Origin of the sequence: Microbacterium sp. (assembly GCF_041641055.1) — a bacterium.
Classification (GTDB): domain Bacteria; phylum Actinomycetota; class Actinomycetes; order Actinomycetales; family Microbacteriaceae; genus Microbacterium.
Genome location: NZ_JBEPZB010000005.1, coordinates 1 through 54,785 on the forward strand (window position 1 = coordinate 1; position 54,785 = coordinate 54,785).

General features: G+C 69.5%; 57 protein-coding genes and 1 tRNA gene (1 of these 58 running past the window's edge). 19 read left to right on the plus strand and 39 right to left on the minus strand.

Annotation, left to right across the window (positions count from 1 at the left end; translation table 11 throughout):
• From rpsG to ACESK8_RS04485, 14 genes are all read right to left on the minus strand, one after another.
• Positions 1-411, minus strand: a 411-nt coding sequence (gene rpsG, locus ACESK8_RS04420) for a 30S ribosomal protein S7 (RefSeq protein ID WP_372967452.1), incomplete at its 3' end; no start/stop codon positions are given.
• A 5-nt stretch (positions 412-416) separates the two neighbouring features.
• The gene (gene rpsL, locus ACESK8_RS04425) at positions 417-785 is read right to left on the minus strand and encodes a 30S ribosomal protein S12 (protein WP_013584051.1); all 369 of its coding nucleotides are present in this window, start codon (positions 783-785) and stop codon (positions 417-419) included.
• A 219-nt stretch (positions 786-1,004) separates the two neighbouring features.
• On the minus strand, positions 1,005-4,787 hold the full coding sequence (locus ACESK8_RS04430) for an SCO7613 C-terminal domain-containing membrane protein (RefSeq protein ID WP_372967453.1): 3,783 nt from the start codon (positions 4,785-4,787) through the stop codon (positions 1,005-1,007).
• On the minus strand, positions 4,784-5,005 hold the full coding sequence (locus ACESK8_RS04435; protein ID WP_372967454.1) for a helix-turn-helix domain-containing protein: 222 nt from the start codon (positions 5,003-5,005) through the stop codon (positions 4,784-4,786). The genes ACESK8_RS04430 and ACESK8_RS04435 overlap by 4 nt, the downstream gene beginning before the upstream one ends.
• Complete coding sequence (locus tag ACESK8_RS04440; RefSeq protein WP_372967455.1) at positions 5,005-5,481, minus strand: DUF2975 domain-containing protein; 477 nt, start codon at positions 5,479-5,481, stop codon at positions 5,005-5,007. The genes ACESK8_RS04435 and ACESK8_RS04440 overlap by 1 nt, the downstream gene beginning before the upstream one ends.
• Before the next feature lie 100 nt (positions 5,482-5,581).
• Positions 5,582-6,229 (minus strand): spermidine/putrescine ABC transporter substrate-binding protein, encoded by a 648-nt coding sequence (locus tag ACESK8_RS04445; RefSeq protein ID WP_372967456.1) that lies wholly within the window; start codon positions 6,227-6,229, stop codon positions 5,582-5,584.
• Between the two features lie 60 nt (positions 6,230-6,289).
• Positions 6,290-6,784, minus strand: coding sequence for a hypothetical protein (locus ACESK8_RS04450; RefSeq protein WP_372967457.1), 495 nt, complete (start codon positions 6,782-6,784; stop codon positions 6,290-6,292).
• Positions 6,785-6,792: 8 nt separating this feature from the next.
• Positions 6,793-7,806, minus strand: coding sequence for an ABC transporter (locus tag ACESK8_RS04455; RefSeq protein ID WP_372967458.1), 1,014 nt, complete (start codon positions 7,804-7,806; stop codon positions 6,793-6,795).
• A 130-nt stretch (positions 7,807-7,936) separates the two neighbouring features.
• Positions 7,937-8,089: a hypothetical protein gene (locus tag ACESK8_RS04460; RefSeq protein ID WP_372967459.1), complete on the minus strand. Its 153-nt coding sequence runs from the start codon at positions 8,087-8,089 to the stop codon at positions 7,937-7,939.
• 62 nt (positions 8,090-8,151) lie between these two features.
• Positions 8,152-8,805 (minus strand): hypothetical protein, encoded by a 654-nt coding sequence (locus tag ACESK8_RS04465; protein ID WP_372967460.1) that lies wholly within the window; start codon positions 8,803-8,805, stop codon positions 8,152-8,154.
• Positions 8,802-9,134: a PadR family transcriptional regulator gene (locus ACESK8_RS04470; RefSeq protein ID WP_372967461.1), complete on the minus strand. Its 333-nt coding sequence runs from the start codon at positions 9,132-9,134 to the stop codon at positions 8,802-8,804. The genes ACESK8_RS04465 and ACESK8_RS04470 overlap by 4 nt, the downstream gene beginning before the upstream one ends.
• A gap of 38 nt (positions 9,135-9,172) precedes the next feature.
• Positions 9,173-10,096: a sugar ABC transporter permease gene (locus ACESK8_RS04475; RefSeq protein ID WP_372967462.1), complete on the minus strand. Its 924-nt coding sequence runs from the start codon at positions 10,094-10,096 to the stop codon at positions 9,173-9,175.
• A 1-nt stretch (position 10,097) separates the two neighbouring features.
• Positions 10,098-11,702, minus strand: coding sequence for an ABC transporter permease subunit (locus ACESK8_RS04480; protein WP_372967463.1), 1,605 nt, complete (start codon positions 11,700-11,702; stop codon positions 10,098-10,100).
• A gap of 67 nt (positions 11,703-11,769) precedes the next feature.
• Entirely contained in the window at positions 11,770-12,978 is a 1,209-nt protein-coding gene (locus ACESK8_RS04485; protein ID WP_372967464.1) for an extracellular solute-binding protein, read from the minus strand.
• A gap of 188 nt (positions 12,979-13,166) precedes the next feature.
• On the opposite strand from ACESK8_RS04485, the gene ACESK8_RS04490 reads away from it, so the two are divergent.
• Entirely contained in the window at positions 13,167-13,655 is a 489-nt protein-coding gene (locus ACESK8_RS04490) for a YajQ family cyclic di-GMP-binding protein (RefSeq protein WP_372967465.1), read from the plus strand.
• A gap of 429 nt (positions 13,656-14,084) precedes the next feature.
• Positions 14,085-14,720 (plus strand): GntR family transcriptional regulator, encoded by a 636-nt coding sequence (locus ACESK8_RS04495; protein ID WP_372967466.1) that lies wholly within the window; start codon positions 14,085-14,087, stop codon positions 14,718-14,720.
• Here the strand turns inward: ACESK8_RS04495 and ACESK8_RS04500 are convergent.
• The 6 genes from ACESK8_RS04500 to ACESK8_RS04525 form a co-directional block, all read right to left on the minus strand.
• Complete coding sequence (locus ACESK8_RS04500; RefSeq protein ID WP_372967467.1) at positions 14,711-15,730, minus strand: alpha/beta hydrolase; 1,020 nt, start codon at positions 15,728-15,730, stop codon at positions 14,711-14,713. The genes ACESK8_RS04495 and ACESK8_RS04500 overlap by 10 nt on opposite strands.
• Before the next feature lie 28 nt (positions 15,731-15,758).
• The gene (locus tag ACESK8_RS04505; protein WP_372967468.1) at positions 15,759-16,802 is read right to left on the minus strand and encodes a hypothetical protein; all 1,044 of its coding nucleotides are present in this window, start codon (positions 16,800-16,802) and stop codon (positions 15,759-15,761) included.
• 64 nt (positions 16,803-16,866) lie between these two features.
• Entirely contained in the window at positions 16,867-18,240 is a 1,374-nt protein-coding gene (locus ACESK8_RS04510; RefSeq protein WP_372967469.1) for an FAD-dependent oxidoreductase, read from the minus strand.
• A 57-nt stretch (positions 18,241-18,297) separates the two neighbouring features.
• A complete protein-coding gene (locus ACESK8_RS04515; RefSeq protein WP_372967470.1) occupies positions 18,298-19,359 on the minus strand; it encodes a polyprenyl synthetase family protein in 1,062 nt (353 codons plus the stop codon).
• A gap of 44 nt (positions 19,360-19,403) precedes the next feature.
• Positions 19,404-20,123 carry a class I SAM-dependent methyltransferase gene (locus tag ACESK8_RS04520; RefSeq protein ID WP_372967471.1) on the minus strand — a complete coding sequence of 240 codons (720 nt, stop codon included), beginning with the start codon at positions 20,121-20,123 and terminating at the stop codon, positions 19,404-19,406.
• Positions 20,120-20,683, minus strand: coding sequence for a hypothetical protein (locus ACESK8_RS04525; RefSeq protein WP_372967472.1), 564 nt, complete (start codon positions 20,681-20,683; stop codon positions 20,120-20,122). The genes ACESK8_RS04520 and ACESK8_RS04525 overlap by 4 nt, the downstream gene beginning before the upstream one ends.
• 59 nt (positions 20,684-20,742) lie before the next feature.
• Here ACESK8_RS04525 and ACESK8_RS04530 point away from each other — a divergent pair, with 59 nt between their 5' ends.
• A complete protein-coding gene (locus ACESK8_RS04530; RefSeq protein WP_372967473.1) occupies positions 20,743-21,999 on the plus strand; it encodes an isochorismate synthase MenF in 1,257 nt (418 codons plus the stop codon).
• Between the two features lie 162 nt (positions 22,000-22,161).
• Here ACESK8_RS04530 and ACESK8_RS04535 read toward each other — a convergent pair whose 3' ends face one another.
• The 3 genes from ACESK8_RS04535 to ACESK8_RS04545 are packed head-to-tail and all read right to left on the minus strand — an operon-like array spanning position 22,162 to position 25,079.
• Positions 22,162-23,004 (minus strand): polyphosphate kinase 2 family protein, encoded by an 843-nt coding sequence (locus tag ACESK8_RS04535; protein WP_372967474.1) that lies wholly within the window; start codon positions 23,002-23,004, stop codon positions 22,162-22,164.
• Between the two features lie 45 nt (positions 23,005-23,049).
• A complete protein-coding gene (gene menD / locus ACESK8_RS04540; protein WP_372967475.1) occupies positions 23,050-24,714 on the minus strand; it encodes a 2-succinyl-5-enolpyruvyl-6-hydroxy-3-cyclohexene-1-carboxylic-acid synthase in 1,665 nt (554 codons plus the stop codon).
• Positions 24,711-25,079 carry a PLDc N-terminal domain-containing protein gene (locus ACESK8_RS04545; RefSeq protein WP_060927254.1) on the minus strand — a complete coding sequence of 123 codons (369 nt, stop codon included), beginning with the start codon at positions 25,077-25,079 and terminating at the stop codon, positions 24,711-24,713. The genes menD and ACESK8_RS04545 overlap by 4 nt, the downstream gene beginning before the upstream one ends.
• Before the next feature lie 133 nt (positions 25,080-25,212).
• Here ACESK8_RS04545 and ACESK8_RS04550 point away from each other — a divergent pair, with 133 nt between their 5' ends.
• On the plus strand, positions 25,213-25,584 hold the full coding sequence (locus tag ACESK8_RS04550; protein WP_372967476.1) for a hypothetical protein: 372 nt from the start codon (positions 25,213-25,215) through the stop codon (positions 25,582-25,584).
• An 81-nt stretch (positions 25,585-25,665) separates the two neighbouring features.
• Positions 25,666-26,334, plus strand: coding sequence for a DsbA family protein (locus tag ACESK8_RS04555; protein ID WP_372967477.1), 669 nt, complete (start codon positions 25,666-25,668; stop codon positions 26,332-26,334).
• 3 nt (positions 26,335-26,337) lie between these two features.
• On the opposite strand, the gene ACESK8_RS04560 is transcribed toward ACESK8_RS04555, so the two are convergent.
• Entirely contained in the window at positions 26,338-26,802 is a 465-nt protein-coding gene (locus tag ACESK8_RS04560; RefSeq protein WP_372967478.1) for a MerR family transcriptional regulator, read from the minus strand.
• Between the two features lie 48 nt (positions 26,803-26,850).
• Here ACESK8_RS04560 and ACESK8_RS04565 point away from each other — a divergent pair, with 48 nt between their 5' ends.
• Positions 26,851-27,828, plus strand: a complete 978-nt coding sequence (locus ACESK8_RS04565; RefSeq protein WP_372967479.1) for an oxidoreductase — start codon at positions 26,851-26,853, stop codon at positions 27,826-27,828.
• Positions 27,829-27,852: 24 nt separating this feature from the next.
• On the opposite strand, the gene ACESK8_RS04570 is transcribed toward ACESK8_RS04565, so the two are convergent.
• Entirely contained in the window at positions 27,853-28,923 is a 1,071-nt protein-coding gene (locus ACESK8_RS04570; RefSeq protein ID WP_372967480.1) for a sorbosone dehydrogenase family protein, read from the minus strand.
• A gap of 114 nt (positions 28,924-29,037) precedes the next feature.
• Between ACESK8_RS04570 and ACESK8_RS04575 the strand changes: the two genes are divergently transcribed.
• Both ACESK8_RS04575 and ACESK8_RS04580 read left to right on the plus strand, forming a co-directional pair.
• Positions 29,038-29,790, plus strand: coding sequence for a hypothetical protein (locus ACESK8_RS04575; RefSeq protein ID WP_372967481.1), 753 nt, complete (start codon positions 29,038-29,040; stop codon positions 29,788-29,790).
• 4 nt (positions 29,791-29,794) lie between these two features.
• Positions 29,795-31,870, plus strand: coding sequence for a bifunctional lysylphosphatidylglycerol flippase/synthetase MprF (locus ACESK8_RS04580; RefSeq protein ID WP_372967482.1), 2,076 nt, complete (start codon positions 29,795-29,797; stop codon positions 31,868-31,870).
• Positions 31,871-31,873: 3 nt separating this feature from the next.
• Here ACESK8_RS04580 and arfB read toward each other — a convergent pair whose 3' ends face one another.
• The gene (gene arfB / locus ACESK8_RS04585) at positions 31,874-32,314 is read right to left on the minus strand and encodes an alternative ribosome rescue aminoacyl-tRNA hydrolase ArfB (protein WP_372967483.1); all 441 of its coding nucleotides are present in this window, start codon (positions 32,312-32,314) and stop codon (positions 31,874-31,876) included.
• Between the two features lie 737 nt (positions 32,315-33,051).
• Here arfB and ACESK8_RS04590 point away from each other — a divergent pair.
• Positions 33,052-34,131: a hypothetical protein gene (locus ACESK8_RS04590; protein ID WP_372967484.1), complete on the plus strand. Its 1,080-nt coding sequence runs from the start codon at positions 33,052-33,054 to the stop codon at positions 34,129-34,131.
• A complete protein-coding gene (locus ACESK8_RS04595) occupies positions 34,109-34,981 on the plus strand; it encodes a hypothetical protein (protein ID WP_372967485.1) in 873 nt (290 codons plus the stop codon). Before ACESK8_RS04590 ends, ACESK8_RS04595 begins: the two co-directional genes overlap by 23 nt.
• Positions 34,982-35,137: 156 nt before the next feature.
• On the opposite strand, the gene ACESK8_RS04600 is transcribed toward ACESK8_RS04595, so the two are convergent.
• Positions 35,138-35,213: transfer RNA gene (locus tag ACESK8_RS04600), tRNA-Met, on the minus strand.
• Positions 35,214-35,371: 158 nt separating this feature from the next.
• Between ACESK8_RS04600 and ACESK8_RS04605 the strand changes: the two genes are divergently transcribed.
• Positions 35,372-36,337 (plus strand): hypothetical protein, encoded by a 966-nt coding sequence (locus ACESK8_RS04605; RefSeq protein WP_372967486.1) that lies wholly within the window; start codon positions 35,372-35,374, stop codon positions 36,335-36,337.
• Here ACESK8_RS04605 and ACESK8_RS04610 read toward each other — a convergent pair.
• On the minus strand, positions 36,326-37,309 hold the full coding sequence (locus tag ACESK8_RS04610) for a helix-turn-helix transcriptional regulator (RefSeq protein ID WP_372967487.1): 984 nt from the start codon (positions 37,307-37,309) through the stop codon (positions 36,326-36,328). The two genes, ACESK8_RS04605 and ACESK8_RS04610, sit on opposite strands and share 12 nt — an antisense overlap.
• Before the next feature lie 61 nt (positions 37,310-37,370).
• On the opposite strand from ACESK8_RS04610, the gene ACESK8_RS04615 reads away from it, so the two are divergent.
• Both ACESK8_RS04615 and ACESK8_RS04620 read left to right on the plus strand, forming a co-directional pair.
• Positions 37,371-38,435: an ATP-binding cassette domain-containing protein gene (locus tag ACESK8_RS04615; RefSeq protein ID WP_372967488.1), complete on the plus strand. Its 1,065-nt coding sequence runs from the start codon at positions 37,371-37,373 to the stop codon at positions 38,433-38,435.
• The gene (locus ACESK8_RS04620; protein WP_372967489.1) at positions 38,432-39,205 is read left to right on the plus strand and encodes an ABC transporter permease; all 774 of its coding nucleotides are present in this window, start codon (positions 38,432-38,434) and stop codon (positions 39,203-39,205) included. The genes ACESK8_RS04615 and ACESK8_RS04620 overlap by 4 nt, the downstream gene beginning before the upstream one ends.
• Before the next feature lie 107 nt (positions 39,206-39,312).
• Here ACESK8_RS04620 and ACESK8_RS04625 read toward each other — a convergent pair whose 3' ends face one another.
• The 5 genes from ACESK8_RS04625 to ACESK8_RS04645 all read right to left on the minus strand — a co-directional run bounded on the left by ACESK8_RS04625 (position 39,313) and on the right by ACESK8_RS04645 (position 45,190).
• The gene (locus ACESK8_RS04625; RefSeq protein ID WP_372967490.1) at positions 39,313-40,704 is read right to left on the minus strand and encodes a DUF6716 putative glycosyltransferase; all 1,392 of its coding nucleotides are present in this window, start codon (positions 40,702-40,704) and stop codon (positions 39,313-39,315) included.
• On the minus strand, positions 40,701-41,573 hold the full coding sequence (locus ACESK8_RS04630; RefSeq protein WP_060928668.1) for an N-acetylneuraminate synthase family protein: 873 nt from the start codon (positions 41,571-41,573) through the stop codon (positions 40,701-40,703). Before ACESK8_RS04630 ends, ACESK8_RS04625 begins: the two co-directional genes overlap by 4 nt.
• A gap of 85 nt (positions 41,574-41,658) precedes the next feature.
• A complete protein-coding gene (locus ACESK8_RS04635; protein ID WP_372967491.1) occupies positions 41,659-42,852 on the minus strand; it encodes a cytidylyltransferase domain-containing protein in 1,194 nt (397 codons plus the stop codon).
• 5 nt (positions 42,853-42,857) lie between these two features.
• Complete coding sequence (locus tag ACESK8_RS04640) at positions 42,858-44,213, minus strand: polysialyltransferase family glycosyltransferase (protein WP_372967492.1); 1,356 nt, start codon at positions 44,211-44,213, stop codon at positions 42,858-42,860.
• The gene (locus ACESK8_RS04645; RefSeq protein WP_372967493.1) at positions 44,210-45,190 is read right to left on the minus strand and encodes a glycosyltransferase family 2 protein; all 981 of its coding nucleotides are present in this window, start codon (positions 45,188-45,190) and stop codon (positions 44,210-44,212) included. The genes ACESK8_RS04640 and ACESK8_RS04645 overlap by 4 nt, the downstream gene beginning before the upstream one ends.
• Before the next feature lie 154 nt (positions 45,191-45,344).
• On the opposite strand from ACESK8_RS04645, the gene ACESK8_RS04650 reads away from it, so the two are divergent.
• The gene (locus ACESK8_RS04650) at positions 45,345-46,238 is read left to right on the plus strand and encodes a hypothetical protein (protein ID WP_372967494.1); all 894 of its coding nucleotides are present in this window, start codon (positions 45,345-45,347) and stop codon (positions 46,236-46,238) included.
• Positions 46,239-46,275: 37 nt separating this feature from the next.
• Positions 46,276-46,560 (plus strand): DUF4229 domain-containing protein, encoded by a 285-nt coding sequence (locus ACESK8_RS04655; protein WP_372967495.1) that lies wholly within the window; start codon positions 46,276-46,278, stop codon positions 46,558-46,560.
• Positions 46,561-46,623: 63 nt separating this feature from the next.
• Here ACESK8_RS04655 and ACESK8_RS04660 read toward each other — a convergent pair whose 3' ends face one another.
• The 4 genes from ACESK8_RS04660 to ACESK8_RS04675 form a co-directional block, all read right to left on the minus strand.
• Positions 46,624-47,601, minus strand: coding sequence for a 1,4-dihydroxy-2-naphthoate polyprenyltransferase (locus ACESK8_RS04660; protein ID WP_372967496.1), 978 nt, complete (start codon positions 47,599-47,601; stop codon positions 46,624-46,626).
• A 47-nt stretch (positions 47,602-47,648) separates the two neighbouring features.
• A complete protein-coding gene (locus tag ACESK8_RS04665; protein WP_372967497.1) occupies positions 47,649-48,293 on the minus strand; it encodes a dihydrofolate reductase family protein in 645 nt (214 codons plus the stop codon).
• Between the two features lie 62 nt (positions 48,294-48,355).
• A complete protein-coding gene (locus tag ACESK8_RS04670) occupies positions 48,356-48,646 on the minus strand; it encodes a DUF4287 domain-containing protein (protein ID WP_372967498.1) in 291 nt (96 codons plus the stop codon).
• A 42-nt stretch (positions 48,647-48,688) separates the two neighbouring features.
• Positions 48,689-49,051: a cupin domain-containing protein gene (locus ACESK8_RS04675; protein ID WP_372967499.1), complete on the minus strand. Its 363-nt coding sequence runs from the start codon at positions 49,049-49,051 to the stop codon at positions 48,689-48,691.
• Between the two features lie 57 nt (positions 49,052-49,108).
• Here ACESK8_RS04675 and ACESK8_RS04680 point away from each other — a divergent pair, with 57 nt between their 5' ends.
• Positions 49,109-50,140, plus strand: coding sequence for a DUF5937 family protein (locus ACESK8_RS04680; protein WP_372967500.1), 1,032 nt, complete (start codon positions 49,109-49,111; stop codon positions 50,138-50,140).
• A gap of 13 nt (positions 50,141-50,153) precedes the next feature.
• Here the strand turns inward: ACESK8_RS04680 and ACESK8_RS04685 are convergent, their stop codons facing one another.
• On the minus strand, positions 50,154-50,636 hold the full coding sequence (locus ACESK8_RS04685) for an Lrp/AsnC family transcriptional regulator (RefSeq protein ID WP_372967501.1): 483 nt from the start codon (positions 50,634-50,636) through the stop codon (positions 50,154-50,156).
• 72 nt (positions 50,637-50,708) lie between these two features.
• Here ACESK8_RS04685 and ACESK8_RS04690 point away from each other — a divergent pair, with 72 nt between their 5' ends.
• Both ACESK8_RS04690 and ACESK8_RS04695 read left to right on the plus strand, forming a co-directional pair.
• Positions 50,709-52,148, plus strand: a complete 1,440-nt coding sequence (locus tag ACESK8_RS04690) for a DUF6421 family protein (RefSeq protein ID WP_372967502.1) — start codon at positions 50,709-50,711, stop codon at positions 52,146-52,148.
• A gap of 108 nt (positions 52,149-52,256) precedes the next feature.
• Positions 52,257-52,898, plus strand: coding sequence for an SDR family oxidoreductase (locus ACESK8_RS04695; RefSeq protein WP_372967503.1), 642 nt, complete (start codon positions 52,257-52,259; stop codon positions 52,896-52,898).
• Positions 52,899-52,927: 29 nt separating this feature from the next.
• Here the strand turns inward: ACESK8_RS04695 and ACESK8_RS04700 are convergent, their stop codons facing one another.
• Positions 52,928-54,421, minus strand: coding sequence for an MFS transporter (locus ACESK8_RS04700; RefSeq protein WP_372967504.1), 1,494 nt, complete (start codon positions 54,419-54,421; stop codon positions 52,928-52,930).
• Positions 54,422-54,513: 92 nt separating this feature from the next.
• Between ACESK8_RS04700 and ACESK8_RS04705 the strand changes: the two genes are divergently transcribed.
• A protein-coding gene (locus tag ACESK8_RS04705) for a low specificity L-threonine aldolase (protein WP_372967505.1) crosses the window boundary here: on the plus strand, positions 54,514-54,785 show its beginning. Its footprint extends 796 nt past the window's final position; the window shows 272 of its 1,068 coding nt (coding positions 1-272); the start codon lies at positions 54,514-54,516; its stop codon lies off the right edge, out of view.

The window sequence follows — 54,785 nt, forward strand, 5'->3', positions numbered from 1 at the left end:
GCGCTTGACCGCTGCACCGAGACCGTTCGACGCGTCGAGGATCTCGTTCTGGAGACGCTCGGTCATCGTCTTCTCACGACGACCCTTGGCGTAGCTGACGAGCCAGCGCAGCGCGAGGGTGTTCGCACGGTGCGGCTTGACCTCGACCGGCACCTGGTAGGTCGAGCCACCGACGCGGCGGCTCTTGACCTCGAGAGTGGGGCGCACGTTGTCGAGCGCCTTCTTGAGAGTGGCGACGGCGTCCTGGCCGTTCTTCGCCTCGACGCCACGGAGGGCGTTGTAGACGATCGACTCGGCGAGCGACTTCTTGCCGTCGACCAGGATCTTGTTGACCAGCTGGCTGACGATCGGAGCGCCGTATACCGGGTCGTTGACGACAGGACGCTTGGGGGCGGGACCCTTACGAGGCATTGGACTCAGCCCTTCTTCGCGCCGTAGCGGCTGCGAGCCTGCTTACGGTTCTTGACGGCCTGGGTGTCCAGGGCGCCGCGGACGATCTTGTAACGGACACCGGGGAGGTCCTTGACACGGCCTCCACGCACGAGCACGAGCGAGTGCTCCTGCAGGTTGTGACCCTCACCGGGGATGTAGGCGGTGACCTCGGTCCCGTTGCGGAGCTTCACACGAGCGACCTTGCGCATCGCCGAGTTCGGCTTCTTCGGGGTGGTGGTGTAGACGCGGGTGCAGACCCCGGCCTGCTGCGGGTTCGACTTGAGTGCGGGCGCCTTGGTCTTCGAGACCTTGGGCGAGCGACCCTTGCGAACCAACTGCTGAATGGTTGGCACGTTCTCTCCTCATAATGCTGCACGGTGACAGCGTGATGGGTTTCACATCATGACCCACCGGCACGCCGGAATCGACGAGCTTTTGTGGTGGTGGGTATGCCGTGGGGGCGGACCGGCATGGTGCCGACGCCCAGCGCGCACGTCGAGACGTGCACACACCTGATCAAGTGTAATGCCGCGTAACGTGGCGGTCAAATGAGCGCCGCGCCTGCCGCCCGCTCAGCGCAGATCCCGCATGCGCGCCGCGACCCCTGCATCCTCCCCGGTCCGTCGCTCCGCGGTCACGGCGATGATCAGCAGCACCGCTCCCATCACCGCGAGGGTGATCCACCACGGCATGGACTCGATCCCCCGACCGATCTGCACCGAGAACACGAACACGTTCTCGATGGGCAGCACGATGAGGCCCAGCACGAAGGGCGCGGCGAGGCGGTCGCGCGAGCCGACGAGGATCGCGGCGAGCGCGAGCACCATCACCAGGATCGCGCGCCACGTGAGCGGGTCGGTGAAGGTCGACACGATCGATGCGCTCATCATCGTGACGATGCCGGGGGCGAGCAGCGCCCACGAACCCGACCAGCGCCCCGGCCAGCTGTCCGGTGTGGCGCGCCCCTCCGGGCGCACCTCCGGCGCGCGGCGGAGGGCGAGGACCCCCGCGATGAGGAGGAACGCGCCGAGCGGCAGCGAGAACCACTCGACCCTGAGGTCCCGGGGACTCCAGGCGACGATCCCGGTGACGAAGGCGATCGCGAACAGGAACCAGACCGGAGGCGCCGTGGTCGGCCCGCGCAGGACTCTCGCAGCCACCAGCACCATCGCGACGAGAGAGGCGATCATGAGCATCCACATCGGCCAGATCGAGGACCAGTCCCGTTCGATCGCGCACCATGTGCCCGCAGCGAGAGCGAGAGCCGCCGGCGCTTCGAGCCATCGCGTGGTGCGCAGCGTCGATCCCTCGGCCGCGGCCCTCCTGATCCCGCGAGCGGCGACATACAGCGCCGCGGCTCCGGCCGCGCTCGCACCCAGGCACGCGAGGAAGAGTCCGAGACCGTGCAGTCCGGTCGAGAGGCCGGAGTCGAGTCCGAGCCGGACGCCGAGGGCGGGCCCAGCGACGGCCGCGAGCGATGCCGCACCGAGGATCGGGACGCGAAGGGCCCGCAGACGCCGGCGCCTCGCACCGGCATCCGTGCGGCGCAGGCTGACGTCGAGACCCAGCAGCGCCCAGGCCGCGAGGAGGAGCCCGCCGGCCCGCAACGCGAGGCCGGGCTGGTCCACCTCGACGGGGGTGAGCGCCACCACGGCGACGATCGGGGCGATCGCGACGAGGAGTCCCGCGCTGACGAGAGCCGTCGCCCGGCGCCCACGGAGGGTGAGCAGCGTGCCGACGACGGCCGCACCCAGCGTCGGGGGCAGCAGATACGCCTCGAGGAGGTCCACCCGCGCGATGCCCCAGACGCACCACAGCGCACCGGTGAGGCAGACCGCAGCGACCACCCACGCGTATCGGCGGCCGGCGAACCGAGCGGCGGCGACGGCCCCGGCCGCCACGATCAGCAGGACCAGGAGCGTCGTCCCGAGTCCCGCGGCCTCCCGACCGACGGCCAGCCCGACGGCGATGACCGCGGTGAGCAGGGTGGACGTCTCGAAAGCGATCCGTGCGGCGCTCGATGCGACGCGATCGTGCCCGCGGGAGAGGAGAACATCGCGCAGGACCGACGACGACGCGAGCGCGAGCGCGACCAGCACCGCCACGACGGGCAGCACGACGGGAGAGCCGCTGGACGCGAGGATCTGCGCGCCGAGGCACACGACGACCACCGCGAGAGTCGGCACCAGCATCGCCGCAGCCGCCGCGCGCACGGTCAGGGTGAGTCCCGGTCGACGGGTGAGCAGCAGGCTCAACGCGAGGACGAACATCAGACCGGTCGAGAGCGCCGTCCAGCCGCTGCGTTCGACGACCACCTGCAGGACCCCGATCCCGAACGGCACGAGCGAGACGACGAGGATCGCCTGCCACGGTCGAGCACCGATCCGCGGCAGATAGGTCGCGCCGATCGCGACGAGGAGACCTGCGGATGCGGTGAGGCAGAGCTGCGCCATGCCTCCGACGCCCGCCTGGTCGAGCGCGGTGGAGATGAGGATCAGGGCGTAGGCGAACCCTCCTCCGACGTAGAGGAACCGCCAGCGCGTCGGGCGCGCTGCGGCGAGGCCTGCGAGCGCGAGGATGGTCGCCACTCCCGCGACGGGCACGACGGAGGCATCCCGCCAGGCGACCATCACCGCCGCCGCGAGCGAGAGATGCGCAGCCACGAGGAGGATCGGACGGATGCCCCTGCCGACGGCCGGCGCCGGCATCCCTCGCAGCACGGCGGCGACCAGCACGACCGAGCCGAGGAGGACGGCGATGGCGAACGGGGCGAGAAGGAGCCCCGCGCACCCGAGCACCAGCACGGCGAGGCAGGCGAAGGCCAGTGCGACCCGCGCGGCGGGAGCGGCGAGCGGCGCGAGGCCGCGGTGCTCGCGAGCAAGCGCTCCGAAGATCCCCACACCCGCGCCGATCGCGGCGAGTCCGAGCGGCGCGCCCCACTCGGCGAGCCCCTGGGCACCTGCCGGCGAGGTCTGGCGGACGAACGCGAGCACGGTACTCGCCCCGGTCAGCCCTGCGACCATGATCAGACCGAGCGACGGCACGGCGAGCACGGTCAACGCTCCCCCGGCCAGATAGACGCGCGGCACCCGAGCGGGCACCGGCACGAGCGCTCCGACCACGACGAGCGCGAGGGACGCCGCCGCCGGCACGATCGCGAAGTACCACGACACTTCGACCTCGCGGATGGCGGGCACCGCATAGACGGCGAGGACGATGGCGACCGCTCCTGCGACGCCTGCGCCGAACGACCACAGCGGGGCGATCATGATCCCGGCCGCGATCACGGCGTGCACCGCGATCAGCACGAGCAGCCCGCTCGCGGTGAACAGCGTCGTCGTGGTGTCGCCCGTGTCGAGACGCGTCAGCAGCAGCAGCGCGCTGAGCGACGCGATCAGCTGCACGACGGTCAGGCTGACCCGATCGACGGCAGATGGTTTCATCCACTCGACGACCGCCGCAGCGGCGAAGGCCGCTCCGATGGCCCCCGCTGCAGCCGCGAGCGGTGTCCCCCCGGCGATGCCGAGCATGGCCGGGGCCGCAGAGAGTGCGAGGACGGCAGCCCACTGCCAGACGCGGATGCCGCGGCGACGGCCCGCAGCGAGCACCACGGAGGAGACCGCCGCGGTGACGGCCGCCGCGGTGGCCCACGGGTCGACCTCGGGAGCTGCGAGCTGAGCCACCGCGTGCACGTCGAGACCGGCGAAGACGAGCCCGAGGCCGCCGACGGCCTCGGCGGAGAACCGCAGTCCCCGTCGCGACAGCAGCCAGGCGCCGCCCACGAACAGCAGGGTGATGAGTCCGACGATGACGCTGCGCAGCGCGCGGTCGGCGAGATCGGGGTTGAAGTACGTGAACACGATCGCCGCGACCGCGAACAGGCCCGCACCCGCAGTCGCGAGCACCGACTGCAGGGTCGCGCTGCCCTGAGGCGCCGACGACCCCGACGACCGCGCGCCGGTCGGCGGCAGGGACGGCGGCGACACCGATGGCGCCGCAGTGCTCCCCGCCTGCGGCGACACGCTCGTCGATCCCGCCGTGGAGACGTGGATCGCCGCCGAGCTCGTCACCGGCAGGGCCACCGACAGGTTGCTCGTCGGTCCTCCCACCGGGAGCACGGGCACGCGCCTCATCAGGTTCTCGCGAGCACGCACCGCTGCGGCGGCCTCGAGCGAGGCACCCCACACCTCGGCTCCGATCGGACCACGCAGGTCGGCACCGCATCGGCCGCAGCATCCGGTGTCCAACGGAGCGGCGCAGACCGGGCATCGAGACCCGTCGAGCAGCTGCCTGGCCACCGCCTCACCCCAGGTCGTCGTCTCCGCAGCGGCGGACGAGGCGCTCACCGAGGTCATGACGGCTCCTCGGCATCCGGGACCCAGCGCAGGATGTCTCCCGGCTGGCACTCCAGTACGCGGCAGATCGCCTCGAGGGTGGTGAAGCGGACGGCCTTCGCGCGACCGTTCTTCAGGACCGCCACGTTCGCCGGCGTGATGCCGATGGCGTCGGCGAAGTCCTGCACGCTCATCTTCTTCATGGCGAGCTGGACGTCGAGGTCGATGACGATCGGCATCAGACGACCTCCGAGAGGTCCTGTTCGAGTTCGAGAGCCTTGCGGAGCAAGCCGCGCAGCACGACGACGAGGAGCGCGAGCGCGGCACTGACCACGACCCCCAGCACCGCGAGCAGAGTCAGCGACAGCGAGACCGCGCGACTCGCGACGATGACCACGTACGAGGCGAGGATCACGATGCCGGCGGCGACGAGCGCGCCGAGGATGATGTCGACGTAGCGGAACGCCTCGACCCGGAAGATGCGGTCGGCCTGCACGAGCGAGAGCAGGAACCAGATGCACACCAGCGTCACCTGGATGAGCGCGATGAAGAGCACGGCGCCGATGATCCCCGGCACCTCCAGCCAGGCGACATCGGGGTTGCGCAGAGCCGTGATGCGCGCGACCTCCGGGATCACCAGCAGCTGACTTGCGAGCAGGAGTCCGACGAGGACGATGATCAGCGCCTGAAGGATGCGCGAGACACGAGGATGCATGGTTGCCTATCGATCGCCAATGGGTATCTATCGAAAAACGATACACAGGGGCGCAAACCGATCGCCACCGTGAGGGCGGTGCTCTCAGCGGATCCGCAGACTAGGACGCGTCGGGGTCGAACGGCGAGTCGAGCGAATCGGTCAGCTCGGCCAGCAGCGCCTCGATCTGCGGCTCGACGTGCTGCGAGATCGCCGACTGGATGTGGATGCGGTGCCGGAGCAGGATGCTGCAGATCTCCCGGCCGACCATGTTGGCGTACTCGTCGGCGAGAGCGACCTCTTGGCGGAGCGCCACCTTCGCCTCGTCGCTCAGCGGCGGCAGCGGCGGCAGGTCGGCGACCGCGTCGTCGGCCATGCCCGCGATGGTGAACAGGAACGGCGCGCCGGGCACCGGCTCAGGATCCAGCGGCAGCCCGTCGAACTCGGGGTCGAGACCGTCGCCGGGACGATAGCTGCGGGCGCGGTTGCGGGCGGCCTGCTGGTCGAGCTCCCGCTGCAGCATCGGCAGGTTCCGCGCCGTGTACTCGGCGACCGCGTGGTCGACGATCGTCTTGATCCGCGTCGAGAGACCGTGCTGCACGCCGTGCGGCGTGTTCGAGCCGATCCCCGCCGCCGACAGGATGGGCGACCCGAGGCAGCGGCGACATGGCGCGACCCGACCTCGGTGGGTGGCCGGCTCCCAGCGCGGCACCCAGCGCAACCAGGCCTCCACGGCCTGGCCCACCTGCGTCTCCAACGAGCGCTCCACCCTTAGAGCGTACGGTGCCGGTGCGCACCTCGCCTCAATTTCCGCGCTCGCGGCGGGGCGCTATTCGTCGTCGTCCCGCTCCCAGGGCCACTGCGGATGCTCGGCCTTCGTCCGCCGCAGGGCGATGCCGCCCCACGCGGCGATCGCAGCAGCCCCCAACATCACCGCGCTCGGGCCGCCGACCACCAGTCCCCCGGCGACCGCCGTGGCGACGATGAGGTCGCCGCTGGCGACCGCCACGCCGATCCAGAGGGCCGCCAGGTGAGCCAGCGCGGTCGCCAGGGCGATACCGGGGACCGAGAGGAAGGTTGTTGCGGGCGATCGCCGCAGCGCGACTCCGAGCCCGAGTGCGAACACCAGCACGGCCGCCAGCATCCCGACGGCTCCGGGAACGGGTCCGAGTCCCGGCACCGAGATGATGTCGCGGTCCGTCGCTACACTCACCGCGCCGAGGCCGAACACCGCCAGCGCGAAGAAGCCGATCGTGGCGAGCACCAACGCGAGGACGGCAGAAACCCCCGCGGACTCGGGCCCGCGGGGGTTCTGTGACGACATGACCGTGATTACCTCGAGAGAGTCGGGCCCGCTTCGAGCGTGCGCTCGTACTCGCGCTGCGCCTCGGCGTTGAGCTCGGTCTTGCGTGCTCCGCTGCGAGCCACCCAGGCACCGAACCAGATCGTGAGCTCGCGCCCGAACACGAAAGCGGCGATGGCGAGCGGGTGGAACAGCTGGGATCCGACGAGCTCGTTGCCCTCGCTGGCCGTGAGGAGCCAGAACGGAGCCTCGAACAGAGCGCCGAGGATATGCCCGCCGTAGGCGATCAGACCGACGATGATGCCGAAGACCACCCAGAGGCCCCAACGACCACGGTTGATGAACGCACCGAGCAGCCAGAAGCCCAGGAAGAACACGACGACGGGCACCCAGAAACCCCATGTGGTCAGCGGCGCGAGTGCGGCCTCGCCGATGTTCGTGCCGTCGACGTCACCGGCGATCGCGCCGAGACCGAGCGTCGCTCCGAGGTAGAGGATCGCGAACACGAGCGTGGCGAGCAGGCCGATGCCGCCTGCCGTGCCCCGGTTGCCCCGCTCACGGGGCGGCTCGGGGGCCTGGACGAAGATCGGCTGCTGCTGGACCGGGGCGACGATCGGCTCGGACGCCGCGGGCTCCGAGGGCACGATGCGCGTCTCGGTGTCGTCGGCCGACGAGTAGGCCGCCCCTGCCATGGCGGACTGCTCGTGTGCGGCCGGAGGCGTGTAGACCGCGGTCGCATCGGCATCCGACTTCCACGACGATGCCCGGGTGTCCGTGTCGTCGTCGAGGTACTTGGGGTCGTTCAGCTCCGGCGTCGCGAAGGTGCCGGGGTGCTCGTTCTCGGCAGCCTCGAATGCGGCGAGATCGGGGTCGACGGCGGGCTCGGTCGTGGTCGGTCGATCCGCGTCGGAGGATGTGGCGGCGGGCGTGCCGGGGACGCCGGCACCCGCGGCGGCGGCGGCGTCGAGTCCAGCGTTCGCGCTGTCGACGACGTCGTTGACGTCCTTCGGCCGCTCGGGCTGTGGAACCTCGGGGTCACTCATGGGGTGCGCCTCTCATCGGAAGTGTGCTCTGCGAGGTTACCGCCGCCTCGCCACCCCGGAAGGGAGGCGTGCCGACGTGTCGCAGAGCCCATGCGCGCCCTGCCCAGGCACGTCGTCTGCGCGCCCGGCGTCAGGGAAGGGCGGAGCGCAGTGCGTCGCCGACGAAGGACGCCATCACCGGGACGATCGGCATCGAGAACCAGACCAGCGCGAGCACGACGCCGGCGCACAGGACCCCGGCGATCCAGCTGATCGCCACGTTGCGTCCTGCGACCCGTGCCATGCTCCCAGGCTAGAGCCGGCGGCCATCGGCACCGAGACGCAACGCCGACGAACGGGTGGGACTCAGCGCCCCGCTCGACCGCGCAGACGCCAGAGGAGCCAGAGTCCGGACAGCGGGATGAGGACGACACCGAGGATCATCGCGCCGTACCAGATCAGGTCGTACCAGGCGGGGACGAGAGGGTTCACGCCCTCGAGCGCCCCGCCCGAGCCGGTGTCGCCCGACGAGGAGTCCCCGGTGCTCGTCCAGGACGAGAATCCCATCGCGGACACCAGGATGCCGGACAGCGCGCACAACACGAAGGGCACCACGATCGCGACGACCTTCTCCCCCGTCTTCCACAGGCTGCTCAGACTCACCAGCACCGCACCGACGAACCAGCCGACGATCGGCACGACGAAGCCGCCGAAGCTCAGCGTCAGGGCGGCGGCGATCGCGAACCCGCGCGTGCTCGTCGCCGCGATGCGGGGCACCGGTACGGCGGAGGCGGGCGTCACGCCGTCCGCCGACTGCGCCTGGTGCGCTTCCTTCGCGATGGCCTCCGGATCGCCCAACCGCACGATGCGCTCGGTCGTCGCCGCCGGATCCAGGCCCTCGAGCTCCTCGGCGATCCCGCCGCGGATGTCGGCGGCGACGCCGTGCGGAAGGCCTCGCATCGCCTCGTCGAGACGCGCCAGGTAGTCGTCGCGCATGCTGTTCGCGGTGGTCCGGGTCATGATCGTGCCTCTCCGACGATGCCCGTGACGACACGGGCGAACGGGGCCCACTGCGCGCGGAAGCGAGCCAGCTGCTCGATCCCCGCATCCGTGAGCCGGTAGTACCGGCGCACCGGACCGCTCTCCGACGGCCGGTCGAAGGTGGTCACCCAGCCGTTGTCCCGCAGCCGACCGAGCAGCGGATACAGCGTGCCGATGCTGGCGATGAGCCCCGCCTGCGTCAGCGCATCCGACAGCTGCCAGCCGTACATCGGCTCGCGCCCGAGCAGGCCGAGCACGCAGTACTCGACGACGCCCTTGCGCATCTGCGCACCGATGTCGCCTGTCATGCGTCACAAGCTAGCATGCGACGCACGCTACTGCTCGCTCAGCCCTTCGTGGCGCCTGCCGTCAGTCCGCCCACGATGTAGCGCTGCAGGAACAGGAACAGGATCATCACCGGGATGGCCGCCATGACGGCACCCGCCGAGAACGCGGACCAGTCCGCGTAGCGGGGGTTGGCGACGAGCTTCGTGAGGCCGACGACCAGAGTCTGCTGGTCGACGTCGACGAGCATGACACTCGCGATCACGTACTCGTTGACCGTCCCGATGAACGAGAGCAGCGCGACGACGGCGAGGATCGGCGCCACCAGGGGCAGGATCATCGTGAAGAAGATCCGGGCATGGCCCGCGCCGTCGATGCGGGCAGCCTCGTCCAGCTCCATCGGCAGGGTGTTGAAGAAGCCGTACATCAGGTACGTGTTCACGCCGAGGGCTCCGCCGAGGTAGACCAGGATGAGGCCCGTGTGCGTGTTCAGGCCGATGGCCGGGAACCAGTCCCCCAGGGTCGACATCAGCAGGAAGATCGCGACCACGGCGAGCAGCTGCGGGAACATCTGGACGACCACGATCGTCACGAGGCCGATCCGACGTCCGGCGAACCGCATGCGCGAGAAGGCATATGCGGCCAGTGCCCCGATGAACACGGTCACCGCGCCCGTCACGACGGCGATGATCAGGGTGTTCAGGAACCACTTCGCGTAGGGGTTCTGCGGATCGCTCAGGATCCGCACGTAGCTGTCGATGCCGAAGGCCGAGAAGAGCTGGTTCGAGCCGGTCAGCGTTCCCCGCGGGTTGAGGGAGGCCGAGAACACGTACAGCAGCGGGAAGAGCGCGAACGCGCTGACGACGATCGCGACGACGTGACGCCACCCGGTGTCGGCGAACCAGGCGCCGACACTTCGGCGACGAGGGGCGATGCGGCGTTCGGGCGTCGTCGTGGCTGCGGTCCTGATGTCCGTGGTGCTCATGTCAGTTCAGCTCCTCGAGGGCCTTGGTCTTGCGGAAGCTGACGATCGAGATCGTCGCGACCACGATGAAGATCAGGATCGTGAATGCGGAGGCGAGTCCGTAGTCGCGGGTCTGCCCGGTGAAGGCGACCTTGTAGACCATCGAGATCAGGATGTCGGTATGTCCTACCGGGATGCTCACGTCGTCGAAGCGGGGACCGCCCTTGGTGAGCATGTAGATCAGGTTGAAGTTGTTGAAGTTGAAGGCGAACGACGAGATCAGCAGCGGCGCGACGGTCACGAGCAGCAGCGGCAGCTTGATGCGGCGGAAGACCTGCCACGGATTGGCGCCGTCCATGACCGCGGCTTCGTTCACATCCTCGGGGATGCCCTGCAGCGCCCCCATGCAGACGAGGAACATGTACGGGAACCCGAGCCACAGGTTCACCAGCAGCACAGACACCTTCGCGAGGGTCGGATCGGTCAGCCACGGGATCTCGGCTCCGCCGAAGATCACCTGGTTGATGAACCCGAAGCTCTCGTTCATCATGCCCGCCCACACCAGGGCCGAGAGGAAGGCGGGGAACGCGTACGGGAGGATCAGGATGATCCGGTAGCCGTTGCGGAACCGCATCCGGGTGTTGTTGAACACCAGGGCGAGCAGCAGCCCGAGGAAGAACGTCGTGGCGACGGAGAGCAGGGCGAAGACGAACGTCCAGATCGTGACCGAGATGAGCGGCCCTCGGATGGACTCGTCGCTGACCGCGCGGACGAAGTTGTCGAACCCGACGGTCGTCTGCCAGCCCGGCAGGAGCTCCGTGCCGTCCTCGGCAGCGAACGCCCCCTCGCCGGTGTCGGAGTAGACGGTGCCGGAGGTCGTGTCGGTGATGGTGTCGGCATCCGCGTCGTACTCCAGGGTGGAGACGTAGAGGTAGCCCTTCTGACCGTCCGGTGCGCGCAGCGCCCCGTCATTGGGGTCCTCGCTGAACTGCACGGACAGCTTCTCGAGCTCCTCCGAGAGGGTGAAGACCTTCGCGAGCGGAAGCGTCGTCCACCCGTCGACCGAGACCGCCTGGCCACCGGCGAACTCGGCGTCCACCTCCTGCAGAGGCTGTTCGGCGGTGCCCAGCAGGGCATCCCCGGACTCAGGGTCCGTCACGAGGAGTCCGTACGTCCCGAACTGCTCGACCACCGTCACCGGATACGTCGCGGAGTCCTCGACACGCTCCTGTGCGGAGGCGAGCAGCGAGGAGATCGCCTGGTCCTTGGTGCCGTTGTGGCCGGTGCCGTAGTTCGTGAAGCCGATGTAGCCGGTGTAGAGCAGCGTGAACACCTGGAAGATGACCAGGAAGATGATGCCGGGGGTGAGGTACTTGGCCGGGACCCGCTTCCGCGAGAAGTAGATGTAGTTCACCAGCACGGTGACCGCGACCACGAGGCCGAGCACGAGCCATTCCTGCTGGCCGACGAGCACGAACACCGCGTACAGCGCGATGGCGTCGACGACGGCGAGGAGCAGGATCTTCAGCAGCATCCAGCCGATCGGCCCCGACGCCGCCTCGGCGATCCTGGTGGCCTGGCGCTGGCGCCTGGTGAGTGGAGCCGTGGGCTCAGCGGTCTCTGTCATCTCGTCCCCGTCGTCGAGCTGCCGGGGCGGACGAGGTCCGCCCCGGCAGGGCTGGTGCGTGAGTGTGTTACTTGATCGCCGCGGTCACGTCGTCGACGAGCTTCTGCCACGTCGTCGCCGGGTCGGAGCCGTTGATGATGGCTGCCTCTGCGACACCCCAGAACTCCCAGACGGAGCCCATCGCGGGGATCGCCGGCATCGGCACCGCGTCCGCACCGACGGCCTGGAAGCCGGCGATGATCGGGTCGGATGCCGCGGAGTCGGCCGCCGCGGTCAGCGCGGGAAGGACGTTCCCGGCCTTGAACAGCTCGAGCTGGACGTCTTCGGTGCCGATGTAGTTGACGAGGAAGTCGTTCGCCGCGACCTTGTTCTTCGACTCGGAGCTGACGAAGAAGCCCTTCACGCCGGCGAACGGCGATGCGGTCTCGCCGGTGGGGCTGGGCACGGGGTCGATCGCGACGTTGATGCCGGCGTCGGTCGCTGCCCCCACGTTCCACGGACCGGTCAGCCAGAAGGCGGCCGTGCCGTCGAGAAACTGCTGCTTGGCGATCTCGCCGTCGATGTCGGTGTTCAGCGTGCCGGCCGCGCCCTGTGCCGCCAGCCAGTCGGCGAACGCCGTGCCGCCCTCGCTGCCGAGCTGCAGGTCGGTCGAGTCGTAGCTGCCGCTGTCGTCGGTGCCGAAGACCGGCGCACCGAAGGCGGTCTGGAACGGGTAGAGGTGGTACGGGTTGCCCTCGGCACCCTGCTCGACGACGAACGTGCCCTGGGACACCATGTCGTCGAAGCTCGACGGAGCCTCGGGGACCATGTCGGCGTTGCGCAGCACCGCGATGTTCTCGACCGCGTACGGGAGCATGTAGACGGTGCCGTCGTAGGTGGCCGCCTGGAGCGCGACCGGGAGGTAGTCCTCTGACGAGTCGCCGAGCTCGAGCGGGGCGACGACGCCGTTGGTGGAGAGCTCGCCCAGCCAGTCGTGCGCGCCCATGACCACGTCAGGGCCCTTGCCGGTGGGGACCTGCTGGATGAAGTCGTCCTTCATGTCGTCGACCGACTTGCCGACGAGCTTGACCTTGACGCCGGTCTTGTCCTCGTAGGACTCGGCCGCGCTCTTCAGCGCATCGACGCGCTCGGCGTCGACCCAGACGGTCAGCGTGCCGCCGCTCTCGCCCTCGGACGAGTCGCCGCCGTCGGTCGCGGTCGAGCAGCCTGCCAGGGAAAGAGTCGAAACGATCGCGATGACGCCGGCGGCGACGATGCCCCTCTTGTTCACCTTCATTGGTGTGTGCCTCTCTGAGTACAGTGGGCCTGCATGGACTGCAAGCGCTTACAGTATGCAACGAGAACGTTGAGGTTCGCAATGCAAACGAGCTTCGATATCAAGCCGTGACCGCGAGCTCCCGGATGAAACAGTCTGGAAACGCTTCCACGCGAGCGTGGAAACGTCGGTGTCGATACACTTTGCGTATGGCTGACAGCTCATTTGACATCGTCTCGAAAGTGGATCACCAGGAGGCGGAGAACGCTCTCAACCAGGCCCGCAAGGAGATCGAGCAGCGCTACGACTTCAAGGGCACGGGAGCGTCGATCGCCTGGAGCGGCGAGCAGATCCTCATCATCGCCGCCACCGAGGAGCGCGCGAAGGCCGTTCTCGACGTCTTCCAGACCAAGCTCATCAAGCGCGGGATCTCGCTGAAGAGCCTCGAGTCCGGCGAGCCGTTCGCGAGCGGCAAGGAGTTCCGCATCGTCTCCTCCCTCAAGGACGGGATCTCGTCCGAGAACGCCAAGAAGATCAACAAGCTCATCCGCGACGAAGGCCCGAAGGGCGTCAAGAGTCAGATCCAGGGCGACGAGCTGCGCGTGCAGTCCAAGAGCCGCGACGACCTCCAGTCCGTGATCGCGCTGCTCAAAGGCGCCGACCTCGATCTCGACCTGCAGTTCATCAACTACCGCTGACACGCACGACGAGAGGGGGCGGATGCGCGGCATCCGCCCCCTTCGCTGTGTCCGGCGATCGCATTCCGATATATGGGTGGGCGTACCAGAGACTGGATGCTGTCGCGTCCCGATGCGACAGACCATCCGGCGATCCATGGCATTGCCGAACCGCTCTCGCGCGCCGCGCGGGTGCGACCGTCGCCATGTCAGCGTCGAGTCGAGGTAGGGCTCACTCGGCGCGCCGTCGCCACCGGTCGACGGGTGTGACGACTCGACGACCGGAGAGTCGTCCGAATCGAATCCCGCGATGACGCACCGCCGGGGGGTGTGCGGCACCCGCCGAAAGTGCATCTGTGGATTGTTGGCATCGCGATCTACTTCGTGATGTAGTGGCCGTCCGGGCACATCATGGGGGGCCTGGATCTGGAAAGCAACTGGGGGCAATCCATGAGCAACAACAGCTCATTGACGAGCATTCGAGAAAGCAAGCAGCTCTTAGCGGAGGAGGTCTTCCAGCACATCGGCGCGCAGATCGTCGAAGGTGTGCTGGAACCCGGACATCGCATCCGCGATGTCGACGTCGCCGAAGAGCTGCATGTGTCACGGACTCCGGTGCGAGAGGCGTTACAGCGCCTCGAGCGCCTCGGACTCGTGACGATGTATCCGAGCCGATACACGGAGGTCACCGCGGTGACACCGGAGATCGTCGAGCAGACGCTTGAGTTCGCCGGGTATCAGGCCGGGATGGCGGCCCGGATGGGGGTCGCCAGGATGTCACCGCACGAGCGGCGGAGTCTCGCGTCTCTGATCGAGCAGATGTACACCAGACTCGACGACGACGTGCACATCTCCCACACGCGGTGGGCGGTGTTCTCGTTCCTGAGCGAGCGCAGCCGCAACCTCCAGCATCAGGTGCTGATCAACGACGCGAGCATGGCGTTGTTCCGCAACCTGCGCGGATGGAGCGTTCCCGAAGACGACCGGGAGCGGATGCTCCAGGTCTACAGGGACTTCCACGACGCTGTGCTGCGAGGCGACGCCGACGAGGCCGAGCGATTCGCCCGCCTCATGCACTATGTCTGACGCTCGCGCACTGCCGACCACCCTCTGACCCACCGGTCGAGACGTCGATACGCTTCCTCTCTCGCCTCGTGGCGAGAGAGGAAGACATCGTGCAGCGCACCGTCAATGCGTTCGACGGTGACCGAGGGGCCGAGCTTCAGCGCGGCTCGGGCGATGTCGTCGACGACGAGGACCGAGTCGGCGCGCGTGAGGTCCTCGGACCACCTCGTCGGAGTCGCAGAACGCGCCGAGAGCAGCACGCATACCGGTGCGTCGACCGAGAGCCCGGCGGCGACCCTGGCGTGCCCGCTGAGGATCGCGTGGAACCACCCTGCGTGCACGGCCATGGTCTGAGCCGGGCGCCACAGCAGATTCACCTCGACAGGGTCGTCCGGATCGGAGACCTCCTGCTGCGCCCGAGTGTAGAACCCGAGGTCCACCTGCGGCGCGACCTCTCGCGGTGCCCAGCGCGCCTGCAGCTCCGCGACGGGCGCGATCAGCGGCCGCGCCGACGCGACCTGGAACTCCAGCCAGGGGCTGTTCAGGACCACGGCATCCGCTGCCCCCGGGTGTCTGGATGCCCACAGGCTGAGGGTGAGGCCACCCGTGGAATGTCCGAGGAGGATCAGCCGGCGGCCGGACTCCGCACCCTCATCCCCGCGTCCCATGGCCTGCAGTGCTGCGGCGATGTCCTCGTCGTAGGCGGCGAGGTCGGTGATGTAGCCGGGGGTCTGGCCGTCGCGGAGGCTGCGCCCGTACTTGCGGAGGTCGAGGGCGAAGAATCGGGCACCCCTCGATGTCCAGAACCTCGCGAGCCGCTTCTGGAAGAAGTAGTCCGACCACCCGTGGATGTAGAGGACGTCGACATCCTCCAGCGCGCCACGCTCCCGCGTGAGGCGTTCCCACCAGCGCGACCGGCCTGGGAGTGCGCGGACGAGAGTCGCGACGACCTGACCCTCGTCGTCATCGGCGAGCTCGAGCGTCAACTGCTCGAACTCGTCGCCGAGGACGTCCGGTATCCAGTCAGGCATGCCGCCAGGCTATCCGACGGTGTTCGGGCTACTCGGGAGCGGTGTGTCCGACGGTGAGGTTGCGCGCGACCGTCTCGGCGAGCGGAAGCGGATCGCTCGCTCCTGAGCCGTTGTCATAGGTCATGAGCCGGATCCAGTCGGGGCCGACGCGCATGTCGAGGATCTTCTCACCGTGCTCCCCTGCGCTGACCTTGGCGGCGTCTGCGCCCTCGACCTCGACGGGCTCGCCGCCGAGGCGCTCGAAGGCCCACGCCCCGGCCGGGAGCGTCGTGAGCATCAGATAGCTCCGCAGGGAGCCGAGGTCACCGTCTGCGGAGGTGTAGTAGCAGATGCGCGAGCCGTTGACGTAGCGGTACACCTCTGCCGGAATTCCCCATCCGCCGAAGTCACTGAAGACGACCACCTCCTCGCCTGCCCGTTCGGCCACCTGTTCGGGGGTGACGAAGTGCTCGCACGAAGCACCGACGACGTCGCTGTCGACGTACTCCACCTCGCGCACGGTCGCCGCAGCCCGTGCGACCAGCCGCCGGAGGCTCTCCTCGACGAGGCCCGTATCGTCGGCACCGAGCGCGGGATCGTAGACGGCTGCTGAGAGCAGGACGTCGGAATCCACCAGCTCGAACTGACAGCCCCCCTCGCTGCATTCGGCCCGCTCGCCCGACCACCCCTGACGTTCTTCGGCACCGGCGATCACGGTCGGCGCATCCGGGACGATCGTCACTTCCCAGTGCCTCCCGTCATCACCCGCAGAACACGCGATGCCCCCTGCTCGCTGGAACATGTACTGCCCGGGGCCCGGCAGCCAGCCCGGCGTCGAGATCGCCGACATCACCGGCTCCACGGGGGTCGAGGGCTCGCCGACGAGGGCTGCCATCTCGACCGCGACGTCGTCGCACGTCACATCGAACGCGGCATCCGGCTCGACGATCGGATCGGGCGTCGGGGTCGGAGTCGGAGTCGGAGACGTCGACTCGGACGGCGATGCCGTCGGTATCGGAGTCGGCTCCGGGGCGCAGCCGGACATGAGGAGAAGAGCGGCCGTGCCGAGCACGAGCAGAGAGCGCAGTCGCATGCGCTCAGCCTAGGGTCGAGCGCTCCCTGCGACCCGCACCCGGATCACAACGATCCGGTGACGGTCACTCTCCTCGGGAGACGCGCACCATCTCGTCGCGGGGAACGACCTTGACGCGAGCGCGCTCCTGCGGGGCACCGAGGGACACCTCGTGCTCGTCGAGGCGATGCCAGCCCTCGAGATCGGTCCAGCGCACCCCCCGCTCGCGCAGCAGTGCGGGGATCGCCTCTTCGGACGGGTCCTCCGGGTGCCACCACGACCCCTGGTCGTTGATGATGTGGCGCACCGTCTCCATCGCGTCGGACTTCGTGTGCCCGATGAGACCCACGGGGCCGCGCTTGATCCAGCCGGTCGCGTAGATGCCGGTCATCTGCTGGTTGGAATCCTTCGCCAGCACCTGGCCCTCGCGGTTCGGGATGACGCCGTGCTTCTTGTCGAACGGCACACCCGGAAGCGGCGAACCGAAGTAGCCGATCGCGCGGTAGAGCGCCTGCAGCGGCACCTCGCGCATCTCACCGGTTCCCACGGCTCCGCCCTGGCCGTCCGGCTTCGTGCGCTCGTAGACGAGACCGGCCACCCGACCGGCCTCATCCTTGCGGACCTCCACCGGACGCGCCCAGAAGTGCAGGTGCAGGCGACGGGATGCCGTGCCTCCCGCGTTGTTGACGGACGGGCGCTTGCGCCACGACTGCAGGATGCGGTCGATGACCATGACCTGCTTGTTGCTGGCGACGGCATCCTTCGATGCCTCGTCGTAGTCGAAGTCCTCGTCGTACACGACCATGTCGACGTCGCGGAGCTCGCCGAGCTCTCGCAGTTCGAGCGGCGTGAACTTCACCTGCGCCGGACCGCGACGGCCGAACACGTGGACATCGGTGACCGCGCTGGCCTTGAGACCCTCGTAGACGTTCTCGGGGACCTCGGTGACGAGCAGGTCCTCGGCGTGCTTCGCCAGCATCCGAGCCACGTCGAGCGCGACGTTGCCGTTGCCGAGCACGCCGACCGACGCCGCATCCAGCGGCCACTCGCGCGGCACGTCGGGGTGGCCGTCGAACCAGCTGACGTAGTCCGCCGCGCCGTACGAGGCGACGGCGTCGATGCCGGGGATGTCGAGCGAGGTGTCGCGGATCGCTCCGGTGGCGAAGATCACCGCGTTGTAGTGCTTCTTGAGGTCGTCGAGCGTGATGTCCTCGCCGAAGCGCACGTTGCCGAAGAGGCGGATGTCGCCGCGGTCGAGCACGTCGCGCAGCGCGTTGATGATGCCCTTGATGCGGGGGTGGTCGGGCGCCACGCCGTAGCGCACGAGGCCGTACGGCGCCGGGAGCTGCTCGAAGAGATCGATGGAGACATCGAACTTCCGCTCCGCCTTCAGCAGGATGTCGGCGGCGTAGATGCCGGCGGGGCCCGCTCCGACGATGGCCAGTCTGAGCTTGGTCATAAGGGGTCCTTTCGTATGCCGTCACGTCCGGCGGCGCGGCGTGTCAGCCGCGGCACCTCAGCTGGAGCGTTCGACGAGGGTCTCTGCGAAGCGGGTGAGCGCCTCGCGCACGGTGCCGCGCGGAAGCGGGGCGAGCGCGTCGATCGCATCCTGGGTCCAGGAGTGCGCGAGCGCGAGAGTCTTCTGGGTGCTGGCATGGTCGCGCAGCTCGGTGAGCGGGCCGTCGAGGATCGCCGGGTCCTCACCGTCGGCGATGCGGGCGACACCCTCGTCGATGCGCACGGCCAGGTCGGTCGACGCGTCGTCGCGCTCCGCTTTGAGCAGCAGGTACGGCATGGTCGGCACACCGGCGCGCAGATCGGTGCCGGGGACCTTGCCCGTGTCCTCCGGCTTCGCCGACAGGTCGATCACGTCGTCGAGCAGCTGGAACGCCACGCCGATCTTCTCGCCGTAGACGCGCAGCGGCTCTTCGTACTCTGTCGGCGCGTTGGAGAAGATGACGCCGCCCTGCGTCGCCGCGGCGATCAGCGAGCCGGTCTTGTCGGCGAGCACCTGGATGTAGAACTCGATGGGGTCATCGTCCGGCTGAGCGCCGATCGTCTCGTGCATCTGTCCGAGGACCAGACGCTCGAACGTGTCGGCCTGCAGGCGGATCGCCCGCTCGCCGAGACGGGACATCAGCTGGCTCGCACGCGAGAACAGGATGTCTCCGGTGAGGATCGCGATGTTGTTGCCCCACACCGTCTGCGCCGCCGGGACGCCCCGACGCCGGTCGGCGCCGTCCATGACGTCGTCGTGGTAGAGCGAGCCGAGGTGGGTGATCTCGAGCGCCTTCGCGACGTCGATGACCTGCTCGGTGTTGCCGTCGCCGAGCTGAGCGGCGAGAAGCGTCAGCACGGGCCGGATGCGCTTGCCCCCGGCCTCGTACAGGTAGCGACTCGCGGCGTCGGCCAGCGGATCGGCGACGCGCACGTCGTCGGCGAGGCCGGTCTCGACACGCTCGAGTCCGTCTTCGATCGCCTGCGCGATGCGCCGACCTGCGGTGCCGATGAAGACACGGTCGCTGAAACCGAGACGGCTCGCCAGTCGCGAACCCGGGGCAACGCGGCTCGAAGTCACAGTCTCAGCCTACCGTCGTCGGGGGCACCGGTTCGCCGCGCCGCTCACGCGGCCTTGAAGGCCCGGTGCAGCGCCACGATGCCGAACGAGAGGTTGCGGTACTCGACCTCGGTCCAGCCAGCCTCGCGGATCCAGGCCGCGAGCTTCTTCTGATCCGGCCACTCACGGATGGACTCGTTCAGGTAGTCGTAGGCGTCGCCGTTGGTGCCGGCGACGCGGGCGACGCGCGGCAGCACCTGCGAGTTGTAGAACCGGTAGGCGGTGCGGAACAGTGCACCGGGCGGCGTGGAGAACTCGTTGATGACGAGACGACCGCCCGGCTTGGTGACACGGAGCAGCTCACGCAGCGCCTTCTTCGGGTCGTTCACATTGCGCAGCGCATACGACATGGTGACCGCGTCGAACTCGCCGTCCGCGAAGGGCAGATCGGTCGCGTCCGCCTGCACGAAGGAGAGGTTGCGCATGCTGCCGTGGCGGCGCTTGCCTTCGGCGAGCATGCCGGGCGAGAAGTCGGCGGCGACGACCTCGGCGCCACTGCGGGCGAGGGATGCCGACGACGACGCCGTCCCAGCGCCGAGATCGAGGATCCTCTCCCCGGGCTTCGGCGCGACGGCGCGAGTCGTGGCGGCGCGCCACAGCGCGTCGTTTCCGACGGTCATCGCGGTGTTCGTACGGTCGTAGCCCTTGGCGACCTGGTCGAACATGCCGCTGACGCGGGCGGGGTCCTTGCCGAGGTCGGCGCGGTTTGCTTCGTTCGGGGTCACGAGTCCAGTCTAGGCGCGAGGTGCAGCGCCTCGAGGCGGTCGAGCCACGGATCTGCGGTGGCGTCGTCGAACGGGGCGATCTGAGCGCGCACGCGCTGCTCGAGGTCGAGGGCGAGGTCTTCGAGCCTGCTCATGACGTCTGCGGGATAGGCGTGCTGCGCGCTGTGCTCCGCCCACTCGTCGCGGTCGTCCACCCAGGTGCCGCGCTCGCCCTCGACCCGCACGACGTCGAGGTCCATGTCGATGCCGACCGCGAGCAGCGGATCGTCCGACCAGCGCACGTCCCATCCGAGGTCGATGTAGATCCGCATGCCCTTCGGGTGGTCGCGGTTCACGGTCAGCGCGAAGTCCGTCTGCCTCGGCACGAGGGTCACGTTCGGCCCCGCCGCCACGAAGGACGCTCCGGGGCGGGCGCTGCGCCAGCCCACGGGCTGGCCGATCCAGTCGCCCCACTCATCGGATCCGAGATAGACGCACTCGTGCCGCCAGTGCTCCGAACCGTCCCACTTGCGCCATTGGAAGACCATCTCGGTGCCGGGGGCCGGCCGCGCCTCGTTCATGGACACAGCCTAGGCACCACCTGGGACGTGCCGGATCGCCGACGAACTAGGCTGAAGACGTGAGCAGCAGGCTGGTCGTCGAGACCCGTGAGATCGATCCGATCGAGGATCTCCTGGCCTTCGCCGATCCGGCACGGCCCCTCGCGTGGCTGCGACGGGGAGACGGGATCGTCGCGGTGGGCGACGACGTCGTCGAGACGATCCGTGTGTCAGCGGGTGCCGAGTCGCTCCGTTCGGCGACGATCGCCGCCGCATGGCGCGACCTCACCGACGGCGCCGAGATCGATGACCCACTCGCCCTCCCCGGCACCGGCCTGGTCGCCTTCGGCGCCCTGACGTTCGACGAGTCCTCCGCGTCCGACAGCATCCTGGTCCTGCCCGCGACCGTGATCGGCCGACACCGCGGACGCAGCTGGATCACCCGCATCCGCCGCACGCCCGCAGCCGCAGATGCCGCCACCGTGCCCGAGGTCCGACCCTACGGACCGCACTGGGCAGGCACCGTCGGGCCCGGCGCGCAGAGCCCCCAGGGCTACCAGGATTCGGTCCGCCGCGCGCTCGGACGCATCTCGGACGGCGAGCTGAGCAAGGTCGTGCTCGCCCGCGACCTCACCGGGAGCATTCCGGCCGGCTCCGATCTGCGCCGCCTGGTGCGCGCGCTGTCGACCGGCTACCCCGACACGTGGGCGTTCGCGGTCGACGGACTGATCGGCGCGAGCCCCGAGACGCTCGTGACCGTGCAGCAGCGCACCGTCACGGCCCGCGTCCTCGCCGGCACCATCGGTCGTGGCGCTGATGCGGACGCCGACACCGCGGCATCCGCTCATCTGGCCTCCAGCACCAAGGATCTCGACGAGCACGAGTACGCCGTGCAGAGCGTGCTCGCCTCGCTCCGTCCGCATACGAGGGCGCTCGCGGCGAGCGAGCAGCCGTTCCTGCTGAAGCTGCCGAACCTCTTCCATCTCGCCACCGACGTCGAGGGCGAGTTGGCCGACGGCGGCTCCGCACTCGACCTGATCGGCGCGCTGCATCCGACCGCTGCCGTGGCCGGCACTCCGACCGCAGCGGCCATCGCCGCCATCCGGGAGCTCGAGCCGTTCGACCGAGGACGCTATGCAGGACCGGTCGGCTGGGTCGACGCGGCCGGCAACGGCGAATGGGCGATCGCCCTGCGCTGCGCGCAGTTCTCCCCCGCCGAACACGACGTCGCCGTCACGGCCTACGCGGGCGCGGGGATCGTGGCGGGCTCGGATCCGGAGTCGGAGCTCCTCGAGACACGCGTGAAGTTCCGCCCGCTGGTCGACGCGCTCGCCTGAGTCCCGGCCCCGTCGCGTTCCACTGTCTCGGCGCGACGCGCTCCACTATCGCGGCCCGACGCGCTCCACAACTCCGGAGAACGGTGGAGCAGAGCCGCACGGAGGGGCGTGCAGTCCGGTTCGTGACCGAATCTCCGGAGTTGTGGAGAGCCGACCAACGGGTCAGCTCGCGGCGAGGCGCTTCTTCTCGGCCTCGACGTCGAAGTCGGCGGCCGGCCACTGCGGATCGATCTGCTGCAGCGCGTCGAGCAGCAGCTCCTGCACCGCGAGGCGGGCGTACCACTTGTGATCGGCCGGCACGACGTGCCAGGGCGCCTGAGCAGTCGAGGTCCGCTCGAACGCCGTCTGGTACGCCGCCATGTACTGGTCCCACAGCATCCGCTCGTCGACGTCGCCGGGGTTGAACTTCCAGTGCTTGTCCGGCCGCTCGAGCCGCTCCATCAATCTCGCCTTCTGCTCCTCCGGCGAGATGTGCAGCATCACCTTCACGATCCTCGTCCCCGCGGCTGCGACCTCGGCCTCGAAGGCGTTGATCGCGTCATAACGGCGCTCGATCTCCTCGGCCGACGCCAGCGATCGCACCCGCCCGATCAGCACGTCCTCGTAGTGCGAGCGGTCGAAGACACCGATGAACCCCGGCTCGGGAAGTCGCCGCTCGATCCGCCACAGGAAGTCGTGCCGGCGCTCCCCGTCGGTGGGTGCCTTGAACGCGGTGAGCGCCACGCCCTGCGGGTCGACCCCTCCGACGACGTGACGCACGATGCCGCCCTTGCCTGCGGAGTCCATCGCCTGCAGGATCAGCAGCACCGAGTCCTGGGTGGCCCCGACCCGACTCTCGGCGAAAAGCCGCTCCTGCAGCTCGTTCAGCTCGTCGAGCCCCGTCGCCAGGTCGCGCTTCCCGTCGGCCTTCGCCCCGGAGTACCCGGGGGTGCTCCGCGGGTCCACCTCCGAGAGCTGGAATCCCTCGCCGACCCGGAGAATCTTGGCCCACTCATGCGCTGTCATGCGTTCATCCTGCCACCGCGCACCCCGACGGCGGCAGTGGCGGGATCAGCGGTCGAGCGGAACCTCGATCAGCTGACGGCCGGCGGCGGGCGTCGTCAGCACCTGATCGAGCGCGGTGCGCGTGGTGACGCGGTGGTACTCCCACCCGTAGGCGAGGGCCAGCTGCTCGAGGCGCACGGTGTGCGGCGTGTAGAAGGCGCGGTCGAGGTCGGCCCTCGCCGCGGTCTCCCCGACCTCGAGACCGTCGAAGATCGTGCCGCCGCCGTCGTTGCCGACGACGACCTGGAGCCGCGGCTCCGCCTCGTCCGGCGGCAGCAACAGGGCGCCGATGTCGTGCAGGAAGGCGAGATCGCCGAGCAGCACGCGCGTGACCCCCGGCGCTCCGCCCGCCTGGCTCGCGAGCGCGATGCCCGTCGCCGTGGCGATCGTGCCGTCGATCCCGGCGAGGCCGCGGTTGGCGTGCACCGGCACCTTCTTGCCACCGAGCAGAGCGTCCGCCACACGGACGAGGCGCGAGGAGCCGAACACGAGGCGATCGTGCGGCCAGGTCGCCCGCCATACGGCGTCGACGAGGAGCGCGCGATCCAACGGGCGGCGCACCGCTTCCAGCTCCGCCTTGACGGCGTGGCGACGCGCGGTGACGTCGGTGGAGGAGAGGCCGTCGGTGTCGGGGGCACGCTCGCTGAGATCGACAACCTGCGCGGCCGAGGCCGCCATCCACGCACTCAGCCACTCGCGGTCCGCCGGCCCGGGAGCCACGGAGACGGATGCCGTCGCCGTGGTGCGGCCGTTGAGATTCAGGTCCTCGCCGCCGCGCCGCAGCGCGATCACGTCGACGTCGGTGCGGGCGAGCAGACGGGCCACCTCACGACTCAGTGTCGGGTGGCCGAGCACGACCGCGCGCTCGATCCGACCGCCCAGCTCGTCGTCGGCGAGCAGGGCGCGGTACCCGTGCACGATCCGACGCCCGAACCGCGCACCGCTGACGATCTCGGCGATGAGCGGCCAGGACCCGGCGTGGGCGATCTCCTCGGCATCCGCTCCGGCATCCGCCCCGGCGATGACGACCGTCCGCGGTCCGCGGGAGAGCACGAGCGGCTCGGCGAGGCTCCGGCTGGGGGGCTCGCCGGGAACGAGCGGGAGCACCGGGAGGTCACCGGACAGCGGCTCGCGGGACGGCAGGTTCAGATGCACCGGGCCCTGCACACCGGCGAGGCCGTGAGGCGCGTCCGCTCCCCGCGCGACGGACACCACACGAGCGGCGAGACCGGACCAGTCGCCCTCGCCCGGCACGGGGGCGTCGATCTGCTCCCGCACCCAGAGGGCGAACATCCCTGGCTGAGACGTCGCCTGGTTCGCCCCGACCCCGCGGAGCTCGGGCGGACGATCGGCGGTGAGCAGCAGCAGGGGGACGCCGGAGTGGAAGGCCTCCATGGCGGCGGGGAGGAGGTTCGCCGCAGCCGTGCCCGACGTGCAGAGCACCGCCGCGGGGACTCCCGTCTCCCGCGAGAGCCCGAGGGCGGTGAATCCGGCGACGCGCTCGTCGATGCGCACGTGCAGACGCAGCGCCCCCTCATTCGCCGCGTGCACGGCGGCGAGCGCGAGAGCCTGCGATCGCGACCCCGGTGAGAGCACGAGGTCGCGCACCCCGTGGCCGATGAGGTCTGCGATCAGGGATGCCGCGGCATCCGTCGCCGGGGATGCCGTCACGGACGCGGATCCGGCGTGGTGCCGTCGTGCGTGGTTCCGTCGTCGGTCTCGTCCTCGAGGCGGGCGAGCTCCTCCTCGAGCCGGCGGATGCGGGCATCCTGCTCGCTCTTGCTGATGCTGCGGAGGAACTGGGGGTCGTCGTCGGGAGCGATGAGCCGGATCTCGCCGCTGGAGTCGTTGGCGCGGCGGCGGCCGATCGTGAACCAGAGGATGCCGCCGATGACGGGGATGATGACGACGATGGCGATCCAGGCGGCCTTGGGCACGCCGCGGTGCCGCGTCGCCGGCTGCACCGCGCAGTCGACGATGCTGTACACCCAGAAGATGGCGGCCAGGAAGCCGCCCACGATCAACAGTCTCGCCACCCCTCCAGTGTAGGCGGGCCGGGGAGCTGCGGCTCTGCCGCAGCTTCGTCCTCCCCTCAGACGGAGCGGATTGTTAGACTGCGCGGATCATGCCTGCCCGTCGATTCCTCCGCACGAGCGCGGCGGTGAGCGGATGCTGATCCTCCGGGTCGCCCTCGCTCTCGGTGTCGCGGTGCTGCTCGTGATCGGCGCGTGGTCCACGTCCCACGGCAAGGCCGATGCGCATGCGGCCCTGTGCATCGCTTCGGGATCCTCCGCGACGTCGACCTCCGGCCACCACGACGGCCAGACCTCGGTGGTCGATGCACCCTCGTCCGACACCGGGCTCGCCGTCGTCGCCGCCTTCTGCGGCTTCCTGCTCGCGCTGCTTCTCGTGCGCCTGGGCGGCGGCGCGGCGCTCCTCCGTCTCGAGTCGCCGCAGCGGACCTCCGCTCCACCCCGCGCAGGACCCCGCCGGAGCGTGCCGGCGTTGACGCTCACGCAGCTCTCCCTCTCCCGCACCTGAGTCAGGCACGCCGATCATCGGCGACTCCCGCCGTGCCGCGGCATTCCCCTTCCTGCCTGAACCTCACCGTCGGAGAACTCCATGAAGACCCCTGTCAAGGCGACCCTCGTCGCCATCGCCGTCGCGATCGTGCTCGCGATCGTCGGAATCGTCATCGCCATCACCCAGCAGTCCGCCGACCCGGCCCCTCCTGGGGGAGAACGGCTGCAGACCGTCCGCACCGACTCGCACGTCCTCGACGACGGAGGGACGGATGCGGTCACCGTCGTCGAGTTCCTCGATTTCGAGTGCGAGGCATGCGGCGCCTTCTACCCCCTCGTCGAAGACCTGCGGAGCCGATACGCCGGTGACATCACGTACGTGGTGCGCTACTTCCCGCTTCCTGGACACGTGAACTCGACCCAGGCCGCTCTTGCGGCGGAAGCCGCAGCCCAGCAGGACAGGTTCGAGGACATGTACCACCTGCTGTTCGAGACGCAGGGCGAGTGGGGCGAGCAGTCGGAGGAGACGCCGGAGGTGTTCCGCGACCTCGCCGCGTCGCTCGGGCTCGACCTCGCCGCCTACGACGCGGCCGTCGCCGACCCCGCGACGCTCGAGCGCATCCAGGCCGACAAGAGCGACGGCGAGACGCTGGGCGTCCGCAGCACCCCGAGCTTCTTCATCGACGGCGAGCCGGTGGTTCTCGAGGCCTGGGGCGATCTCGAGATCGCGATCGAGAAGGCCGTGAGCGAGCGCGGCGTGAACGACTGAGAGTCAGCCGGCGGCGGCCACCACGCCGTCCACACCCTCATCTACGGCCGAACCCGCCGCAGCGAACGGGTCGATCCCCCGAGCGACCAGCGCCTCCTGATATGCCAGGCTCTTGCCGCGGATCACCTCACGACAGGCGATCAGCGTCTCGATCTGCGCGTCGAGCGAGCGCTCGTGGGCACGCAGCAGAGCGAGCCTGTCCGCCTCGTTCCCGCTGCCGGCACGGACGAGCGCGGCATAGTCGCGCAGCACCGCGATCGGCGCCCCGGACTCGCGCAGCCGCCCGAGCAGCGCGAGCCAGGCGAGCGAGTCGTGGGCGTACTCCCGGCGTCCACCGGGCGTGCGCGGCACGTCGCGAGGGAAGAGTCCCTCGGACTCGTACCACCGCAGCGTGTGGACCGAGACGCCGGCCAGCCGGGCGAGTTCGCCGATGCTGTAGGTGCGTGCGGTGTCGATCGGTTCGTCCATCCGTGGCCTCCTTGACTTCGAGTGCACTCTAGATCGTACGGTCGAATCATGACAGCTCCTCTCGACATGACCGCCCGTCAGCAGCCGCTCGCGTCACCGTTCGGCTACCGCTCCACCGCCGCCGAGGTGATCGCGAATACGGACCTCGCAGGCAGGACCGCGATCGTCACCGGCGGATACTCCGGTCTCGGCCTCGAGACGGTGCGAGCGCTGGCGGATGCCGGCGTGCACGTCATCGTCCCGGCCCGTCGTCAGGAGGTGGCGCAGCAGGCTCTGGCGGGGATCGCCGACGTCGAGGTCAGGGCCGCCGACCTCGGCGACCTCGACTCCGTCGCGGCGTTCACGCGATCCGTGCGGGACGACGGTCGGCCGATCGACCTGGTCCTCAACGTCGCCGGGATCATGGCCACTCCGTTCGCGCACACCGCTCAGGGGTTCGAGTCCCAGTTCGGCACCAACCATCTCGGCCACTTCGCGCTCGTCGGCGGGATCGCCGACCTGCTGTCCGACGGCGCGCGGGTGATCTCCTACTCCTCAGGCGGTCACTTCCGCTCGCCGGTGCTCTTCGACGACATCGGCTTCGCCACGACGCCGTACGACCCCTGGGTCGCGTACGGGCAGTCGAAGACCGCCAACGCCCTGTTCGCGGTCGGGCTTGCGCGGCGGGGAGCGGAACGCGGCATCCTCGCGTTCTCCGTGCATCCCGGGGGGATCATGACCGAGCTGCAGCGGCATGTCCCCCGGGAGGAGCTGCTCTCGCGCGGCTGGATCGACGAGGACGGCACCCCGAACCCGCGCTTCAAGACACCGGCCGAGGGTGCGTCGACCGGTCTCTGGGCGGCGACGGCCGCCGAGCTCGTGCCCCGCAGCGGTGCGTACTGCGAGGACTGCTCGATCAAGGGGATCGTCCCGCCCGAGCACAGCGACATGACCACCGGAGGGGTGAAGGAGTGGGCGATCGATCCCGAGGCCGCGGAGCGGCTCTGGGCGCTGTCGGTCACGGCCACCGGAGTCGACGGGTTCTGAGGCGTCCGCTGGGCGCAGCGCCGCTCAGTCCCGGCCGAGACGGAGGATGCGGTCGTCCCCCTCGGCGGGACTGCCCCGCCCGTCGGTGTTGTTCGTGAGGATCCAGAACGTGCCACCGGCACCGACGACGACGTCTCGGAGTCGTCCGAACTCCCCCGTGAACTGCTCCGTGCTCGCGGTGAGGTCGTCGAGCGGCACGATGCGCAGGCGCTCGCCGCGCAGGTTCGCGATCACGATGTCGGACCCGGTCACCGCCATGCCACTCGGACTCGCTGCGTCCGGCCGCCACTGCTGCACGGGATCGATGAACGCGCTGTCCTCGGCGATGCCCTCCACTGCGGGCCAGCCGTAGTCGCCACCGGGTTCGATGACGTTGAGCTCGTCCCAGGTGTCCTGTCCGAACTCCGTCGCGAACATCCTGCCCTCCGCATCCCAGGCGATGCCCTGCGGATTGCGATGCCCGTAGCTGTAGACGGGTGACCCCTCGAACGGGTTGTCGTCGGGGATCCCGCCCGTGGGAGTGAGCCGGAGGATCTTCCCGCCGAGTGAATCGAGGTCCTGCGCGCTCTCCCGGTCTCCGGCATCGCCGGTGGTGATGAACAGCATCCCGTCGGGCCCGAAGGCGATCCGACCCCCGTTGTGGTTCCCGGCGGCGGGGATGCCGTCGATCACGGTGGTGGCGGAGCCGAGCGACAGTCCCCCGGCGGCTCCGAGCAGCGGTCTGCGCTCCACCCGGTTCTCGCTTCCGGCGGTGGAGTACGAGTACACTTCCCCGTCGTGCACGGCGAGTCCGAGGAGACCGCCCTCGCCTCCCGGCGTGACGCCGTCGATGATCCCCACCTCCCGCGTCTCGCCATCCTCGGCGACCTCGAGCACGCGGGCGCTGTCGCGCTCGCTGACGAGAGCCACACCGTCGTGGAAAGCGATCGACCACGGCACGTCGAGGCCCTCGACGAACGACTCAGGCGCCGGCACTGATGTGGCGGTCGGCTCGGTGGAGCACGAGGCCAGAGCCATCAGGGCGAGGACGGATGCCGCGGCGAGGACCGCGCGACGAGGCGGACGAGCGGCGGCGAACGAGCGAGCGAGCGGCATACGTCCATCCAACGCCGGATCGCCGTCGAGCGACAGCGCTGCTGCGGCGAGCGCGGAGGATCGCCGTCGAGACAGGCCGTATCGGCGCGGCGCCGCGAGGTGGACAATACCGATATGAGCGACGGCTCTTCGCTGGAGCACCCCACCCCCGGACGTGGGCAGCCCCCGGCATCCGATGACGAGAGCACACCGCCACCGAGCGAATCGGATGCGGCGCTCGGGCGGCGCGCCCAGCTGCTCGCGACCGAGCACTGGGGCCTGCTCGCCGCCCGCAGCACGGCGCAGAGCGAAGTGCTGTCGCGGATCACGATCTTCCTCACCCTGGTCTCCGCAGGTCTCGTGACGATCGGGCTCCTGGGGCAGGCGTCCGACTTCCGCGGATGGTTCGGCGGCGCCTCACTCGCGATCCTCGCCTTTCTCTCCCTCATCGGCTTCATGACCCAGGTGCGGGTGATGAACGTCTCGGAGGAGGACATGATGTACGTCGTCGCGATGAACCGCATCCGCGGCGCGTACGTCGACCTGGATCCGGTCGTGGAGGAGGTGTTCCTCGCGTCGCCGTTCGACGACGAACCGGGCATGAAGCGGACGTACTCCTTCCTGCGACCGCGCGGCGTGAGCATCCTGCTCGGCAGCTCGGTGATGCTGCTGATCGTCGTGAACGCGTGCGTCGTGGGTCTGCTCGTCGGGTCGGCGATCATCGCCGGTGGGGGAGATTTCGCGGCCGCGGTCACCTTCGGCTCGATCGCGGGCGTGCTGCTCGCGGCCGGCTTCATGACCTTCGGGGGTGTGGGCTTCCGCTGGGCGTGGAATCATCACGTGCCCCGGCGCAGCACGCCGGAAGGCGCCCGCCGGTCACTACGCTGAGCGCATGACCGAGGCGCGAACCCCCGCATCGCCCGCCGCTCTCACCGTCCTGCGACGGATTCCGGCGACCCTGACCATGATGGCGCTGATCATCGCGGTCGGCGTGATCTGGCAGGGCCTGTGGCGGCCGTTCGAGGAGAGCGAGCTGTTCGGCGCGGTGGCGTACGGTCTGCCCAACCTCGCCGAGGGCAAGTGGTGGACTCCGTTCACCGGCACCTTCTTCGTCAATGCACCGTGGGTGTACGTGTTCACGATCTCGGGATTCTGGGGCATGGCGTTCCTGGAGTTCCGCCGGGGCACCAGGGTGGCGCTCGCCTACTACTGGGTCGGTCAGCTCTTCGCGATCCTGGCCACGGCGCTGGTGCTCTTCTTCGCATCCCAGCTGCCGTGGGCCTGGGCGCAGGAGCAGGCTCAGGCTCTCGACGTCGGCGCCTCCGGCGGCACGATGGCATGCATCGCTGCAGCGATCGGTCTCTTCAGAGCGCCGTGGCGAGTGCGCGGCTGGCTCGTGCTGCTCGGGTTCGTCTTCGTCGCGATGCTGTTCTGGGGCGCACTCGCCGATCTCGAGCATCTGCTCGCCGTGCTGCTGATCCTCGTCGTCGACCGCACGCTGCGCGTGCAGCGCACCACGGTGCGGGAGCAGCGCCTGATCGCCACGATCTCGCTCCTCGTGCTCGGCGCGATCGAGATCATCACGACACTCGTCGCGACGGACGGCCCCTTCGGGCCGACGGAGTCCGCGTCAGGAGGCTTCATCGATCTGGCGATCGACCTCGTCGTCATCGGCGTGCTCGTGAACGGACTGCGCCGCGGCCGCCGCTGGTCGTGGGTCCTCGTGATCCTGCTCGGCCTCTTCAACATCCTGGTCGCGGCACTCGTGGTCACACTCATCACCGTCTTCTCGCAGGCGCAGGTCGACCTCCGATGGGACGGTGACACGGAGCTCGCGGTCGCGAACGGCTTCCTCTGGGCGGTGCTGCTCGTGTACCTGGTCGCGGTGCGGCGGGCGTTCCGGGCCAGGCGGAAGTCGCTGCTCGGCGCACCGCCGGCTCCGACGGTGGACGAGGTGAAGAGCGCCCTGCGCACGCACGGCGGTGGCACCCTCTCCTGGATGTCGACCTGGGACGGCAACAGCTACGCCCGCTCGGCGCACGGCATCGTCGCATTCCAGCGTCGCAGTGGAGTGGCGCTCGCGCTCGCGGATCCCATCGGCAGGCCGGACGGTCGCGCCGACGCCGTCACGGAGTTCATCCGCTCGGCCGAGAACGCGGGGCTCGTACCGTGCTTCTTCAGTGCGGACGAGGCCACACGTCAGGCCGTGCCGTCGACCTGGCGCAGCATCGTGGTCGCCGACGACACCATCGTCGATCTGCCGGGGCTCGAATTCACCGGCAAGCGCTGGAACTCGGTGCGGACCTCGTTGAACAGGGCAGGGCGTGATGAGATGACGTTCCGGATGACGCAGCTGAAGGCGGAGTCGTGGGGCGTGCAGCAGCAGCTCAGGGCGATCTCGGAGGCGTGGGTGGGAGACAAGGACCTCCCCGAGATGCGGTTCACGCTCGGCACGCTGGAGGAGGCGGAGGATCCGGAGGTCCGGCTCGCGCTGGCGATCGCCCCCAACGGCGATGTCGACGGCTTCCTCTCCTGGCTGCCCGTCTACGCCGAGGGTGGCGCGGTGCGCGGGTGGACCCTCGATCTCATGCGGCGTCGCGACGGCGGCTTCGCGCCGGTCATGGAGTTCCTGATCGGCTCATCCGCGAAGACGTTCTCGGAGGAGGCCGCCGAGATCATGTCCCTCTCCGGCGCTCCGCTCGCGCACGACTATCCGCCGGATGCCGGCATGATCGCCGCCCTGAGCGAGCGCCTGGCCGAAGCGCTCGAGCCCGTCTACGGGTTCGGCTCGCTGCACCGTTTCAAGCAGAAGTTCCACCCTCGCTACGAGACCATGTACCTGCTGTTCCGCGACGAGAGCGATCTCGCGGCGATCGGCACAGCACTCACCCGGGCGTTCCTGCCGGATGCCACGCTGCGGCAGTTCGCGGGTGCCGGACTGGAGCTGGTGCGCGGCGGGAAGGAATGAGTCTCAGCCGTCGCGTGGAGGCTTGCGGAGCCGCTTGACGTCGGTGCGTCGCTGCTTCGCCTTCAACCGCCGCTCCGTCGAGCCACGGCTCGGCTTCGTCGGTCGGCGCGTCGGCGACGGCGGCCGGAGCGCCTCGGCGACCAGGGAGGCGAGCCGCTCCCGCGCCGCATCCCGGTTGCGCAGCTGCGCGCGGTGCTCGGACGCGGCGATCGTCAGCACGCCGTTCACCAGTCGGCCGCCGAGGCGATCGAGGATGCGCTCGCGCTGGTGCGGGGTGAGCACGGTGCTCCCCGCCGCATCCCAGAGCAGCTCGACCCGCGAGTCGGCCGTGTTGACGCCCTGCCCGCCCGGGCCGGACGACCGCGAGAACCGCCACGACAGCTCGGCCTCGGGGATCGTCAGGCCTGACGAGATCCGCAGTCCGGGGCGATGAGGGGCGGCCATGGATCCATCATCCCCGATACGGCGGACGTGTCCGAGCGGGTCTTCACGGTTCAGCTATCTACGGAATTAGGAGTCGATCGATCGGCGGGGACAATCCCGCGGAGGTCTCACTTCGCGACGACGCGGTGACGATCTTGGGACTCCCGATCAACTCAGCTCCCCACAAGTTCTGCACCGAGGTCGCTGCCGGGGCAGCTCGCCGTCTCCTGGAAGAGCGTGCGGATGACCGAAAGCTCTTGAACCGCGCAATTTGTGATCGTTAGCTCAACATCTGGCACGGCATAGCAACGTCAAGACTCGGACGGGCACGCGATGAAGTTGCGACAAGATACGGCGAGGAATTTTCGGATCCGACGATCGAGACGCGCCGCGGGCGGCACGGATGGACCTCGGCCGCCGCGCGGCGAGTCGCGGCGCCAGGTGCGAGGGGGCCACCCGCGCAACCATCAGCAGTCGGTAGCGCAGGCGGGATCTTGGCGTCCTTCGCGGATGTGTGCAACTAGAGCACGATCTCCGGACTGTGTTCGCGTATTGCAGCATTTCCGCAACCGCGTGAGAGCATCGATTTCCCGAACGCGGCAACTAAAGTTTGACAATGAGGCGGCCGCACGCCTGCAACGACTGGAACCACTCTGGCCCTTCATCAACGCAAAGCGTTGCGCGAGGAGCCATGTTCGGAAAAATATGAGCCTCCGCCGCGTTATGAGGTAGTCTTTTTTCCGAACGAGGGAATGATCATGGCCGCCACCCCAACTCCGATGCCTGAAGCAGAGGTAGTGCGTGAAGCTACGCGACGCCTGCTTGAGGTGCTGCCGCCGAGCTGGTCGGGCGAACTTGTCGCGCCGCCCGCCGTCGGGCCGCTCCGGCGCAACGACGCCGAGTTGACAGTGCGCGCACCAAGCGGCGCGGCCGCAATCGTCCCCATCGAGGCGAAACGAATCATTGAAGGCCGGGACGTTGCAACGATCGCCGAAGGCGCGGGCTCGCACATCGGGTCATCAGGCTCGAACCTCATTGTGATGGCACGCTATCTCCCAGCGACCGTTCGAGACAGGTTGACTGATGCCGGGCTCTCCTGGGCTGATGCAACTGGCAACATGCGAGTAAGTCTGACTTGGCCAGGCCTGTTCGTATTCAGTCGAGGCGCGGATAGCGACCCATGGCGGGGGCCGGGTCGACCAAAGGGGACACTCAAGGGGGCGCCGGCGGCCAAAGTGGTGCGTGCGCTCATCGACTTCGATCGCGAATGGTCGATGCGTGACCTCGCTGAGGTATCGCGAGCATCCACAGGCGCAACCTACCGCGTCGTCGAGTTCTTGGAGGAGGAAGGCTTGGTCGAGCGGGCCAACAGTCGTGTTGTCGCGCGCGACTGGCAGTCAATTCTGCGGCGATGGAGTGCCGATTACAGCTTCACGCGCACTAATCAGACCAGCAAATGGATCGCGCCACGCGGCATCGACGACGTGTTGGCGCGCGCACGCGAGACCAGCGACCTTCGCTACGCGATTACGAGCACCGTCGCGGCTTCCCGACGGGCACCCTATGCCCCGCCTCGCTCGCTGATGGTCTATGCAGAATCCTCCGACGAGATTGCTGATGCCTGGGATCTGCGCCCCGCCGAAAGCGGCACAAATGTCGTGCTTGCACAGCCGACCTATGAGGTGGTCTTCGAGCGGGCGGACGCGTGGGATGGAATGACGATGGCGGCCCTATCTCAGGTCGCGGTCGACCTCTTGACAGGCCCGGGCCGGAGCCCCTCAGAGGCCGAGGAACTTATCAATTGGATGTCGCGCAATGAACCAGTCTGGCGCCGATAGCCCGCTAGGTCGCAAAGACCTGCTGGTCGCGGCACGATCCGCGCTCCTCGATGCACTTGGGGCGCTTGAGGCTCAGCGTGATGCCGTCATTGTCATCGGTGCACAGGCGATCTACCTGCGGACGAAGGCCTCACCCGTTGCACTTGCCGAGGCTACCAAGGACAGCGATCTCGCGCTTGACCCGCGGGAGCTCGCCGAAGACCCGAAGGTCGAGGAGGCGATGACGAGTGCGCGCTTCTACCCCAACCCGTTCTCCGGGAATCCGGGTGAGTGGATGAACCCAGTCGGCATCCCGGTAGACCTGATGGTCCCCGAGGCGCTATCCGGCCCGGGAGCGGCGGGTACCCGCGGAGCCCGCATTCCGCCGCACAGCCGTCGTGCGACCAGGCGCGCCGTCGGCCTTGAGGCGGCACTCGTCGACAATTCTGTGCTCGACGTTGCGGCACTCGATCCTTTGGATTCCCGCGTCTACCGTGTACGTGTGGCGGGACTGGCGGCCCTTCTTGTCGCGAAGCTACACAAGCTGGGCGAGCGGGCCCTCCGGAGTCCCGACCGGCTCGTCGATAAGGATGCTCACGACATTTATCGAATCCTTGTCGACGCACCCACGGACGAGCTCGCCAGGACCGTGATTCGGCTCACTTCGGACGAACTCGCTGGTCGCGTGACTATCAAGGCGCTCGAGTATCTTCGCGAACTGTTCGTGGTAGGCCCAGAAGCGACAGGGTCAACGATGGCTGGCCGCGCTGAAGAAGGAATCGGCGATCCCGCATTCGTCTCGCAGTCCGTGTCGTTTCTCGCCGCAGACCTCGTCAAGGCAATCGAGGAACTACAGTGCGTGGCGGAATAGTCGAGGATTCTCTGTAGAGCGGTCTTCCACAGCAACTAGCGTTCCGTGCGTGCGGTGGTGTCACTCATGGGGTCCTCATGATCGGTGCGATCGTCGCTGTGTGCACTTTGCTCTTCCCGAAGGGTGTCGGCGAGGTACGGGCAGACGCCCAGGAAGTGGACGCGACGGCGGGAGTCGAACCCGCAACGCCATCAGGTATGAACTGTGGCCCGGGACCGCCCGGATCGCCGCGATGAGACCGACGCTACCGGTCCGCCGACCGGAAGGCCAGGAACGTTGCGGGGGTTGACACAGTGAGTCGCGAGATGACGGATGCCGTCACGCGGCGTCATCCGCCCGGCCGTCGGTACGGCATCCGCCCCTGTCGTCCGTGCGGTGTACGGTCGCCTCATGGCCGTCGCTGAGGACCTCGCCCCCACCAGCCTGAAGACCCACCGCTACCTGCGCCTGTCGCTGGTCCTGATCGTGTTCACGCTTCTTCTCAGCGTCGCCCTGCAGAGCATCGTCGTGTCCTGGGAGCCGCTGCTGTTCGGCTGGCGCCCGCTCTCCTCGATCAGCCACGCGTTCTACACTCCGGCGCGCGACGTCTTCGTCGGGACGCTGATGGCGGCATCCATCGCGCTGCTCGCGCTCTCCGGCCGCAGTCGCTCGACGACCCTGCTCGACGTCTGCGCGATCTTCGCACCGCTCATCGCGATCGTCCCCACGGGCATCGCCGACACCCGCGCGGTCGGCGAGATCCCGTGCCCGACGGCATCGGAGTGCATCCCGACCGAGTACGTGGGCGGCGCCAAGGCCGGGATCGCCGTCTACGCCGTGGTGGTCGTCGTCGTGGTCGTCACGATGGCCGTGATCCGTCGCCACCCCCGCACGCGCGACGCCCCGGGAGTCGCCGCACGCGGCAGTGCCCGGTCGGCGACGCTGGTGTCGATCATCGCGCTCGTCACCGCGGCCACCATGACCGTGCTCGCCTTCTCCCCCGCCCTGAACGACGGTTTCCCGTTCAACCTCTGGCCCGTGGGCAGCATCCATTTCGCCGCGACCCTGCTGTTCTTCGGCGTCTTCGCCGCCGTTCCGATCCTGCACGCCGGCGGTCCGGTGGAGCCGGGCGAGACACCGCCCTCGCCCCGCCAGCGCGCGATCTACCGCTGGATCGCCGGCCTGCTCATCGTCGACCTCGTGGTGCTCGTGGCCGCTCTGCTGTTCCGGCAGGTGTTCGGCGAGACTCCCGTCGTGCTGATCGGCGAGGCCGTTGCGCTCGTGCTGTTCGCGGTCTTCTGGTGGGTGCAGACCTTCCAGCGCTGGGACGATCCGAACGCGCCGTCGCTCATCGGCCGGGCGGCCTCACGGACGTGACGACGGCGGTGCGTCGAGCGCCCTCTGCAACCGACCCAGCGCTTCCCTGAGCGCGGTGCGCTCGGGTTCCGGGAACGTCGTCGTGTACTCGACCCCCTCGGGGATCCACAGCAGCGCGTACATCGCCTCCCGCCAGTCCGACCCGCCGAAGGGCCAGCGCGTGCGGGTCTCGCCGTCCGGCGTCGCACCGTCGGACCAGGGCCCGAAGATCTCCTGCATGGCGGGGAAGGGAAGCTCCATCACGGCATCCGCTTCGATCTTCTGCGGCGACCATGAGGCGGCGATGAGCACGCGCTCGTCGATCTCCTCCGGTGTGAGGGGGCGGCGGTCGAACAGCACCCTGGTGTGCTCGACGGCCTCGATGCGGTCGACGCGGAACGTCCGCCAATCGGCGCGGTCGAGGTCCCAGCACAGCAGGAACCACTTGCGCCCAGACGGGGCCAGCGCATGCGGCTCCACCCGGCGGGTGCTCTCGGAGCCCTCACGGTCGACGTAGCGCAGACGCAGGCGCTCCTGGTCGCGCGTGGCGAGCGCGATCTCTCCCAGCACGACGGGCGACACGACCGGCCCGTCGCCCATACGAGGGGACTGCACGGACGCCGCGAGCGCGTTGACACGGCGGCGCAACGGCGACGGGAGCACCTGCTCGAGCTTCGCGAGGGCGGTGAGGGTCACCTCTGGCCCGCCGACCAGCTGCTGCGTCGCCGCGACACGCAACCCGATCGCCATGGTCACCGCCTCGTCATCGGTGAGCAGCAGCGGGGGCACGGCGCTGCCCGCCTCCAGCCGATATCCACCCGCGGCACCCGGGATCGACTCGACCCGGTAGCCGAGCTCACGGAGTCGGTCGACGTCGCGCCGCACAGTCCGCTCGGTGACGCCGAGACGTGTCGCGAGCTCGGCGCCCGGCCAGTGCCGATGCGTCTGCAGCAGGTTGAGCAGTGCGAGAGCGCGAGTGGTGGTGTCGGACATGCCTCCAGATTGGCAGACATCGCGGACAGGATCTGTCCTGGTTCCTTCCTACGCTCGCCTCATGTCCCACGAAAACATCATCGAATCGGAGGGCCTGACCAAGGTCTTCACCGTCAAGAAGAAGTCGGTCGACGCGGTCACCGATCTCTCCTTCACCGCGGTCCGCGGCGAGCTCGTCGCCTTCCTCGGCCCGAACGGCGCCGGCAAGTCCACGAGCCTGCGGATGCTGACCACACTGATCCCGCCGACCTCCGGCACCGCACGCGTGGTCGGCCAGGACATCCGCACGGACTCCGCCGGCGTCCGCGCACGCATCGGATATGTCGGCCAGCTCACCAGCGGCAGCTTCTCGCAGCGGGTGCGGGATGAGCTGCTCAGTCAGGGCGCCTTCTACGGCATGACGCGACGCGACAGCATCCGTCGTGCCGACGAGCTGATCGAATCGCTCGACCTCGCGTCGTTCGCGACGCGGTCGGTCCAGCAGCTGAGCGGAGGCCAGAAGCGGCGACTCGACATCGCGCTCGGACTCATGCACGCCCCGCCGCTGATCTTCCTCGACGAACCCTCGACAGGACTCGATCCGCAGAGCAGGGCGAACCTGTGGGAGCACATCCTCGACCTGCGCACCCAGCACGGGACGACGGTCTTCCTCACGACCCACTACCTCGAGGAGGCCGATCGGTACGCCGAGCGCGTCATGGTCATGGACAAGGGCCGGATCATCGCCGACGACGATGCCACCTCCCTCAAGGCCACCCTCGCCGGCGACGTGCTCACGTTCGGCTTCGCGAGCGACGCGGATGCCGCGAGCGCCCGCCCTGTCGTCGCCGGCCTCAGCACGGCCGAGGTGTCGCTGGACGGCGACTCGCTCTCCCTCGCCGTGCCGGACGGCGATCGCCTGCTGCCCGTGATCGTCCGGGAGCTGGATGCCGCCGGCATCCTCGTCCGTCGCGCGACCGGAGTCCCGCCCACCCTCGATGACGTCTTCCTCGCCCTGACCGGTCGCACGCTGCGCGAAGCGGGCGAGGGCGGTGCGGACGCATCCGACACCGACGCCAACACCGACGCCGACACCGACGCCGACGCGACCGACAAGACCGCCGACAAGACAGGAGCCCTCTCATGACCGACACGCTCGTGCGCCCGAATCTCGTGCGCGACACCAGGAACGTCCTCACCCGCGAGCTCCGGCCGGTGCTGCGCGACCCCTTCACCCTGATCTTCAGCCTGCTGCAGCCGCTGGTCTTCCTCGGCCTGTTCGCACCGCTGCTGATCGGCGGATCCGGTCAGCCCGCGGGCGAGACCCTCGCCTGGTTCGTGCCCGGAGTGCTGGTGATGATCGTGCTGTTCGGGACCGGCGCCACCGGCTCGAACCTCCAGTACGAGATGATGACGGGCTCACATGAGCGGACCCTGGTCGCCCCGCTCGCCCGCTCGTCCCTGCTCGTCGGCCGGGCGCTCAAGGAGATCGCGCCCATCGTGGTGCAGGCCCTCGTCATCGTGCTGATCGCCTGGCCGTTCGGTTTCGCGATCGACCTGCCCGGACTTCTCATCGGACTCGCTCTGCTGGCCGTCTTCGGAGTCGGACTCGGCTCGCTGTCGTACTCGCTCGCGCTCGCCACCAAGGATCGCGAATGGCTGTTCTGGGGAGTGCAGCAGTCGCTGATCTTCCCGCTGCTGATCCTCTCCGGCATGCTCCTGCCCCTCGACGACGGCCCGGCCTGGATGCGGGCGGTCGCCTCGGTGAACCCCGTCAACTGGGTCGTCCAGGCCGAGCGCGCGCTGTTCGCCGGGGACCTCGGCGACATCACCGTGCTGTGGGGATGGCTGTCGGCGCTGGCCGTGGCCGTCGTCGGGCTCGCGGTCGGTGTGCGGGCGATCCGTCGCAGCAGCTGATCGCCCGGCGAACCCGGACGAAGCGGCGCGGGACCGGTCCGTCGTCTCCCGCTCTGGCGGCGGATGGCGCGGGAGCGGCGCGGGAGCGGCGCGGGACCGGAGGGTGATCAGCGCCGGATCGAGTCGTGGAACGGGTTCGGCTCGAGGGTGAAGTCGGTGCTCGCATCCGCCCAGGTGCCGCCATCCACCGGCTGACGGCCGCGACGCAGCGCACCGAGCGCGCGCGTGGCCGGCACGCCGACGGCGAGCGCGGCAGTCCCGCTCAGCGTCTGATCTTCGGAGCCGAGCACGCTGGCCCGGTGCCACGCCTCGTGCAGCGCTCCGCCCCTGGCCTCCGGCACCCGTCGGTGCGGCAGTGCGCCTGCCCGGCGCAGGGCGACGAGCTGCTCCACATGCTGCCACCACGTCGACTCCGCGGACGGGTGGAAGTAGTTGTCACGCAGCCAGGCGGGATGCGGATGCCGGAAGCGCCCTGCCACGACCTCGCTGCGCCCGCCGAGCAGACCGCTGCCGACGAACACGGTGTTCAGCAGGCTCTTGCTCACCCCGAACGAGTCGAGGGCGATCACCGGCACACCGGATGCCACGGCTTCGACGGCCGCGGTCGAGCTCACGGTCACGAGCCCTGCCGCCGTCGACAGCGCCTGCGCCATCGAGCCGTACGAGACGACGAGGTTGTCGGGCCGTCGCGCGGGGAGAAGGTCGAGGTACGGGTCGCGTTCGAGGTGGGTCTCGGTCTCTCCCGGACGCGAGCGCAGCTTCACCACCACGCGGCGGCGGGGGTCGGCCTCGGCGGCGCGCACCAGGGTCGCCGCGATCTCGGCGCGCTCGGCCCGCGCGACCGGCACCAGCGCCTGGGCGGCGAACACGAGGTCGGTCGCCGGCATCCGCACGGACCTCGGCTGCTCCGGTCGCTCGGCGACGAGGGTCGCCGTCGGCCGGGCGGCGTCGGCGGCGAGCACCTGCATCCGGTCTCCGACGAGCATCCGGGAACGGGTCCGCGCGAACGGCAGCGTCGCGAGCGCGGTCGGCACCTGCACGCCGATGCGCTCGCCCAGTTCGGTGAACGCCCGCTGCTCCCGGTGCGAGTGCACCACGAGCAGGTCGGCGTGCCGGCGGTAATCGAGCGCGCCGCGCTGAGCGGGAATGGCCATGCCCGGGAGCCCGGCGACGACGACCGGACGGTGCGTGAGGCCGTCGATCACCCGGCCCATCAGGCGCACGAACGGCCCGCGACCGGCCAGCAGCACCACGTCGGGACGCTGCCCTTCGAGCCATCCGGCCGCTCGAGCGAAGGCCACGCGGGTGACGTCCTCGGCGAGCATCCCGGTGCCGGACAGCGCGGTGCGCTGCTGCTCGACGCTCGCCGTCAGCGGCGTCTGCACCAGCAGCAGATGGCGACGGATGCCGGGGACGCTGCCGAGCAGCGACGCCGACCACTTCACGAACGAGTCGGCGTCGGCGATCGCGACCACCATGAGCGCCCCCGAGCCGGTCATGCCGGAACGCGACGCAGCTTCGCCATGGGCGCGCGCTCGCTGTCGAAGACGCGCTTCACCCCGTCGCCGAGTGCGGTCTCGATCACGCGGATGTCGCGGACGAGGTGCTCGAGGCCGGTGGGCTCGAGCGATGCGGCGTGATCCGAGCCCCACATGGTGCGGTCGAGGGTGATGTGCCGCTCGACCGCGACTGCGCCGATCGCGACGGCGGCGAGGGAGATCTGCAGACCGCGCTCGTGACCGGAGTACCCGACAGGGACACCGGGGTAGCGGTCGCGCAGCGTGGCGATCGCGCGCAGGTTGGCCTCTTCCGGCTCGAGCGGATAGGTCGAGGTGGCGTGCATCAGGACGACGCGATCGGTGCCGAGCGTCGCGAGCGCCCGGTCGATCTGCTCGATCGTCGACATTCCGGTCGAGAGGATGATCGGCTTGCCCGTCTCGCGCAGCGCGAGCAGCAGCTCGGTGTCGGTCAGGCTGGCCGAGGCGACCTTGTGCGCGACGACGCCGAGGTCCTCGAGGAAGTCGACGCTCGGCACGTCCCACGGGGACGCGAACCAGTCGAGACCGAGCATCGTGGCGTGGTCGCCGATCGCGATGTACTCGTCGCGGCCGAACTCGACCCTGCGGCGGTAGTCGAGGTAGCTCATGGTGCCCCAGGGCGTCTCGCGCGGGACGTCGCGCATGTGCTCCGGCGTCGAGATCTCCGGCGTCCGCTTCTGGAACTTCACGGCGTCAGCGCCGGCCTTGGCCGCGACATCGATCAGGCGCTTGGCGATGTCGACGTCGCCGTTGTGGTTGAGGCCGATCTCCGCGATGAGATAGGCGGGATGACCGCCTCCGATCACACGTGATCCGATGCTGACAGTCATGATTCCTCCGGTCGTCGAAATGGCCTTCTCCCCTGAGTACGCGCCGGGGGTGAACGGCGCGCGACAGGAGGGTTACCGGAGTCGGTCACCCAGGCAACACCCGGTCGATCAGCTCCCGCACCGCACCGTGACCGCCGCTGCGGCGCAGCACGACCCTGGCTGCCTCCTGCACGAGCGGATGCGCATTCGCGACCGCCACCGGCCAGCCGACGATGCGCAGCGCCGGCAGGTCGTTGACGTCGTTGCCGAGGTAGGCGATGTCGGCGAGCGGGATGCCGGACTCCGTGGCCCACGCGCGCAGCGCCGCCTCCTTGTCGTCGATGCCGTGCAGCACCGGCACGCGGAGCTTCTCCGCCCTGGCCCGCACGACGGCGTTCACCTCGGTGGAGAGGATGAGCATCGGGATGCCTGCTCGCCGCAGCAGCGAGACGCCCATCCCGTCCTCCCGGCTCACCCGCACGCGCTCGACGCCGTCGGCATCCACGCTCGCGGTGTCGTCGGTGTGGACGCCGTCGAAGTCCGTCACGATCGCGCGCACCGGGATGCGCTCCTCGCTCTCGTGCAGGGCGGCGAGCGCGCGGGCGATCCTCAGCTGCTGCTCGTCGTCGATCTCGATCGCCGTCCACTCCGGCACCTCGGCGATGCGGATGCGACCGAAGAAGCGATGCTCAGCCGCCCGGAAGCCGTCGGCGCGGAACACGTAGAACGCCCCCGTCTCGAGGAAGTGCGGGTCCCTGTCCTGTCGACGGGGTCGGTGGGCGGCGTCGTGGTTGAGTGCCACGGCGGCGCCGGCGGCATCCCTCCCCCACAGGAATCCGTAGGTCTCGTGGGCCGCGAAGACGCTGTCCGCGTGACCGTCCTGCACCTGCTGCACGGCATCCGTCAGCACGTCCCCGGGGATGAAGGGCGAGGTCGCCTGCAGGAACGCGACGATCCGGATGCGGTCGCCACCTGCCTCGAGCTCGTCGAGCGCGTGCAGGATCGCGCTCTCCGACGAGGCGGTGTCGCCCGAGAGCGCGGCGGGGCGGCGCACCACGCGGGCACCGGCCGCCGAGGCGACCGCGGCGATCTCGTCGTCGTCGGTGGAGACGACCACCAGGTCGATGCCGTCGGCGGCGAGCGCGGTGCGCACGGCCCGTTCGATCAGAGGCACGCCGCCGACCCTGCGCAGGTTCTTGCGCGGTACGCCCTTCGACCCACCGCGAGCCGGGATGATCGCCACCGTCATCCCGTGGTCCTCGACCCGCCGTGCATCCGCTCTCCGCTGTTCCGTCGCCATGATCCTCATCGTCCTCTGAGGGCGCGCCATGCGCGCCCGATCCTGCGGCGGCCGCCCGCCGCCGTGAGCCGCAGCTGCTCGATCCTGCCGATGCCGCCGACCGGGCGCAGCGCGCGGCGCACGACGGTCTCGCGCGGAGCCCCGGGGAGCCGCAGCTCGGCGAGGCGGTCCGGTGCGAAGTAGCGGGCGCGGTCGGAGGCGCTGATGCGGGCCAGCAGCTCCTCGGCCCGCGGACGCAGGTGTGCGGCCACCACCGGCTGCATGGCGTAGCCGACGGCATCGACCAGCAGCTGCATGCGCTCGGGATCGGCGAACGGCGAATCGGGACGGGTCAGAGCGTCGACGATCGTGGCGGGTATCCGGTTGCTGTTCTCGTAGGGGGTGAGTCGCGCGAGCACGGTGTCGGCGCCGACCGCGTCGATCGTCCTGCCGAACAGCGTGTGCACGGTCGGGAGCGCCGTGGAGAATCCCGCGATGACGGCCTGCGCGTCGATCCGCTCCGCCAGCAGCTCGGCGGCGAGCGCCCCCCGGTACTCGTGGAACGCGACCCCGTGCGCGTCGGCGCGGGCACGCAGCGCGTCGGCGAGGCGGGGCGGGGCCCCCGGGTGCGGCTTGAACACGACGTGCTGCGCTCCGTACCCGACCGCCCTGTCGATCATCCGCTGCTGCAGCGCGACCTCGTCGCGGTCGCTCACGAGACCGAGGGCCGACAGGTACTGTCCGAGCGCGAGCGAGCTCGGCTCACCCTGGATCCGGCTCTCGAGGTCGGCGGTGTCGTCGATGCCGGCGGCGGTCTCGGCCAGCGCCGCCGCGAACAGCGCGGGTGGCACCGGCACCGGTGTCGCCGTCGGCGCGGCCACCAGCGGCCTCACCCCCGGCACGACATCCGCATGCACGACCCTGCCGATCCGGGCGGTCACCGTGTGCGGCAGGATCACGCGCATCGGCGAGTACGTCATCAGCCCATCGCCGATGATCGTGATGCGCGCGTGCGGGAAGAGCGACAGAAGAGTGCGGGCCGGTGCCACCTGCGGACTCTGGACGAGGATCTCCAGGTCGTCCTCCAGCGCCCAGGCACGGGTCAGCAGCCGGCGCAGCACCGGCAGCTCGGGGGCCTCGGGCTGCCACGAGCTCGGGTGCAGCGGTCCGAGCACCGCGTCCAGGCCCTCGATGCGGTCGAACCGCGCCCGCAGGCTCGCGAGCGCCGGGTCGTGCGCGATGCCGACCGAGAGCTCGGGCACCGTCGACGAGACGAACGGCATGAGGATCCGCTCCCCGCGCGCGCCGAGGAGGTCGCCGTCGAGCGCGGCGGCCGCCGTCGCGAGGCCGTAGGCGCTGTGCAGGGCGAAGAGCTGAGTCATGCCGCGTGCCCGACCGTGCGCAGGAGCGGAGCGAGCACGCGCCGCCGGGGGCCGTCGAGCCGTGCCAGCACGGCCGACGCCTCCGCCGCGGGCAGCCGGCCGAGCAGCGTGCGGATGCCCGAGCGCATCTCGGCGCGCAGGCCCGGCGTCATCCGGCGGGCTCGCACGAGGTGCCGCGAGCTGAGCGCCAGCACGGTCCACACCGCCTTCGGCAGGAACCGGTCGGCCTCGACATCCGCCTCGACCAGGTCGAGCACCTCCCCCATCGCCCGCACGAAGTCCAGCTGTCGTCGGTCGCGCACCTGCGTCAGCGACGTCGCCACCCCTCTGCGATAGAGCAGGGCGGGGGCGTCGACCACGGCGAACGAGCGGGCTCGCAGGTGCAGCCGCCAGATCCAGGGCCGATCCTCGGCGGTGAAGAGTCCGGGGGTGAAGTCGGCGATGCCCTCGTCGATCAGCCGTCGGTGCAGCAGACCCGCCCACGCGAACGGATAGTCGACCATGGTCGGCTCGTTCTCGGGCAGGATCGCCGACCGCGGAGAGGCGACGGCGCCGCGCCAGGGGTACGGCGCCGACACGACCGCGCGCGCACCGCCTCTGACGGTGACGTGGTCGGTACGGAGGAAATCGCAGTCGAGCTCCTGCAGGCGACGAGCGAGGACGGCGAGCCGCTGCGGCTGCATCCAGTCGTCGCCGTCGAGGAAGCAGAACGCGTCGCCCTCGACGTGTGCGAGTCCTTGGTTGCGCGCCGTCGCGAGGCCGCGCGGTCGTGGATTGACGATGACCTCGGCGTGCGGGAAGCGCTCGGCGTACCGGCGCATCAGGGTCCCGGTGTCATCCCGCGAGCCGTCGTCGACCGCCACCAGCTTGAGCGCCGTCGGATCGTCGAACTGCCTGGTCAGCGTCTCCAGCGTCGTCGCGATGTACGCCCCCGCGTCCTTGGCGGGCAGGATGACGGTGACGAGCGGTGTGCGCACGGATCTCCCCGGGGTCGACGGTCCCGGCATGCTCTCAGGGGTTCCTTGCCGGTCGGGGAAGGGCGGGTGAACGCTCGGTGACCGGCGATGCCGCCCACCGAGCGACGGCATCCGCTGATTCGCGCCGCCGTTCCCGATCGGCGACGATGGGAGCATGCTCTGGCCGTTCGGAACCACCTGGCGCCCGGTGCGGCAGAAGCGCCGCAGCACCGTGGACCTGCGATGGCTCAGCGCGCGGTCGTGGACGCGCCGCTGGTATCCGCAGGGCATCGATCTCGGGCTCTGGCATGGTCGGCGCACCCTCGCCGTGAGCTGGTTCCGTCAGCAGCTCGACGGCCGCCATCTGGCCTCCCGCATCGCCTTCGTCGACCTCGAGAGGTCACGCCACCTCGACGTGCTGCTCGCCGTCGAGGAGGACGGCGAGCTCCAGCCGGCGCAGATCCACGCGGGCGGCCTCGCCTGGTTCGACGACCGCCTGTTCGTCGCCGCCACCGGACGCGGCATCTGGGAGTTCGACCTCGGTGGCATCCGACGGGTGCGGGGCGCGGAGGCACGGCGTCTGGCCGGCGCACGCGGGCGCGGTCTGCGCGCCACGGCTCTCGTGGCCGTGCGGCGTCGCGTGCATCCGATCGACATCCGCTGCTCGTACCTCGGGCGCGTGTTCGACGACGACGGCACGCCGCTGCGTCGCGTGCTCATCGGGGAGTACACCCGCGATGAGAAGGGACGGGTCGCCGAGTTCACGGTGCCGACCTCCGACGACGAGGACTTCAGCGAAGAGGCCCGCTTCACGCCCGGCATCGCGCAGATGCAGGGCGCGGTGCGGTGGGGCGCGCGTCACTTCGTCTCGCAGTCCGACCGCATGCGCCCTGGCGTGCTCTGGACCGGAGCACGTGACGCCCTCGTGCGCGACCGGGTCCCGTTGCCGGTCGGCTGCGAGGACCTCGCCCTCGACCTCGACGCGAAGCTGCTGTGGTCCCTCGGGGAGCATCCTTGGAAACGCGTCGTGCGCGGCATCCCGTTCTCGAGCCTCGGCGTCGAGGGCTGACAGCAGACCCCTCAGCTCGCGAACGTAGACTGTGGGAGTGAAGAACCGCGCGCCTTTCCTCGTCTACACCGTGCTGCGCCTGCTGGCATTCCTCGTGCCGCTGGCCATCATGTGGTTCTTCTTCCCGATCTTCCGGGAGTTCTGGTGGCTCGCCGCGATCTTCGCCGCCCTCATCGGCGTCAGCATCTCGATGCTGTTCCTGCGCGAGCCCCTGACCGGCGCGTCGGCGCGGTTGGTCGAGCGCCGCGAGGGCCGCAGCTCGGCCGGACAGGACGATGCGGATGCCGAGGACGAGGCGATCGACGACGCCGACAGGCGCTGAGCACCGACCTCAGGTCTTGACCTCGGCCCTCACCAGCGGGGCCCCGGGAAGTGAGTGCTCGGGTCAGCCGACGAACGCCCAGAACAGCGCGCCGGCGTACAGCAGGGCGGTCAGCGACGTCAGCGCCAGAGCGACGACCAGCTCCTTCGCCTGGCGGTACGTCCAGACGATCAGCACGGCGGGAAGGCCGGCGAGCAGCGCAAGCAGGCCGATCCACGCGATCGGATAGAGCAGCGCGATGAAGGCCAGGATCCCGAAGGGCACCAGCACGAACAGGGTGAAGAGCACCTGGGTCGCACGGCGACCGATCAGCACGGTCAGGGTGCGCTTGCCCACCACTCGATCCTGATCGATGTCGCGCAGGTTGTTGGCGAGCAGCACGGCGCAGGCGAACAGGCCCGCCGCGATCGCTCCGAGCCAGGCCTGCTGCGGCAGCGCGAACGCCTGCACCCAAGTGGTGCCGAGGGTCGCCACGAGCCCGAAGAACACGAAGACGAAGACCTCGCCGAGGCCGAAATAGCCGTACGGACGCTTGCCGCCGGTGTAGAACCAGGCGGCGATGATGCACGCGGCGCCGATCGCCAGCATCCACCACTGCTCCGTGCGCACGACGATGGCGACGCCGACCGCTGCGGCGAGCGCGAAGAACACCAGCGCGGTGACGAGCACGGTGCGCGGCTTCACCCTGCCCGAGGCGGTGAGACGGGCGGGGCCGACGCGTACGGCATCCGTGCCGCGGATGCCGTCGCTGTAGTCGTTCGCGAAGTTGACGCCGATCTGCAGCAGCACGGCGACGGCGAGGCAGGCGAGGGCGATGACCCAGTGGAACTCGGGCCCCGTGCTGCGCGCGGCGCCGGTGCCGATCACCACGGGGGCGACGGCGAGCGGCAGGGTGCGCAGCCGTGCGGCGCCGATCCAGTCTCCGACGGTCACCGGTCCCGCCTCGATGACGGGACGTCTGGCCGGATTGCCGCTCGCCCGCTTGGCGGGGTTGCCGCTCACGCGGGGCTGGTTCTTCTTGCGCTTCGAGGATGCTGCCACGCAGGAATCCTACTGGGAGCGCCGATGGGCCCCGTCGAACGATGCGTTCAGTCGCGGCGGAAGGTCACGTGCGTGACGCCGCTCTCAGCGACCTCCGCATGGAATCCGTAGTCCTTCTCGATTCCGCGCAGGTCGTCCCAGATCCTCTCGCCGCTGCCGATCACGAGCGGATTCACCGCGAGGTGCAGCCGGTCGACCAGGCCGGCGTGCAGGAACTGCCGCACCGTCTCGACGCCGCCGCCGATGCGCACATCCGCCTCACCCGCAGCAGCCAGCGCCCGCTCCAGCACCTCTTCCGGCGTCGCGGACAGGAAGTGGAACACCGTGCCGTTCGCGAACTCGATCGAGTCGCGGGGCGAGTGGGTGAGGACGAACACCGGGACCTCGAACGGCGGCTCGTCGCCCCACCAGCCGCGCCACTCCGCGTCGTCGGGGTGCTGGTGCAGACCGAACATGCCCGCCCCCATGATCTCGGCGCCGATGTTCTCGAAGTACTCCTGGGCGTACCGGTCGTCGAGACCGGTCGTGCCGGCTCCAGAGTCGTCGCCGAGCACCCGGCTTCGGAAGGTGCGCGTGGCGGTGTACGCGGCGACCAGGCGCGACCAGTCCTCCCCGAACGGGTTCTCCGCGGTCTGGTCGGTGGTGGTCGCGAATCCGTCGAGGGACACGTTGAGATCGACGCGGACTGCCATGTGGTTCTCCTTGCTCGGAAGCGGAAGCGGATGCGGCGTGGATGCGGAAGCGGGTGGGGCGGTCAGGCGTTCGGGTTGGTGTCCTTGCCGTCCAGCCACAGCGTGTCGGACTTGTCGCCGTGCGCGCCGGGCTTGCCGACGTGCTTGTCGCTGATCTTCGGCCCCTTGAGGATGACGTGCACCATCGCCTGCGCGTGGCCGTGCCCGAGTGCGTACTCCTCCTTCAGCCAGTTGAGGACGACCGTGGACTTCGTGGTCTGATCGAACCCCTGCGCCGTCGCGAGTTCGATGAACTGCCGAGGGGTGAGGCCGGTCTGGGTCTCGACCTTGTCGAGGTATGCCTGGAAGGACATGGGTGCTCCTGAATGTGTGCGTCGGTGTGATGAGTCGGTGGGTCAGTCTTCGGAGAGGAACGTCTGGATGATCGTCGCAGATGCATGGATACCCATGAGGCGGAGCATCCCTGTCCCCGCGTTGACGAAGCAGTGCGGGATGTACGCCGGGCCGGTCGCGGTGTCCCCCGCGTGGGCGGTGAACGTCTCCCCGCCGACGGTGATGCGCGCCGTGCCCTCCAGCACGACCCAGGTCTCGGAGTACGGATGCCAGTGCAGTCCCGGACCTTCGCCCGGCTGATTCTCGACGAAGAAATAGGAGATGTCCGCCTCGTGCGCGGCGCCCTCGAACCGACGACTGCGGCCGCTCCCGATTCGGAGGTCGGAGCCTGAGACGATGCTCGTGCCTGCTGCTCTGCTGTTCATGAGCCCAGTCTCGACAGCGACATCCGGTCCTCCTAGAGTTTCGATGTGGATCGAAACATGACGCACTCGGACGTCGGCGGGCCGATCGAAGGGATGGAGCACCCGGACCACCGGGTCGAGTTCCATCTCAGCCCGGGAGACATCCAGGCCGTGCGGTTCGGGGTCTCCCCCGGGCACGAGCTCGCGCACGCCGTGCGAGTGCTGCTGCGGCCGGCGCAGCACCCGCTGCAGTGGGGATGGCTGCGGGCGGTGCGTGACAGACTCCCCAGGGAGAGTTTCGGACTGCTGGCCACCGTGATCGGGGACGACGGCTACCTCCCCGATTTCCTCACCGCGACGCCGAGGTGGGACATGACGCCCGAGGCCGAGCTCGAGGCGCTGCGCCACAGCGACCTCGACCCCATGCGCGTCGACTTCGGCAAGATGGTGCTCCGCTCGTCCGGTGCTCGCCAGCGGATCCTGCGTGAGATGCAGGAGCGCCCGGAACGGGCACGCGAGATGATCGCCGACGCGTGGTCCGAGGTGTGGGATGCCGTGCTCGCCCCGGTGTGGCCCCAGCTGGAAAGACTGCTGCGCGCCGACATCTCGGTGCGCTCCCGCACCATCGCGACCGCAGGGATCGCCGGGATGTCCGCAGGGCTGCACCCGAAGGTGAGCTGGGGCGACGGCGCGGTGCGTGTATCCCTTCGCCGCCACAGTGAAAGGGTCGACTGCCGCGGGGGCGGTCTCGTGCTGGTGCCGTCGGTGATGTCGTCGTGGGGATGCATGGTGCTCACCGAGCCCCCGGCCCAGCCGACTCTGTTCTACCCCGCACGCGGCGTGACCGCCGGCTGGGCGCGCGATGCGCAGGACGTGGCCGACGCACTCGGAGCGCTCCTCGGTCCCGCCCGCGCGACGATCCTGCTCGCCGCAGGGTCTGCCCGGACCACCTCCCAGGTCGCCCGGGACACGGGGATCGCGGCATCGACCGCCTCCCATCACCTCGCGGTGCTGCGCGACGCGGGTCTCGTCTCGAGCGAGCGCGCCGGCGCCCGGATGCTGCACCTGCGCACCCCGCTCGGCGAGGCGATGGTCGGGGCGGTGCTGTGACGTCCGCGGATCGCTAGTCGGACGCCTCCGAGCCCTCGGGGTCGTCCGGCGTGACCGTGACGATGGGGCGGTGCTCGTAGTAGGTCTGCAGCACGACCGTCGTGCGGGTGCTCACGTTCGCCGCACCTCTGATGTCGCGCACCAGCTCCTCCAGCGCGCGCGGGGAGGCGACCCGCACGAACAGCATGTAGCTCGCGTCGCCGGCGATCGAGTGACAGGCCTCGATGGCGGTCAGGTGCTCGAGGAGCTCAGGAGCGTTGTCGGGCTGAGCGGGATCCAGCGGCGTGATCTCGATGAAGGCCGAGAGCGGAGCTCCGACCAGTTCCGGATCCAGGATCGCGCGGTACCCGGCGATCACCCCGCGCGTCTCCAGTCGCCGCAGGCGCGACTGGACCGCAGACACCGACAGGCCGACCGTCTCGGACAGCTGCGAGAGCGTCGCGCGGCCGTCTCGGGAGATCTCGGACAGGATCATGCGGTCGACAGAGTCATCCATGGTGTAATAATATCGTGTGGATTCCGTTTTCACAGGAATCTTTCCGTCAGAAGTCTCCGATCGGAGGTCCCGATGTCCATCATTTCCGCCAACAGCTCCGCTGCACAGGCCATCGTCGGCGAACCCGAGGTCGTCGAGGACGCCTCTGTCGCCGAGCAGAGCGCCGCCTGGGCCCAGCTCAAGGATGCCGCCATCGCGATCCGCGAGCTGCAGATCAAGGACGGCTCGATCCCGGATACCGCGCACCACGCCGCCGCTCGTGATCTGGTCGCGGCGATCACCGCGGGCATCCGGGCACTCGCCCCCGCCTTCCCGCACGACGCCGAGTACCTCGCCGCGTCGATCGTGGACTTCGACCGCTGGGTCGCCGAGGGCTTCGGCGTGCCCGACTTCCTCGACTCGCTCGTGGCCTTCCAGCCGCAGCAGCACCGCGTCGACGGCATCCGTCACCTGGTCGTGTTCCCGATGTACACGCAGAACGGCTCCAGCGACCGCCTCGTCGAGGCGCTGATCGTCGAGACCATCTGGCCGGAGTTCATCGCCGCACTCGAGGCGGGCGACTACGGCAACAAGCTGTTCGTCTCGCTGCGGCTGGTGGACTTCACCCCCGGATACGACACGAACTCGGCCGTGCTGTTCCCCGAGACGGTCGCGATGCGCGAGATCCCGAGCTTCACATGGGGCGCGATCTTCCAGGACCGCGAGGCCGCGCGGTACCGCCGCGTCACGCGGGCAGCATCCGAGATCACCAAGCTCGACCTGCCCGAGCGGGCGGCGGCGATGCTCGACGACCAGGCGCTCACCGAGCGTGCCTTCGTGATGTGGGACATCATCCACGACCGCACGCACATGCGAGGCGACCTGCCGTTCGACCCGTTCATGATCAAGCAGCGCATGCCGTTCTTCCTCTACTCGCTCGAGGAGCTGCGGTGCGATCTGACCGCGTTCCGCGAGTCGGTGAAGATCGAGCGCTCGCTCGACGCCCGCCGCGCTGCGGGTGAGGAGCTGACCTCGTCGGAGCAGGAGATGCTCGACCACGCGGGGCTCGTGCAGTACGCGGTGATCTTCGACCGCATCTTCCGGTTCGCCATCACCGGCTCCCGGGTGCGCAACTACGACGGGCTCGGCGGTCAGCTGCTGTTCGCGTGGCTCCACCAGCGGGGCGTGCTGCACTGGACCGACACTGCGCTCGCATTCGACTGGACGGCCGTGCCCGACGCGGTCGTCGCCCTCGGCGATGCGATCGACGAACTGTACTGGCGCTCGATCGACCGCCCGAAGACGGCGCACTGGCTGGCCGCGTACGACCTCGTCCGCTCCGTCCTCACCCCGAACCCCGCCTCGCGCTGGGCACGCGGTCTGCCGGACGACATCCTCGCCGGCGCCCCCAAGGGGTTCACCGACGCGGTGCTGGATGACGAGTTCCCCCTGTCCATGTTCTTCGAAGCCCTCGACAAGAAGATGAAGCCGGTCATCGAGTCGACCGTCGGCATCCGGGGCACCGACGACTGACTCGAATCGCGCATTTCTGGGGTTCGGCCGTCTGCATCGGTCGGACGCAGCGTCTGCGGCCATCCCCCGGGGTGGCCGCAGAACTGTATCTACACGAGAGTTGAGCACATGAGCGTCACCGACCGGACCGTCCTTCTCGCCGGGGCCACCAGCGCCTCGGGTCTGGCCCTCACCCGCGCGCTGGTCGAGGCCGGGGCGCGCGTGGTCGCGACCGGGCGATCGGCGGAGCGCCTCGAGCCGCTGCGCTCGATCGGCGCGCGGGTCGAAGTCGCCGACGCCACGTCGCTCGCGGCGATGACGGAGCTGTCCGCGCGTCTCGGAGCGGTCGATGCGGTGCTCCCGCTCATCGGCGGTTGGCGCGGTGGCGGTGGTCTGGCCGGGCAGACGGATGAGGACTTCCACGCCCTCCTGCCGGCCTTCGACGCCGTGCGCGCCACCAGTCGTGCGTTCGACACCGCGCTGCGCGCCTCGGAGTCCGGCCGCTTCGCGATCGTCTCCTCGACAGCGGTCGGCCGTCCCCTGGCGGGCGGCGCGACCTATGCCGCGGTCAAGGCGGCGAGCGAGGCCTGGACGAGGGCCGTCGCGCAGGGCTTCGCGAAGGCGGCGCGGGATGCCGGGGAACCGCTGCGTGCGGCCTCGGTCGTCTTCCGCGCGAAGGCGCTGGATCCGGACTCGCTCGTCCCGCAGGTGCTCGCTCTCTGGGACGTCGACGCCGCAGCCCTCAACGACCAGGTCATCACGCTCGACTGATCGTCGGGTTGCGATTTCCGCGGCGCACGTCAGCGGCGCGCGTCGGGGACTTCCGGCGGCAGCCCGCGCAGGGGTGGAGGCGCCTCCACCTCGGAACCGCGCTCGCCGCGCTCGTTCCTCGTCCCGCTCGCGCTCACGTCTCCGCTCGCGGCCGCGCCTCCGATTCCGTTCTCGCCTCCGGTCTCGCCTCCGTTCTCGCCGAGATCCTGTTCCGGGGCGTTCGCGTAGAGCTCGGTGAGCTGGCGGTACGACTTCGTGAAGAACGCCAGGGTCGCGGCGATGACCATGATGATGCCCGCGAACAGGCAGATCAGGGCGATGCCTCGCGCCTCTCCTTCACCGAGGAGCCACTCCCACCTCCGCTGCCCGGCATCCGTCTTCATGTACGGGATGATCAGGAACTCCGCGATCGGCGCGATCAGGAACGCCGTCACCGGGGCGGCGGCGGCCTCCATCGCGGCGGCGACTCCGAACACGCGGCCCTGGCGGTCGTAGCGCACGACCTTCTGGATGATCGTCTGCTCGGCGGCTTCGACCGGCGGCACGAGCGCCATGTACACCCACATGCCGATGACGTAGAGCGGCCACCACTCGCGCAGCATGAACACCGATCCCAGGATCCCCATCGCGATCACCACGAGCAGCAGCGTGCGCATGGGCTTCGGACCGAGCCCGAACCTGGCGACGAGCCCGCCGCCGATCAGGAATCCGGTCGACGCGAACGCCAGCGCGAAGCCCCACATCTGGGCATCGAAGAGGGTGAGGCCGTACGGGTCCATCAGGGCCATGTACACGCCGCCGATGAGGTTGTTGAACGTCGAGAAGATGATGAGCGCGAACAGCCCGGGCGCGAGGCGGATGGCCGTGACGCTGCCGCGGAAGTCGAGCGCGCTCTTCGCGTCGGGGTCGGGCTTCGGCGCACCCTCCGGGATGCGGATGAAGAGCAGGTGCACGAAGGTGAGCACCATCGCGCCGATCGCGATCGCGAGGGTCCACCCCATGCCGAGGAAGCCGATCGAGAGCCCGGAGAAGACGCTGGTCACCAGGAACGCCAACCCCTGGACGGTGCCGACCAGCCCGTTGGCATTCGCCCTGCGCTCCTCGGGCACGAGCAGGGTGACCGTGGTCGAGAGCGCGATGTTGCGCAGCTGCTCGATGACGCCGCCGAAGAGGATGATCGCCGAGAAGAGCCAGAACCACGGGCCGCCGAGATCGAGCAGCGCGGCCTCCTGCTGCCACACATACAGCGCACCGGCGATGAGGAACGCCATGGCCGAGATCACGCTCGAGAGCAGCATGACGGTGTGCTTGCGGTTGCGGTCGACGATCGTGCCGAAGATCATCGCGAAGAAGGCGATGAGCAGCATGTAGGCGCCGCCGATGATGCCCGTGGCCAGCACCGACTGGGTCTCGATGTAGACCCAGAACGTCAGCGCGAACCACAGGAAGCTCGTCGTCACGTTCGCGATGAGCGTGTTGACGAGGACGTTGGCGAAGGCGGTCTTCGCAGCGCTGCGATCCATGGGTCCGAGGGTAGGCCGGGCCGCGGACATTCGGAAGTGCTGTATGCCGCTCCCGAGCATCGCGACTCCGCTTCCGGGCCTAGGCTTGTGCGGTGACTATTCAGCATGACCCCGCGGTCCGGGGCTTCGCCAGCGACAACTATTCCGGCGTCCACCCCGAGGTCCTCGCGGCCATCGCCACGGCCAACGGCGGGCACCAGGTGGCCTACGGCGAGGACGCCTACACCGAACGTCTGCAGGAGGTGTTCCGCTCGCACTTCGGCGAGGGGATCGAGGCCTTCCCGGTGTTCAACGGCACCGGCGCGAACGTCACCGGCCTGCAGTCGATGCTGCCCCGCTGGGGCGCTGTGATCGCGGCATCCAC

Excerpts from the sequence above, each read along its gene's own strand:
- ACESK8_RS04700 (WP_372967504.1), bottom strand. The coding sequence starts at position 54,421 with ATGGATCGCAGCGCTGCGAAGACCGCCTTCGCCAACGTCCTCGTCAAC.
- ACESK8_RS04465 (WP_372967460.1), bottom strand. The coding sequence starts at position 8,805 with ATGACCCGGACCACCGCGAACAGCATGCGCGACGACTACCTGGCGCGT.
- ACESK8_RS04550 (WP_372967476.1), top strand. The coding sequence starts at position 25,213 with ATGCTGATCCTCCGGGTCGCCCTCGCTCTCGGTGTCGCGGTGCTGCTC.
- ACESK8_RS04580 (WP_372967482.1), top strand. The coding sequence starts at position 29,795 with ATGACCGAGGCGCGAACCCCCGCATCGCCCGCCGCTCTCACCGTCCTG.
- ACESK8_RS04680 (WP_372967500.1), top strand. The coding sequence starts at position 49,109 with ATGACGCACTCGGACGTCGGCGGGCCGATCGAAGGGATGGAGCACCCG.
- ACESK8_RS04505 (WP_372967468.1), bottom strand. The coding sequence starts at position 16,802 with ATGCGACTGCGCTCTCTGCTCGTGCTCGGCACGGCCGCTCTTCTCCTC.
- ACESK8_RS04650 (WP_372967494.1), top strand. The coding sequence starts at position 45,345 with ATGCTCTGGCCGTTCGGAACCACCTGGCGCCCGGTGCGGCAGAAGCGC.
- ACESK8_RS04535 (WP_372967474.1), bottom strand. The coding sequence starts at position 23,004 with ATGACAGCGCATGAGTGGGCCAAGATTCTCCGGGTCGGCGAGGGATTC.
- ACESK8_RS04630 (WP_060928668.1), bottom strand. The coding sequence starts at position 41,573 with ATGACTGTCAGCATCGGATCACGTGTGATCGGAGGCGGTCATCCCGCC.
- ACESK8_RS04455 (WP_372967458.1), bottom strand. The coding sequence starts at position 7,806 with ATGAGTGACCCCGAGGTTCCACAGCCCGAGCGGCCGAAGGACGTCAAC.
- ACESK8_RS04560 (WP_372967478.1), bottom strand. The coding sequence starts at position 26,802 with ATGGACGAACCGATCGACACCGCACGCACCTACAGCATCGGCGAACTC.
- ACESK8_RS04525 (WP_372967472.1), bottom strand. The coding sequence starts at position 20,683 with ATGAACGAGGCGCGGCCGGCCCCCGGCACCGAGATGGTCTTCCAATGG.
- ACESK8_RS04485 (WP_372967464.1), bottom strand. The coding sequence starts at position 12,978 with ATGAAGGTGAACAAGAGGGGCATCGTCGCCGCCGGCGTCATCGCGATC.
- ACESK8_RS04490 (WP_372967465.1), top strand. The coding sequence starts at position 13,167 with ATGGCTGACAGCTCATTTGACATCGTCTCGAAAGTGGATCACCAGGAG.
- ACESK8_RS04590 (WP_372967484.1), top strand. The coding sequence starts at position 33,052 with ATGGCCGCCACCCCAACTCCGATGCCTGAAGCAGAGGTAGTGCGTGAA.
- ACESK8_RS04470 (WP_372967461.1), bottom strand. The coding sequence starts at position 9,134 with ATGACAGGCGACATCGGTGCGCAGATGCGCAAGGGCGTCGTCGAGTAC.
- ACESK8_RS04605 (WP_372967486.1), top strand. The coding sequence starts at position 35,372 with ATGGCCGTCGCTGAGGACCTCGCCCCCACCAGCCTGAAGACCCACCGC.
- ACESK8_RS04430 (WP_372967453.1), bottom strand. The coding sequence starts at position 4,787 with ATGACCTCGGTGAGCGCCTCGTCCGCCGCTGCGGAGACGACGACCTGG.
- ACESK8_RS04625 (WP_372967490.1), bottom strand. The coding sequence starts at position 40,704 with ATGACCGGCTCGGGGGCGCTCATGGTGGTCGCGATCGCCGACGCCGAC.
- ACESK8_RS04640 (WP_372967492.1), bottom strand. The coding sequence starts at position 44,213 with ATGACTCAGCTCTTCGCCCTGCACAGCGCCTACGGCCTCGCGACGGCG.
- ACESK8_RS04475 (WP_372967462.1), bottom strand. The coding sequence starts at position 10,096 with ATGAGCACCACGGACATCAGGACCGCAGCCACGACGACGCCCGAACGC.
- arfB (WP_372967483.1), bottom strand. The coding sequence starts at position 32,314 with ATGGCCGCCCCTCATCGCCCCGGACTGCGGATCTCGTCAGGCCTGACG.
- ACESK8_RS04695 (WP_372967503.1), top strand. The coding sequence starts at position 52,257 with ATGAGCGTCACCGACCGGACCGTCCTTCTCGCCGGGGCCACCAGCGCC.
- ACESK8_RS04555 (WP_372967477.1), top strand. The coding sequence starts at position 25,666 with ATGAAGACCCCTGTCAAGGCGACCCTCGTCGCCATCGCCGTCGCGATC.
- ACESK8_RS04565 (WP_372967479.1), top strand. The coding sequence starts at position 26,851 with ATGACAGCTCCTCTCGACATGACCGCCCGTCAGCAGCCGCTCGCGTCA.
- ACESK8_RS04460 (WP_372967459.1), bottom strand. The coding sequence starts at position 8,089 with ATGGCACGGGTCGCAGGACGCAACGTGGCGATCAGCTGGATCGCCGGG.
- ACESK8_RS04615 (WP_372967488.1), top strand. The coding sequence starts at position 37,371 with ATGTCCCACGAAAACATCATCGAATCGGAGGGCCTGACCAAGGTCTTC.
- ACESK8_RS04675 (WP_372967499.1), bottom strand. The coding sequence starts at position 49,051 with ATGAACAGCAGAGCAGCAGGCACGAGCATCGTCTCAGGCTCCGACCTC.
- ACESK8_RS04480 (WP_372967463.1), bottom strand. The coding sequence starts at position 11,702 with ATGACAGAGACCGCTGAGCCCACGGCTCCACTCACCAGGCGCCAGCGC.
- ACESK8_RS04440 (WP_372967455.1), bottom strand. The coding sequence starts at position 5,481 with ATGCATCCTCGTGTCTCGCGCATCCTTCAGGCGCTGATCATCGTCCTC.
- ACESK8_RS04620 (WP_372967489.1), top strand. The coding sequence starts at position 38,432 with ATGACCGACACGCTCGTGCGCCCGAATCTCGTGCGCGACACCAGGAAC.
- ACESK8_RS04450 (WP_372967457.1), bottom strand. The coding sequence starts at position 6,784 with ATGTCGTCACAGAACCCCCGCGGGCCCGAGTCCGCGGGGGTTTCTGCC.
- ACESK8_RS04665 (WP_372967497.1), bottom strand. The coding sequence starts at position 48,293 with ATGGCAGTCCGCGTCGATCTCAACGTGTCCCTCGACGGATTCGCGACC.
- ACESK8_RS04635 (WP_372967491.1), bottom strand. The coding sequence starts at position 42,852 with ATGGCGACGGAACAGCGGAGAGCGGATGCACGGCGGGTCGAGGACCAC.
- ACESK8_RS04570 (WP_372967480.1), bottom strand. The coding sequence starts at position 28,923 with ATGCCGCTCGCTCGCTCGTTCGCCGCCGCTCGTCCGCCTCGTCGCGCG.
- ACESK8_RS04595 (WP_372967485.1), top strand. The coding sequence starts at position 34,109 with ATGAACCAGTCTGGCGCCGATAGCCCGCTAGGTCGCAAAGACCTGCTG.
- ACESK8_RS04610 (WP_372967487.1), bottom strand. The coding sequence starts at position 37,309 with ATGTCCGACACCACCACTCGCGCTCTCGCACTGCTCAACCTGCTGCAG.
- ACESK8_RS04690 (WP_372967502.1), top strand. The coding sequence starts at position 50,709 with ATGTCCATCATTTCCGCCAACAGCTCCGCTGCACAGGCCATCGTCGGC.
- ACESK8_RS04685 (WP_372967501.1), bottom strand. The coding sequence starts at position 50,636 with ATGGATGACTCTGTCGACCGCATGATCCTGTCCGAGATCTCCCGAGAC.
- ACESK8_RS04575 (WP_372967481.1), top strand. The coding sequence starts at position 29,038 with ATGAGCGACGGCTCTTCGCTGGAGCACCCCACCCCCGGACGTGGGCAG.
- ACESK8_RS04670 (WP_372967498.1), bottom strand. The coding sequence starts at position 48,646 with ATGTCCTTCCAGGCATACCTCGACAAGGTCGAGACCCAGACCGGCCTC.
- ACESK8_RS04435 (WP_372967454.1), bottom strand. The coding sequence starts at position 5,005 with ATGCCGATCGTCATCGACCTCGACGTCCAGCTCGCCATGAAGAAGATG.
- ACESK8_RS04510 (WP_372967469.1), bottom strand. The coding sequence starts at position 18,240 with ATGACCAAGCTCAGACTGGCCATCGTCGGAGCGGGCCCCGCCGGCATC.
- ACESK8_RS04495 (WP_372967466.1), top strand. The coding sequence starts at position 14,085 with ATGAGCAACAACAGCTCATTGACGAGCATTCGAGAAAGCAAGCAGCTC.
- ACESK8_RS04500 (WP_372967467.1), bottom strand. The coding sequence starts at position 15,730 with ATGCCTGACTGGATACCGGACGTCCTCGGCGACGAGTTCGAGCAGTTG.